This is a genomic window from Streptacidiphilus pinicola, assembly GCF_003258295.1.
Classification (GTDB): domain Bacteria; phylum Actinomycetota; class Actinomycetes; order Streptomycetales; family Streptomycetaceae; genus Streptacidiphilus; species Streptacidiphilus pinicola.
In genome coordinates this window covers 1-55635 of the sequence record NZ_QKYN01000090.1, presented here as the reverse complement: position 1 = coordinate 55635, position 55635 = coordinate 1, and the positions used below count along the sequence as shown (strand labels likewise).

Sequence of the window (55635 nt, the reverse complement as noted above, 5' to 3'; positions counted from 1 at the left end):
GCCGCGGACCGCCATCTCCTCCTGCACCGGGTGCAGGGTGGGCGGCGTGCCGTCCGCGCCGGGGGTGGCGAGGCCCTCGGAGGTGACGATCTCCTGGCCGTCGAGCGCCGCGACCGGGACCAGGCAGGCGTTGACCGCCACCCAGTCGGTCGGCTTGTTCACCCCGGGACGGGCCACCAGCACTGAACAGGCGCCGCACTCACCCTCGGCGCAGCCCTCCTTGGTGCCCGTGAGGCCGCGATCGCGCAGAAAATCCAGCACCGTGGTGTGGGGCGTCGCCGGGGAAATCGGCGTTTCTTTCCCGTTGACCGTGATCCGCGCCGCTACCATGGCACATCCTCATTTCGGTGCGCGGTCGATCTGATTATCCTAGTCGCCATTTCTGGGGCTTTCTCTTTGGTGGCGCGGCTCGAGAACACGGAGCGCGAATCAGCCGTTGCGGACGTGCCGCAGGCGGTGGCAGAGATCGGGTCCCGGGCCGCTGTGGGGCACACCGGGAAAGCGGCTGCTCAGCAGCCGTGTGCTACACGACCCAGAACCCAGGCGGTCCGGTGGACGAGGCGATGAAGATCGGAGAGGGTCGACATCCGGCTTCGCCTCCTTCCAGCAGCTCACGAGTCGGTGCGCTCGAAGTTACGTGCCGCAGGTCCGGCGGTCAAGGCAACGCGCAACCGCCGGACGGCAGTTTATATGATTCTACAAAACGATTACCGCAGGCGGGGCGGGTCGTTCAGCAATTACACCGAGGCATTCAGGTGCCCGGTGTCGTTCAGGGCCCGCACCGTGCCGGTGCCGTCCCGGTCGTACGTCACCGTCGACAGCGAGGCCGCCGCGACCTCCATGCGGAAGAGGCTGTGCGGCGGCGCCTGGAGGGCGAGGCGGAGCAGCGTTCTGACAGGGGCCACATGGGAGACCACCAGCACCGTGGCGCCGGCGTGGCGGGCGAGCAGGCCGTCCCGCACGGCGGCGACCCGGCGGGTCACCTGTTGCATGGTCTCGCCCCCGCCCGAGGGCGGAATCTCCGGTGAGTCGAGCCATGCTTTCAGGTCGTCCGGGTAGCGCGCACCGACTTCCGCGAAAGTCAGGCCCTCCCAGGCGCCGAAATCCGCCTCCCGCAGATCCGCCTCGGCCCGGACGCTCAGGCCGAGGCGGGCGGCCACGGCCTGAGCGGTCTCCTGGCAGCGCCGCAGCGGTGACGTGACGACCGCGTCGATGCCGCCACGGCGGGCGAGGGCGTCCGCCGTCTCCGCGGCCTGGCGGCGTCCGGCCGGCGAGAGACCCGGATTGGTGCCTCCGCTGCCGGAGATCCGTCGCTCGGGGGTCAGCAGGGTTTCGCCGTGCCGCAGCAGCACGAGCGTCGTCAGGTCCGACATGTCGTCGCGGTGCCTACTGGGCGGACTTCGCGAAGTGGTCCCGGACGGCGTCGGTCTGCGCCTCCATGACCGCGATGATGCGCGCGACCACGTCCAGGTCGGCGTCCTCGGCGATCTCCAGGGTGCGCGACCAGTCGAAGAAGCTGCGGTCCGGCTCGTTGGTGACGGCGAACACGCGGATGGTGGCCTCGTAGCTGGCGACACCGCTGGTGGGGGCGATGGCCCGGTAGGACTGGGTCTTGTTGATCTCGTCGCGCGCGGCGATCTCCTGCTGGACGAGGCGGCCGTTGAGCGTGAGCCGGAAGTCGTAGCGGGCCGGGACCGTCTCGACCGAGCCGCCCTCCACCCAGCTGACGTCCCGGTGGATGTCCAGGTCGCCCGGGGAGACCATCTCCAGGATCTGCATGGCGTCGCGGACGGTCGACCACACCGTCTCCGGGTCGGCCTCCAGGACGGTCGAGTGGTACATGGTGTGCTTGCGCTGGATCTGCGTCGGCATGGAGTGTTCCTTCTTCTAGTCGGTCTTGGCGATGAGGTGGTTGCCGAGGACCAGGTAGTCGATCTCGGTGCCCAGGAAGCAGTTCAGGGCGTCGGTGGGCGTGCAGACGATGGGCTCGCCCGCCACGTTGAACGAGGTGTTGATCAGGCACGGCGTGTCGGTGAGGTCGGTGAACCTGCGCAGTAGCGCCGTCAGCCGGGGCGTGCCCTCGTCCGTCAGGGTCTGGATCCGCGAGGTGCCGTCCACGTGCACCGCGCCGGGGATCCGGTCCCGGTACTCCTCGCGGACCGGGAAGACGAAGGTCATGTACGGGGAGCTGGTCTTGCGCCCCATCTCGAAGATCTTCGGCGCCTGCTCCTCCAGCACGAGCGGGGCGAACGGCCGGAAGGGTTCGCGGTGCTTGACCCGGGTGTTGATGATGTCCTTGATGTCGTCGAAGCCGGGGTTGGCGAGGATGCTGCGGTGCCCCAGCGCCCGCGGCCCGTGCTCGACACGGCCCTCGAACCAGCCGATGACGACCTTCTGCGTCAGCAGCTGCGCCACCTGCTCGACGACCTCGTCGTCCGCCAGGCGGGAGACGACGACGCGGCCGGCGAACCCCCGAAGGGCCGCCTCGATCGCGGCCTCGTCGTAGGACGGGCCCAGATAGGGGCTGACCGGCGCGGAGGCCGCGTGGATGTCCGCGGGGTCGGTGTCGGGGTGGTTCAGCCAGGCGTGGGCCGCGGCGCCGATGGTGATGCCCGTGTCCGAGGCGCCGAAGCTGACCTGCATGTCCTCGAAACGGGAGCCCTCGAACATCGGGGTGTTGTTCAGGCAGTTCAGGGCGACACCGCCCTCGAACAGCAGCCGGTCCAGGTCCGTCCGCCGCTCCAGGTGACGGACCTGGTGGGCGGTGGCGACGTTCAGCATCTGCTGCGCTGCGGCGGCGACCCGGGCCTTGTACGCGAGGGTGTCCTCGAAGGGCCCGAAGTACTCCTCGAACAGGTCGTCGTGGCTGCGGACGTTGTCGGTCTGCAGGGGCTTGGCGAAGCTGTAGCGGCCGTCGTCGTGCAGTCGCAGCAGGCGGTCGACGAACGGGTTCGGGGTCGGCGGCGCGGTGTAACCGGCCAGGCCCATCACCTTGTACTCGTCGTTGTTCGGCACGAACCCGAGGAAGCGGGTGATGGCGGAGAACAGGGTGCCCATGGAGTACTCGGAGCCGGTGACCGTGTCCTCGAAGACGGTGATCCGGCCGTCGCGGATCTCGCCCGTCAGCGTCGAGAAGCGTTCGGCGCGGCCGTCGCTGACGAGGAACGCCGCGTCCTTCATGCCGGCGAGGTAGTAGCCGGTCGTGGCGTGGGCCAGGTGGTGCGGCACGAAGCGCACCTTGGCCGGGTCGGGTCGGTGTCCGGTGCGGGCCTCGAAGTCCGCGAGCATCGCCTCGGGGCTGACGATCTGGTCGAACAGGTCGGCCATGGTGTCCACCAGGCGGTCCTTCGCGGCCTCGGGCAGCGGCGAGGCGCGGATGCCGTCCACGATCTCGCCGCGCACCTGAGCGGACCAGTTCCACGGGAAGGCGAAGAGGTCGACGTCCTCGAAGGTGATCCCGGCCTCCCGCAGGCACCAGTCGATCGCGTTCGTGGGGAAGTCGGTGGTCTTCTTCTCCCGGTTGAGGCGTTCCTCCTCCACCGCGGCGACCAGGCGGCCGTCGACCAGGAGCGCGGCGGCCGCGTCGTGGCCCAGGAGATAGTGCTTGTTGACGCCGGTCGCGCCGAGTCGTTCGGAGAAGAACTCCGACACCCGGCTGAAACCGTTGGATCCAAGAACAATCACGGCAATCTTTCCTGTTGTGGAGCTACTTGACGATCAGTAGGTCGCGGAGCTTCTCGCCGGCCGCGGGCGCCTGGCACAGGCCCGCGCCGGTGAATCCGGCCGCGTACAGGAAGCGGCGGGTGGGGTGTGCGCCGATGAGGGCGGTGTTGCCGGGGCCGGCGTCGAAGTCGCCGGTCCAGGCGCGATGCAGGCCGATGCCGTCCAGGGCCGGGAACAGGGTGCCGAGATGGCCGCCGATCCGGCCGAGCCACGCCTCGCGCGTCTCCCCGCCCTTGGGCACGCCCATGGCGAGCAGGATGCGGTCCTTCCAGGACCGGATCCGCAGGCCCGAGGTGGCGTGCATGGTCATGGGCAGCTCGTGCAGCGCGGCGGGCGGGACGTCGGTGAACAGCATCTCGATCGCGCCCGGTGCCAGGCTCAGGTCGACCGACGCCATGGACGCCACCTCGCCGGACCAGGGCCCGGCCGTGCACACGATGCTGTCGGCCCTGATACTGCCCTGCGGCGTGTGGACGGTGTTGTCGTCGTCGATGGAGGTGACGGGCGTGTGGGTGAACAGGCGGGCGCCGTGATTGCGGGCGCCGGCGGCGTAGCCGCGGACGATGTTCAGGCCGTCCACGTGGTACGCCTGCGGCGACCAGGCCGCGGCCAACACGGTGCGCCGGCTGATCAGCGGGTTGAGCTCGGCGGCCTGGTCGGCGCTGATCAGGCGGACCTCGACGCCGGCGTCCTGCTGGGCCCGACGGTCGGCCTCGAAGGCGGCGAGCTGCTGCTCCTCGGTGAACAGCACCATGAAGCCGAGCCGCTTCAGCCCGAGGGGGGCTTCGGTCCGCCGGGCGAAGTCCTGGTACGCGTTCAGACTGCGCACGGCCAGCTCCCCGGTGCCGGCGGCACCGGGGAAGTAGGTGCGGACCATGCCCGCGGTGTGCGCGGACGACCCGCCGCCGAGGGTTCCGCGTTCCAACAGCACCGTGTCGACGCCGGCTTCGGCGAGGTGGTAGGCGGCGGAGGTTCCGATCACTCCTCCGCCGATGACGACGGCGTCGGCGCGGGCAGGCAGGGAACTCACGTTCTTGCTTCTCCTGTGGGGTTGGGCTCGGTCGGCGGGAACGCCTGTGGACCTAGGCGGTCCTGACGGGCTGTTGGCGCAGGTCGTCGCCGGTCTCCCACGGGTACAGCTGGAGGTTCCAACCGCCGAGGCAGTTGACGTACAGGGCCATCTGGCTGGTGACGGCGTAGAAGTCGTCACGGTCGAGCCGGTCGAGCACGTCGAGGTAGCGCCGGGTGAAGGCCCAGAGCTTCTCCAGGCCGCAGTAGCCCAGGAATTCGGCCGGGACGCCGACCAGCAGGCGGGCCATGTGGACGAGCGAGTCCAGCGGCATGTCCTGGACCGCGGCCCGGACGAGTCCGCCGTAGGCGGCGTAACCCAGTGGCCGCGTCTCGCCGTTGACGAACAGCAAGGTGGGCAGGACGGTGCCGAAGTTGCCCGCCCCGGAGGGGATGATGCCCTGGTGCAGGTCGTCCAGCTCGGCCGGGGGCGCGAGCCAGATCCGCTCGGTCTCGGCGACGATGTCGGCGATCAGCCGGGCGGCGGTCGCGTCGGCGGCCCGGAGCGTCGGGATGCGGTGGCCGCCCGGTTCGCCCGAGCGGCGGACCTCGACGTGGATCTGCTTCTTGGTGGAGTAGACGGCGTCCCAGATCGCGGCGCCCGCCTCCAGCAGGGCGGGCATGTCCGCCTCGCGGATCTGCCCGACCGGGGTGGCGGGCATCGGCTCGGTCAGGGTGCCGTACTTGATACCCAGGTGCTGCAGGCCCGAGCAGAACACGGTGCCGTTGGGGGCCGCACGCCGGTCCGGGATGCGGGTGGTGTGGGGCGTGTGCAGCAGGCTGGGGATCGGCGCCACGTGATAGAGGTGCTCTCCCGCGATGAGCGCGTGTCCCTGGAGGCTCTGGTAGGGCAGGGACTCCCACAGTGCGTCGGCGAGTGCCGGGTTGCGGTCGTCAAGGTCGGCGGTGACCGTGATACCGAGGTCAGGCCAGGAGATCTCGATCTGACGGCCAGGCAGCTTCTCGGACAAGGCTATTCCAGTTCGTCGATCCGACTATTCCGAGGAGTACACCGTCAACTGGATTGGTACAGGCAGACGTTGAAACCATGAAACTTGATCACCAGGCGTTCGGTGGTTCGTGTGTTTCTCAGGAACACCAGCTCAGATGGGTTGTGTGCGATGGATGTCGGGCCTGGCGACCCAACAGAAAAGGCCCGGACCGGGGTTGATCCCCGGTCCGGGCCTTCCTTGTCCGCGGCGGCCGCGAAAGGTCTTTCTCAGTAGTCGATACGGTCCGACTTGGCCAGCCACGCGTCGAAGGGCGCCGTACGGTTCGGCAGGTCCAGGTGGGCGATCTCCATCGGCCACATCGACGTCGGCTGCTTCTCGAAGAGGTCGTAGAACTTGCGGTCGTCGAAGCCGGCCACCGCGGCGTCGTGCCGGTCGGCGGCGAAGACGATGCGGTCGACGCGCGCCCAGAGAGCCGAGGAGAGACACATCGGACAGGGCTCACACGACGTGATCAGGACACAGCCCTCGAGCGAGAAGGAGCCCAGCTCCTTGCAGGCGGCGCGCATGACGCTCACCTCGGCGTGCGCCGTCGGGTCCAGGGTCGCGGTGACCTGGTTGTTGCCGGCCGCGATGACCTTGCCGTCCTTGACGACCATGGCGCCGAACGGACCGCCGCCGTTCGCCACGCTGGCGGTGGCCAGCCGGATCGCCTCGTTCATCCAGTCCTGCTCGAGATCCTGGATCCGCGTGTCTTCGGTCTGGGCAGTCACGGTCACTTCTTTCCTCGACGGTGTGTGGGGGCCCCGCTGGTGGCGTTCAAGTCGTGTGATGGAGTACACAACCAATGCGTGGTGTCAGCCCAGGGGTGGAAGACATGAAGACCGCTGCGACTGAGATCGGGCATTTGTAGACTTCTACAAGCAAGATCTTCACCTGATTTCACCTCGGCGTAACGCTGCCGTCAGCGGGCGATCGCGGTGCGTTGCGGCACCGGAGCCGGGCCGTGAGCCCGGACGAGGTGGCGCGTCGCCGCGTCCTACGCCTCCGGTTCCCAGGTCACGCGCGGCTCGCGGATCTCGTGGGGTTCTCGCAGGTCGGAGCCCGGTTCGGCCGGGCGCAGCCGTGCCGCGCGGGATTCCAGGTGCCGGCGTTCCGCGAGGCTCGCGGTGGCCTTCGCGGCGCTGCGGTAGAGCGTGTAGGCGCCGGCCGCGTCGCCCGTCCGCTCCAGCAGGTGGGCCCGCACCGACAGCAGCCGGTGGTGCCGGGCCATCCGCTCGTCGTCGTCCAGGGTCGCCAGCAGCTCCAGCCCGGCCTGCGGTCCTTCCATCTCCGCGAGCGCGATGGCGCGGTTCAGGGTGACCATCGGGTTGGGGGCGATGCGTTCCAGGATCAGGTAGAGGCCGTGCACCTGCCGCCAGTCGGTGTCCGCCGCCGTGGCCGCGTCGTCGTGGGTGGCGGCGATGGCGGCCTGCAGCTGGTAGGGCCCCAGCGCCGGGCCGGCCAGCGAGGCCTTGACGAGTTCGGTGCCCTCGTCGATCAGCGCCCGGTCCCATCGGGTCCGGTCCTGCTCGGCCAGCGGCACCAGATCGCCGGTGGCGGTGGTGCGGGCGTCGCGGCGGGCGTGGGTCAGCAGCATCAGCGCCAGCAGCCCGGTGACCTCGCCGTCCTCGGGTAGCTGCCGGTGCACCGTCCGGGTCAGCCGGATCGCCTCGCGGGCCAGGTCGGCGCGGTGCAGCCGGTCCCCGGAGGAGGCGGTGTAGCCCTCGTTGAAGATCAGGTAGAGCACGTGCAGGACGACCCGGAGCCGTTCCTCGCGCTCGGCGCCCTCCGGCAGCGCGAACGAGCTGCCCGCGGCGTTGACGCGCTGCTTGGCCCGGCTGATCCGGGCCGCCATCGTGGCCTCCGGCACCAGGAACGCACGGGCGATCTCCGCCGTGGTGAGGCCCCCGACCGCGCGCAGCGTCAGCGCCGTCTGCGAGGCGGGCGTCAGCGTCGGGTGGCAGCACAGGAAGAGCAGGACGAGCGTGTCGTCGGTGTCCGGCACGTCCGCAGGGGCGGTCCCGGCGGCCTCGGCGGCGAGCGCGGACTCCCGCTCGCGGCGGGCGTGGTCGCTGCGCATCCGGTCGATCAGCCGACGGGTGGCGACCGTCAGCAGCCAGCCGCGCGGGTTGCCCGGCACGCCCTCCTCGGGCCACTGCACGGTGGCGGCGAGCACGGCCTCCTGGACGGCGTCCTCGCAGTCCTCGAACTGCCCGTGGCGGCGCACCAGCGTGCCGAGGACCTGCGGCGTGAGCTCACGCAGCAGGTCCTCCAGGCCGGGCTCAGCGGTCATGCCTCCAAGTGTCCGTCGGAGAACATCACCTGGCGCACCTCGACACCCAGGCCCTCGATCGCGGTGTCCGGAATCCGCGCCGCCAGCTCGATCGCCCGCTCCCGGTTCTCGCAGTCGATCAGGTAGAAGCCGCCGAGGAACTCCTTGGACTCCAGGAACGGGCCGTCGGTCACCACCGGCTGACCGTCGCGCACGGACACGACGACGGCCTGCGAGGGGTCGACCAGCGCCTGCGTGGTGATCAGCTCGCCGGACTCCTTCAGCGCGGCGATGAACCGGCCGTGGCCCTCGCCGATCGCCGCCTTCTCCTCGTCGGTCAGCGCGTCCAGCACGGCGGGGTTGATGTGCAGGCTGATCAGGAACTTCATCGCGTACTCCCATGTCGCTCGGGGGCCCTGGCCGGGCCCCTTCGACAGGTGGTCGGAGCCGCCCGCGTCGTCTTGACGTGTTGGCGCTTCCCAATCTCGCACGGACCCGACGCGCCCCGCTGCCCACGCTGACCCCGCGCGAGCTGGCCTACGCGCCGAGGGCGCGTTTCATCACCTTGCCCATGTCGTTGCGCGGCAGCGCGGCGAGATGGCGGACCTCGCGGGGACGCTTGTGCGGCGCGAGGTGGGCCGCCACGTGGGCGGCGAGCTCGTCGGCAGACGGGGGCGCGGCCGGGTCCACGGGGACGATCCAGGCGACGATGCGCTCGCCCAGATCGGGGTCGGGCTCGCCGGTGACGGCGGCCTCGGCCACCGACGGGTGCTCCTGCAGGACGTTCTCGATCTCGCCCGCGCCGATCTTGTAGCCGCCGCTCTTGATCAGGTCGGTGGACTTGCGCCCGACGATCCGCACCGCGCCGTCCGGGTCGACCACGGCCATGTCGCCCGTGCGGAACCAGCCGCCCTCGGCGAAGGCCTCGGCGGTCGCCTCGGGTCGGTTGAGGTAGCCGCTGAACAGGTTCGCACCGCGCACCTGGATCTCGCCGACGGTCTCCCCGTCGCGCGACGCCGCGGCGGGCAGCGGCGCCCCCGCCTCGTCGACGAGCCGCAGCTCCACGCCGCCCAGCGGCGTGCCGACGGTGCCGGGCCGGTGCGCGGCGTCCGGCCGGACGCTCGTGTTCATCAGCGTCTCGGTCATCCCGTAGCGCTCGATCACGTGCCGGCCGGTGACCGCCTCGATCGCGCGCTGGTCCCGGGTCGCCAGCGCCGCCGAGCCCGAGACCAGCAGCCGGGCGCTCGCCAGCGCCTTCGCCAACCCGGCGTCGCCCTCCAGGTCCTGGGCGATCCGGTGGTACATCGTCGGCACGCCGAAGAGCATGGTCGCTCCGCTCGCCAGCTCGTCGCGTACGCCCTCGGTGGAGAAGCGACCGAGGTGACGCACGCTGCCGCCGCGCCGCAGCGGGCCGAGGACGCCCAGCACCAGCCCGTGCACGTGGAACAGCGGCAGGGCGTGCACGAGAACGTCGTCCCCGGTCCACGCCCACGCCTCGGCGAGCGCGTCCAGGGTGGTGCGCAGCGCGCGGCGGGGGATGATCGCGCCCTTGGGCGGGCCCGTGGTACCGGAGGTGTAGATGATCAGCGCGGGCGACGCGTCGCCCGGCTCGTCCGGCCAGCCGGCGTCCGTCCCTTCGGCCTCCACGGCCGGTGTGACGACCGTCAGTTCGGCCAGCACGCCCGGCAGTTCGTCCCCGGTCGCGGCAAGGACCAACTCCGGTCGGCTGTCGCCGACGACATGTGCCAGCTCGCGCTCCCCGCTCCTCGGGTTCAGCGGCACCATCGTCACCCCCGCGACCAGCCCGGCGACGACGCCGACGGCGGTCTCCAGCGTCGGCGTCGCCCACAGAGCGACACGCTGCGCCCCGCGGAGGCGGTCCGCGGTGGCGAGGACGGCGGCGCGCAGCTGCGCGTAGTCGAGCCCGCGGTCACCGAATCGGAGCGCGGCGGTGCGGCCGCCGGCCGCGACAGCGGGGAAGAGCAGGGGACGGTCACTCACGTGCGTTCCTCCTGAGACGGGACTTATGTGCACTATCTCAGGTCGCACTCCGCTAGGAACCCGCCGTCCCCAGCACCCGGTCCAAGTACGCGTTGGCGAAGAGGCCCGTCGGGTCGAGCTTGTCGCGGAGGGCGACGAAGGAGTTGAAGTGCTCGTAGCGGGGCCGGAGCGCGGCCGCGTCGAGGTCGTGCATCTTGCCCCAGTGGGGGCGGCCCCCGTAGGAGCCCAGGATGTCCTGGCAGGCCTGGAAGTACCGCTCGTGCGGCATGCGGTGGTACTGGTGGAACGCGATGTAGCAGTTCTCCCGGCCCTGCGCGGTGGAGAGCCAGATGTCGTCGGCGGCGACGAACCGCACCTCCAGCGGGAAGGAGACCGGCTCGTCGTTGCGGTCGATCCACCGCTTGATCTCCCGCAGCGCGTCCACCGCGTGCTCGCGCGGGATCGCGAACTCGCCCTCCAGAAAGCGGACCGGGCGGGACGAGGCGAAGATCCGGTAGGAGAGATCGGTCCACTCGCGCGCCGACATCGCCTTCGCCGCGAAACGGGCGATCGGGCGGACGGTGCCGGGGAACCGCGTGCCGATCCGGCACAGCGCCTCGAAGCCGGGGCCGTTGAGGGCCTCGTCGAGCTTGGCGCTGACCGCGCCGATCGGGGTGAGCGGCACCGTGGCCGGCAGCCGGGTGAACCGGCGGGTCAGCGACACCTCGCTGTGCGGGAACCAGAAGAACTCGAAGTGGTCGTGGCCGTCCGCGAGTTCCTGTACGCCGTCGAGCACTTCGGCGACCGGCATCTGGGTGTCCTGCGCGTGCAGCGCGAACAGCGGGACGCACTGCAGCGTCACCTGGGTGAGCACGCCCAGCGCGCCGAGGCCGACCCGTGCGGCGGCGAAGAGCTCGGGCTGTTCGGTGGCCGAACACCGCGTCACCGTGCCGTCGGCGAGGACGAGTTCGAGGGCGCGCACCTGGGTGGCGATGCCGCCGAAGCGGGTGCTGGAGCCGTGCGTGCCGGTGGAGATCGCACCGGAGATCGTCTGCCGGTCGATGTCGCCGAGGATCTCCATGGCCAGGCCGTGCTCGGCGAGCAGCGGGTTGAGCTGCCACAGCGGCATGCCCGCGCCGACGGTGACCAGCCCGGACTCGGCGTCTACCGAGACCAGCTGGTTCATCCGGTCCAGCTGGAGCTGTACGCCGGGGGCGACGGCGGTCGGGCTGAACGAGTGGCCGTTGCCGACCGCCTTGACCCGCTGCCCGTCCCGGATCGCGGCCGCGACCTCCGCGGCGACCTCGCCCGCGTTGGCAGGCCGCGCGACCCGCACCGGGTGCGCCTGCTCGTTCCCTGCCCAGTTCCGCCACGCGTTCGTCATGGCACGGAAGACTGAACTTGTTCGCTTGTCCAAGTCAAGGGTCCAAGAGTCTTGACTTGGACAACCGGGCACGTCACGCTGCCGGACAAGCGCGGGCTCGTACCGGCCCCGGCAGGTCCAGCGAGAGGCCCTTCGATGACGATCCGGACGACGGGGAAGAGCACGGCGCCCGCCACCTTCGACCAGCTGCAGCGGGCCACCGCCGAGCTGCGTCCCCCGTTCGCCGTCGTCGACCTTGGCGCGCTGCGCGCCAACGCCGAGCGGATGGCCGCCCGCGCCGGCGGCAAGCCGATCCGGCTGGCCAGCAAGTCGCTGCGCTGCCGCCCGCTGATCGAGGACGTGCTGCGCACCCCCGGTTACCGCGGGATCATGGCGTTCACGCTGCCGGAGGCCCTCTGGCTGGCCCGCACCACGGACGAGTCGCTCGGCGACATCCTGGTCGCCTACCCCTGCGCGGACGCCTCCTCGCTGCGCGAGCTGGCCACCGACGAGCGTGCCGCCGCGCGGATCGCCGTCATGGCCGACTCCGTCGAGCACCTCGACCTGATCGCCGCGGCGGCCCGCGACGCCGGTGCGGACGGCCCGCGGGTACGGGTCTGCCTCGACCTCGACGCCTCGCTGCGGCTGCTCGGCGGCCGGATCCACCTCGGCATGCGCCGCTCCCCGATGCACGACCCGGACGCGGCGGGCGCGCTGGCGCGCGCGGTGCTGGCCCGGCCGCGGCTGCGGTTGGTCGGCGTCATGTCCTACGAGGGCCAGATCGCGGGCCTCGGTGACAACCAGCCCGGCTCGCCGCTGATGCGCGCGGGTGTCCGGCTGATGCAGCGCCTCTCCACCCAGGAGCTGCGGATCCGCCGCGCGGCCGCGGTACGCGCCGTGCAGGACGTGGCCCCGCTGGAGTTCGTCAACGGGGGCGGCACCGGCAGCCTGGAGTCCACCTCGTCCGAGGATGCGGTCACCGAGCTCGGCGCGGGCTCGGGCATCTACGCGCCCCGGCTCTTCGACCACTACCGCGCGTTCACGCCGCTGCCCGCCGCCTACTTCGCGCTCACCGTGGTCCGCCGCCCGGCGCGGGGGCACGTCACCGTGCTCGGTGGCGGCTGGATCGCCTCCGGCCCGGCCGGCGCCGACCGGCTGCCGACCCCCGTCTTCCCGCGCGGCCTGCGCCTGGTCGGCACGGAGGGCGCGGGCGAGGTCCAGACGCCGCTGGTCGGCGACGCCGCCGACACCCTCCGCCTCGGCGACCGGGTCTGGTTCCGGCACGCCAAGGCGGGCGAGCTGTGCGAGCGCGTCGACCGACTCCACCTCGTCGAGGGCGACCGGATCGTGGGCGAGGCGCCCACGTACCGGGGCGAGGGTCACGCCTTCCTGTAGCCCGGATACTGTCCGTCGCACCCGCCGTTTCTGCACCTGGAGTCACACATGGTCCGCCGCTCAGCCGACGAGCGCCGCGAGGAGCTGATCGAGGCGGCGATCAAGGTGATGATCCGCGACGGCGTCGCCAGGGCGACGACCCGCGCGATCGTCGCCGAGGCGGGCCTGCCGCTGGGCGCGTTCCACTACTGCTTCCGCTCCAAGGAGGAGCTGCTCGAGAGCGTCGTCGAGCGCATCATGCAGCGCGCGCTCGCGCCCGCGGTCGCCGCGGGCGTCGAGGGGGCGCCGGTCGCGGACATCGTCCGCACCACGCTCCACACCTACTGGGACCGCATCCGCGCCACCCCCGACGAGCACCTGCTCACCTACGAGCTCACGCAGTACGCCCTGCGCCAGCCCGGCCTGGCGGAGGTGGCCCGCCACCAGTACGGCCACTACCTCGCGGTCAACCGCGAGTCACTCGCCACGATGGCCCGCCTCGCGGGCTTCGAGTGGTCCGTCCCCCTCCCCACCCTCGCCCGCTACGGCCTCGCCCTCCTCGACGGCCTCACCCTCAACTGGCTCATCGACCGCGACGACGCCGCGGCGACCGCCGCGCTGGACGAGTACGCCGAGTACCTGATCTCCGTGGCCGGACCCCAGTAGGGGTGCGAGTTCCCGCCGCCCCTACTGGCGCTGCTGCAACCGCAGCTCGTGCACGCGGAGCTGAAGTGCGGCCAGATCCAACAGCGGGGTGGCGACCCCCAGTTCCCGCGCCCTCGCGGTGAGGTCACCGAGGATGTGTTCGCCCTCCGTCGGCAGCCCCGCTGCCGTGTCGCGGTAGAGGGAGGCGGTGTCCGTCGAGTCGGGGCGGGTGAGGCCGGAGGCGATGCGGGAGAGGTGGGCCTCTGGGACGGCGTGGCCCGCCGCCGAGGCGACCGCCGCGGCCTCGGCGAGGAGCGCGGGGCCGAGCCACGCGCCGCCTGCCGTCACGACGTCGCCGACGGAGCCGCGCATCAGCGTGGTCAGCGCGCCGAGCGTGCTGATGAAGACCCACTTGCCCCACATCACACCGAGGATGTCGGGGGAGACGGCGACGTCGAAGCCGGCGTGGGACAGCTCCTTGCCGATCCGTTCGACCCGCGCGCTGCTCCCGCCGCTCCCGCCCGAGGGCTCGCCGATCACCATGTCCGCGAGTACGGACTCGCTGATCCGGTCGAGGATCCGGACGTCGCCGTTGTCGTCGAGGGTGCCGAAGACGCGGACCACTCCGCCGAGCGCGGCGTCCGCGCCGAACCGGCGCGTGATCGCGTCGAGGTGAGCCATGCCGTTGAGGAACGGGATGATCACCGTGCCGGGGCCGACGGCCGGTGCTAGGTCGTCCAGGGAGCGGTCCAGCGCGCCCGCCTTCACCGAGAGCAGCACCACGTCGTACGGGGCGTCGATCCCGCCGGGCAGGACCAGCCCCGGCCGGAGCTCCTCCTCCGGGCCGCGCAGGCCGGGGCCGACGATCCGCAGGCCGCGTTCGCGCAGGGCCGCGGCGCGGGCGGGGCGCACCAGGAAGGTGACGTCCTGTCCGGCGAGGGCGAGCCGCCCGCCGTAGAAGCCTCCGGTGGCTCCTGCCCCGACGACGAGGATCCGCATGCTGTCCGCCCTCCGCTGCCCGTGATCGCGCCCGCTTTCCCGCGACCCTTGCGACAACCGGCGGGCGGACCGGGCTAATTCCCGGGCTGCCAGGGCGGGGTCTGGTTCCAGCCCCAGCGCGGCATCGGCGCCGCGTCGATCGGCGGCGGGTTGTCGCCCGAGTAGATCAGGGCCATCCGGCTGCCCCATTCGATGTAGTAGCCGAAGACGGCGCGGAACTCCGGGTCGGTCGGCAGGCCGACCTCGTCCGCGGAGTCCATCAGCAGCGTGACCCAGCGGCGGCGCTGTTCCTCGGTGATGTGGCGGCCCAGGTGGCGGCCGGCCATGTGCGCGTGGCCGCCGCGCCCCTCGGAGTAGCCCGTGGGGCCGTCGGGGCCGCCGAAGACCTCGGCCAGCCAGAGCGCGACGTGCTGGGGGTGCTCACTGTCCATCCCGGCGAAGACCGGGGCCAGCAGCGGGTCGTTCAGCACGTGCTTGCCGTAGAACGTGGCGGTCAGGCGCTCCAGCGCTGCCAGACCGCCGGCCCATTCGAGGATGGACGGCGTGGGCTTGTCCCTGTGCTCGCTCACGAGGTTGCTCCTCCGGTGTGCGTCCCCTTGTAATCATGATTACGTCATTGCAGGGCGCGCGCAAGCGATTCAGGCACAAGGTTCACGCACAGGACGAGGCGCCCCGCGGCGCTCGCCGCGGGGCCACCTCTGAGGTGTCGGTGGGTCCTCAGTTGACCGACGGGCCGCTGCGCCAGGCGTCGCGGCCGGCCAGCCCGGCCATCCGGGCCTGAGCGAAGGTGCGCTGGGCCATCTCGGTTGGCGGCGTCTCCCAGCTCTGGACCCAGCGGCGTCCGGCCACGGCCAGAGAGAGCCCGACCATGGCGGCTCCGGCCGCGACGACCATCGCGCCGAGGCCGGTCATCGCCGCGCCCATCGCAAGGAGCCGGGTGTTGGGGTGGAAGCCCTCGGCGGCACTGCTGTTCGTCATCTGCATCGCACTCATGGCACCACGATGCGCGCACCCGCCCGGTCCCGCACGTCGGGTGGTGCGTCAGGGCGTCAGGGCGTCGGGCGTCAGCGCGCCGCGGTCTCGTCGACGACCTGGCCGGCCAGCGGGCTTTCCCCGCCCACGGCGACCACGGTGGCGGCCTCCGTCGGTCGGCTGGTCTGTGCCACGAACGCGCCGATCAGCACCAGCGCGCCGCCGACCAACTGCCAGGCCGCGAGGTGCTCACCGAGGAGGAACCAGGAGAGCACCGTCGCCACGATCGCCTCCAGGAAGGCGATCACGGACGCGACCGGCGCGGAGAGCCGGCTGACGGAGGCGACGCCGGTCAGATAGGCGATGACAGTGGAGACCAGCACCATCCACAGGGCCAGCGCGAGCGCGGGCACGTGGCGCGAGCCCATCGTGGCCTCGCCGCCCAGCACGTGCCAGGGCAGTGTCCACGGCTGCGCCAACGGGGTGATCACCAGTGCGCCGATCAGCAGACCGAAGCCGCTGAGCGCGATCGGGTCGATCCGCTCGGCCGGGGAGTCCGCGGCGGCGGAGCGGCCGGCCTTCTCGGAGATCACGAAGTAGCCGACCTGGGCGCAGGCCGCGGACAGGCCGCAGAGCACGCCAATCGGGTTCAGTCCGCCGAGGCCGGTCCACACCTCCACCACCAGCGCGAGCCCGACCGTCGCCGTGAGCGCGCCCAGCGCCGCCGCCCGGGTGATCGGCCGACGCTGCACGAAGCGCACGTAGGCCAGGAGCAGGGAGGGGCCGAGGTACTCCAGCAGCATCGCGATCGCCACGGGCACCCGGGAGATGGCGAAGAAGTACGACACCTGCACCAGGGTCACCCCGAGCAGCCCGAAGCCCAGCAGCAGCCACGGCCGGCGCCGCAGCAGGCTTCGGTGCCGGATGGTGACGGGCAACAGCACCAGGGCCGAGCCGGCCATCCGTACCCACACCACCTGCAGCGGGGTCAGCCCGGCCTCGATCAGCGGTTTCGCGGCGACTCCGGAACCGCCGAAGGCGAATGCGCTGACCAACGCGAGGGGCAGCCCGAGGCCGGCCCGGGGGGTACGGGGGTGCATGCCCGCATTGTGGCAGGGGCCCCGGGGATTCGACAGTGGCGTCTCACGTTCACGCTACTGACGAGAAGGGCGCCGTCCCAGGGGCGCGGAGCACTGCGCGAGAGACCGGCCCGAGCGGTCGATCCCGTCCCCTTGGGACGACGGACCCGGGTAGCTCTCGCGCAGTGCCCCGCGCCCCTGGGGGCGGCCGTCAGGTGACGGAGCCCCGCTCCGCGAAGCGGGGCTGCGCCCACTCGCCGGAGTCGAGCACCTGCCGCAACGCCTCCGCCGCGTCGAAGACGTCGGCGTGGGAGACGTAGAGCGGGGTGAAGCCGAAGCGCATGATGTCCGGCTCGCGGAAGTCGCCGATGACGCCTCGGGCGATCAGCGCCTGGACCACCGCGTACGCGGACTCGTGGCGCAGCGAGATCTGGCTGCCGCGCTCCGTCTCGGAGCGCGGGGTGACCGTCTCCAGGCCCAGCTCGTCCGTCAGCCGCAGGAAGAAGGAGGAGAGGCTGAGGCTCTTCGCGCGGACGAGCGCGAGGTCCGCCTCCGCCCAGATGTCCAGGGAGGCCTCCAGGCCGGCGAAGCTCAGCAGCGGCGGGGTGCCGGTGAGGAAGCGGCCGACGCCGTCCGCGGGACGGTAGTCGGGGGACATCGCGAACGGCTCGGCGTGGCCGAACCACCCGCTCAGCGGCTGCCGCGCGGCGGCGTGGTGGCGCTCGGCCGCGTAGAGGAACGCGGGCGCGCCCGGGCCGCCGTTGAGGTACTTGTAGCCGCAGCCGACGGCGAAGTCCGCGCCGCAGGCGTCCAGCTTGATCGGCAGGGCGCCGACGGAGTGGCACAGGTCCCAGACCATCAGCGCGCCCGCGGCGTGCACCCGCTCGGTGACCGCGGCCATGTCCTGCAGCCGGCCGGTGCGGTAGTCGACGTGGGAGAGCAGCACCACCGCGGTGTCCCCGTCGAGCAGCTCCTCCAGCGTGGGCGCGTCCCGGCCGATCAGCAGGCGGCGCGCCGGGGCCAGGCCCTCGGTCATGTAGAGGTCGGTCGGGAAGCTGCCCACCTCGCTGACGACGGTCGAACGGCCGGGGTTCAGCCGCAGCGCCGCGCTCAGCACCTTGAACAGGTTGACCGAGGTCGAGTCGCAGACCACCACCTGGTCCGGGGCGGCGCCGACCAGCGGGGCGATCCGGTTGCCGAGGCCGCGCGGGAGCTCGTACCAGCCGGCCTCGTTCCAGCTGCGGATCAGGCCCTGGCCCCACTCCTCCTCGATCATCCGCCGCAGCCGCTCCGGCGTGTGCGCCGGCAGCGCGCCGAGGGAGTTGCCGTCGAGGTAGAGCACGTCCTTGGGCAGCGCGAAGCGCTCTCGGAACCCGCGCAGCGGGTCGGCGGCGTCCAGCGCCATGGCCTCGTCACGGGTGGTCACAGCGCGTCCCTCACAGCCCACAGGTCGGGGAAGACGTCCTGCTCCGCCGCGTGGCGCAGCCAACTGAGGCCGCTGGAGCCGCCGGTGCCGGGCTTGCCGCCCATGCAGCGCTTGACCGAGGCCAGGTGGCGCTGGCGCCATCGGGTCACCCGCTCGGCGACGTCCATCAGCAGCTCGGCCAGCGCGGACAACTCGCCCAGCTTCGGGTCGGCGTAGACGGCCAGCCAGGCGCCGACCGGCGAGGAGACGTCCAGGCCCTGGCGCTCCACGTAGGCGAGCGCGTCGTCGTACAGGCTGGGCGACTCCAGCGTGCGGCGCAGGTCGGCGTGGACCTCCGGGCTGCCCGCGTACAGGCGCAGCAGCCGCTCGTGCTTGTTGCCGAGCAGGAACTCCAGGTGCAGGTAGGCGTACGACTGGAAGCCGCTCGCCTCGCCCAGCACCGGCCGGAAGGAGTTGAACTCCATCGGGGTCATCGAGGCCAGCAGCTCCCAGGAGTTGACCAGCACGTCCTGCGCGTCCAGGCCGCGCCGCAGCGCGGACATGGCGGTGGGCAGGTCGTCGGCCCGCAGGGCCTGCTGTGCCCGCGTCCACTCGTGCCGGATCAGGCCGAAGAGCAGCTCCATCACCTGGGTGGCGACGATGAAGGTGGTCTCCGACGGCTCCTCGCTGAGCGGGTGCAGCAGCGAGTGCAGGGTGTCGATCCCCGCGTAGGCGGCGTACGGGGTGGTCGCGGCGGCGAAGTCGACCTTGGGTGTGGTCGCCTCGTCGAGTGTGGGTGCGGGCGTCGCAGGCATGGGTGGTCCTCCAGGCGCAGTGGTCGCTTTCATTCTGCTGCGCGAAGCGCTCTCGTTGAATGGGCGATGAGCTGTCCGGGGGGAGAGCGGCTTAGCCTGGGAAAGGTGATGAGCCGATCGGCTTAACGAACGACAAGTGTGGGGTGAGCGGCGTGCTGGACGCGGTCGACCGGCGTCTGCTGGCGGAGCTGCAGGCGGACGCCCGGCTGTCCTACAACGAGCTGTCGCGGCGGGTGAACCTCTCCGCCCCGGCGGTCGCCGAGCGCGTCCGCCGGCTGGAGACCTCCGGGGTGCTGTCCGGTTACCACGCCGAGGTGGACCTCACCCGGGCCGGGCGCGTGGTCACCGCGCTGGTGCAGGTCCAGTGCTACGGCCCGCGCTGCGTGCTGCGGGACCCGTCGGTCGCCCAGTGGCCGGAGGTGCTGCAGCTGCACCGGGTCACCGGCGGCGCCTGTTGCGTGCTGATGGTGGCGGTCGCCACCATGGCGGAGTTCGAGGGACTGATCGACCGGCTCGCCGAGTACGGTCAGCCGTCGAGCACGATGATCCTCTCGACCCCGCTGCGGTGGCGGCCGGTCGAGCCGGTGTGAGGGGGAGTGGCGGATGCTGGACGAGGACGCGCTGAAGGCGCTGCGGCTCGAGGCCGACCGGACGCACGCGTACGGGCGCGCGCCGGAGCAGGTGGTTGACTTCCTGCTGCCGCAGGGCGGCGGCAGCGGCGGTGAGGGCAAGACCCTGGTCGTGCTCCTCCACGGCGGGTTCTGGCGCCCCGCGTGGGACCGCCACCACACCGCGCCGCTCGCTCAGGCGCTGGCGGCGGAGGGCTACCTGGTGGCGGTCCCCGAGTACCGCCGCCGCAGTGGCTGGCCGGAGATCTTCGACGACGTCGCGGTCTGCGCGGAGGCACTGCCGATGATGGTCGGCGCGGAGGGCCTGCGCCCCTCCCGGACCGTCTACGTCGGCCACTCGGCCGGGGGCCACCTGGCGCTCTGGGCGGCCGCCCGCCGCCGTCTGCCCGCGGGCTCGCCCTGGCGCACCGAGGGCCACCCCGACGCCGTCGTCTCCCTCGCGGGCTGCGCCTCGCTGCGCCTGACCGACGAGTGGAACCTCGGCGGTGGCGCGGCCCGCGCGATGATGGGCGGCGGCGTCGACGCGCTCTCCTCCCGCTATGCCGACTGCGACCCCGCGGCGCTGCTGCCCCTGGGCGTGCCGGTCACCCTGATCCACGGCGCGGACGACGACAACGTCCCGGTGACCATGTCGCGCCACTACGCCCACGCGGCCCGCGACGCGGGCGACGAGATCCACCTGGTGGAACTGGAGGGCGTCGACCACTTCGGCGTCATCGACCCCACCTCGATCGCCTGGCCGCACCTGCTCGCAGCGCTCTGACCTTGGCCCCCGCGCCCCCGGCGGGGCGCTGATACCCATCAACGTCCCTGCCATTCCCGCTCGTTCGGGGAATACCACCCCTGCGCGCCACCCCCCACCCTGGAAGCGTTGATCCGCTCCCAGGGGAGGACCCCAGACATGTCCGTCGACGCTGGTATTGACGCCACGTCAGACAGTGCGGCGCAGCAGAGCGCGCTGAACACCGCTGCGGCCAAGAACCTTGCCACGACAACCAAGACGCCTCCGCAGATGCAGGGCATCACCTCGCGGTGGCTGCTCAAGATGCTGCCGTGGGTGGAGGTCTCCGGCGGCACCTACCGGGTGAACCGCCGGTTGAGCTACGCCACCGGCCGGGGACGGCTGAGTTTCGCGCAGACGGGGGCGGAGACGCGGATCGTGCCGCCGAGCCTCGTCGAACTGCCGCTGTTGCGCGGGTTCGAGGACGAGTCGCTGCTCGTCGAGCTCGCCTCCCGGTTCAGCCAACGGGACTTCGAGCAGGGCGAGGTCATCGCCGAGTACGGCGAGGTCGTCGACCACGTGATGGTGCTCGCCCACGGCAAGGTCAACAAGATCGGCACTGGCAAGTTCGGTGACAGCGCGGCGGTGCTCGGGGTGCTCGCCAACGGCGACCACTTCGGGGACGAGGCCCTGCTGCGGGGCGACGCCCTGTGGGAGTACACGGTGAAGGCCGCCACGGCCGGCACTCTGCTCACCCTGCCCCGGCAGGCCTTCGCGGACCTGCTCGGGCGTTCGCCCGAACTGCGGGCGCAGGTGGAGGCGTTCACCGCCGCCGGCGCCGCCTCGCAGGACTCGCACGGGCAGGCCGCGATCGAGCTCGCGGCGGGGCACGACGGCGAGCCGGAGCTGCCCGGCACCTTCGTCGACTACGAACTCGCGCCCCGCGAGTACGACCTGAGCGTCGCGCAGACCGTGCTGCAGGTGCACACGCGCGTGGCCGACCTCTACAACAAGCCGATGAACCAGATCGAGCAGCAGCTCAAGCTGACCATCGAGGCCCTGCGCGAACGCCAGGAGCACGAGATGATCAACAACCGCGAGTTCGGTCTGCTGCACAACGCCGACCACGACCAGCGGATCCAGACCCACGGCGGTCCACCCACCCCGGACGACCTGGACGAGCTGCTCTCCCGGCGCCGCGGCAACAAGTTCTTCCTGGCCCACCCGCGCGCCATCGCGGCCTTCGGACGCGAGTGCAACCGGCGCGGGCTCTACCCGGAGTCCGTGGACATCGAGGGGAACCGGATCCCGGCCTGGCGCGGCGTGCCGATCCTCCCGTGCAACAAGATCCCGATCAACGGCGGGCACACCAGCTCGATCCTGGTGATGCGTACCGGCGAGAGTGACCAGGGCGTCGTCGGCCTGCACCAGACGGGCCTGCCGGACGAGTACGAGCCGAGCCTCTCGGTCCGCTTCATGGGCATCAACGAGCGGGCGGTGATCCAGTACCTGGTGAGCGCCTACTACTCCTGCGCCGTACTGATCCCCGACGCACTCGGGGTCCTGGAGAACGTCGAGGTCGCCCGGCCGCGCGACTGAGCGGGGAGGGGGGAAGCGTTGAGCTGGAGCGATGTCTTCATCCTGCTGGGCACGCTGGTGGTCTGCGCGATGGCGCTCTGGCTGCTGCAGCACTTCGTCCCGCACCGGATGCGGGAGACGCACAACGACGTGGCGGGGTTCATCTTCGCGGCGGTCGGCGTGATGTACGCGGTGCTGCTGGCCTTCGTGGTGGTCGCGGTCTGGCAGAACCTGGACTCGGCCCGGCAGACCACGTTCAAGGAGGCCGACGCCGTCGCCGGCGTGTACTGGATCTCCCGGGAGCTGCCCCTCCCGGTGGGATCCCAGCTGGAGCACGACGCGCTGGCCTACGCCAGGACCGTCGAGAGCAGCGAGTGGCCACTGATGGCCAAGCACGAGAGCAGTCCGCAGGCCACGCAGCTGGTCTACGCGATGCGCTCGGACGTCTTCGGGTTCAGTCCGACCGACCCGCGGCAACAGGTGCTCTACGAGCACGCGGTGACGCACGTCGAGGACCTGGCCACGGAGCGGCGGGCGCGGCTGACGGAGATCGACGACTCGGTGCCGACCATCATGTGGGTGGCGCTGATCACCGGCGGCCTGCTGACGGTGGCGTTCACCTACCTCTTCGGTCTCTCCAACACCCTCGCCCACGGCCTGATGGTGCTGACGCTCACCGCCTTGGTCGTGGTCTCACTCCTCCTGATCAAGGAGATGGATTTCCCGTTCACCGGCGTCACGAGAGTCGAGCCGACGGCCTTCGAGGTCTTCCTCAGCCGACTTCCACCGCCACGTTGAAAGGAGGACAGATGCTGACCTAGTTCGGCCCTACTGTGGGGACCACGGAAGCCCGAGTGAGCCAGCCAGCCAAGAGAGCCGAGGTGGTCCCCATGCCGACCGTCGTCAACCCCGAGTCCGACGAGCGCGAAGCCCTGCTGAACTTCGTCGAGGCCCAGCGCGCCGCCGTCCGCCGCGCCGTCGGCGGCCTCACCCGCGAGCAGTTGACGGCCCGTCCGACGGTCAGCGAGCTGACGCTCGGCGGCCTGGTCAAGCATCTGGCCGAGGTCGAGAGCAGCTGGACCAGGGTCATTCTGGCCGGTCGCGAGCCGCTGGTGGAGCGCGACATGAGCACCTGGGGTGACTCCTTCCGCCTGGTCGAGGGCGAGGAGATCGCGGACGTGCTGAAGTTCTGGGACGAGGTCGCCGCGGAGACGGCCGAGATCGTGGGCGCCCTGCCGGACCTCGACGGCACCGTGCCGCTCCCGGACCGCCCCTGGTTCCCGAAGGACTCGCGCCGGTCCGCCCGCTGGATCATGCTGCACCTGGTCGAGGAGTTCGGCCGCCACGCCGGCCACGCCGACTTCCTGCGCGAGGCCACCGACGGCGCCACCGCGTTCTCGCTGCTCAGCCCCGAGCAGCTGCGCCCCAACGACTGAGCTCCCGCGGCTAGCCTGGGCGGATGCAGCTGAGCATCCGCCCCTACCGCCCGGGCGACCGGGAGGACCTGTACGACGTCTGCGTCCGCACCGGCGACAACGGTGCGGACGCGAGCGCGTTGTACCCGGACCCGCGCATCCTGCCCGACATCTTCGTCGGCCCCTACCTGGCCCAGGAGCCGGAACTCGCCTTCGTCGTGGCCGAGACCGGCGGCGCGCAGCGGGCGCGCGGGTACGTGCTCGGCACCGCCGACACCCGCCGGTTCGTCGCGCGCTACCTCGCCGAGTGGCTCCCCGGCGTCGTCGACCGCTACCCCGACGACGCGGACGGCCGCGGCCACGAGCTGCGGCACCCGGAGGCGATGCTCGGCCCCGGCGTCGACGACTACCCCGCGCACCTGCACATCGACCTGCTTCCCGAGGCCCAGGGGCAGGGCTTCGGGCGGGAGTTGATGCGCACCTACCTGGCCGCCCTGCGGGAGCGCGGCGTGCCGCGGGTCCACCTCGGCATGGGCGCCGCCAACCACGCCGCCCGTGCCTTCTACGACCGGCTCGGCTTCGAGGAGCTGGCCCGCCCGACGCCGCGCCTGGTCGTCCTCGGCCGCAGCACCGAGGCGGACGGCGACGGCCTCACGGCACGCGCGGGAAGCGGGACTTCAGCTCCCAGAAGGTGAGGTTGTGGTCCAGCCCCTCGTGCAGGTCGACCAGGTCGGCCAGCAGGTCCTGCAGGAAGTCCCGCGCCTCGCGCCGCAGTTCGGTGTGGTCCACGATCAGCGGCCGCTCGTCGCGGACCCAGTCCGCGCGCAGCTCGACCCAGTCGCCGCGCCGGGAGAAGCGCAGCCGGTCGGCGGACTCGGTGAAGTCCAGCTCGGCGCGGGGCGTCCGCAGGCCCGGCAGCACCTTGTCGAGCTCCTCGACGATGTCGCACAGGGCCCAGGCGAAGTCCAGCACCGGCACCCAGCCCCAGCGGGTGGACAGGTCCCGGCCGCCCTCGCCCTCGACGAACACGTCGCCGCAGAACAGGTCGTGCCGCAGCGCCCGGGCGGGCGCCGTCGCGTAGTCCGTCTGCGGCGGGTCGGGGAAACGGGGGGACAGGGAGTAGCCGAGCTCGATCACCCTTTGATTAAACCGCTCGCGCGTTCGCGGCGGACGGCAGGATCATGGGAGCCATGTCCACGAACCCTGTAGCCGTCAGCGTCCGGGGCGTCGTCGTACCCGACGCCGAGCTGCAGTGGCGCTTCTCCCGGTCCTCCGGACCGGGCGGCCAGCACGTCAACACCAGTGACAGCCAGGTCGAGCTCCGCTACCCGCTCGCCGCGAGCGCGGCGCTCCCGCCCGTCTGGCGCGAGCGCGCCCTGGAACGGCTGGCCGGTCGTCTCGTCGACGGCGCCGTCGTGGTCCGGGCCTCCGAGCACCGTTCCCAGTGGCGCAACCGGGAGTCGGCCGCGGTGCGCATGTCGGCGCTGCTGGCCGAGGCCGTCGCGCCGCCGCCGCGTGCCCGCAGGGCCACCAAGCCCAGCCGCGGCATGGTGGAACGTCGGCTGGAGAACAAGCGCCGCACCGCCGAGCGCAAGCGCACCCGCGGTACGGTCCGGGACTTCTGAAGGAGGCTGCCCCACGGTGAGCGGGTTACCCCAAGTGCCGGTACTGGCCCCGGAAGTACATCAGCGGGCCGCCTGTGGGCGCGCCGACGCGCGCCTCCAGGACGTGGCCGAGGATCAGGACGTGGTCCCCGGCGGGTATCCGCTCCACGGTGCGGCACTCGACCGTGGCCAGCGCGCCGGAGACCAGCGGGGCGCCGCTCGCCGCGCCGCGGGTGTGCGGGATCTCCGCGAAGAGCAGCCGGTCGCTGACCCGGCCCTTCATCGCGAAGCGGGCGGCGCTGGTGCGTTGGTCGGCGGCCAGCACGGAGACCGCCCAGCGGTCGACGCGGGTGAGGGCCTCCTCCATCCGGGAGTCCTCACGGACCGAGACCAGCACCATCGGCGGGTCGAGGGAGACGGAGAGGAACGCCGTCGCCGTCATGCCGATGTCCTCGCCGCGTGGCCCCTCCTCGGGGTCGTGGGCGGTCACCAGGACCACGCCGGAGGCCAACTGGCCCAGGGCGGCGCGGAACTCCTCCGGAGAGGCCTGAGGGCCGTCCAGCGCGTTCGCGGGGACGGCGGGCGGGGTGGTGGTGGCGGTGGTCGCGGCGTCGTACACGTAGGGCACGCTATCTGCGCTCGGCCTCGGCTCGCATCGGACCTTGGGCTTAGGACGGGCGTCTGATTGCTCACGTTGCGGATGGGGGCCGGAACGAACTCCGGTTCGATCAAGGATTACACACGTCAGGCGTGTGAGTTGGGTCACAAGTGGCAGGGATTTGCTGACCCAGAGTGTCTATCGGTGTGCACCCTGTGATTCAGTTTGTCTGGCAGTCAGACCATCTGCACGCTCGGACCATGCCAGTGTGTCGGCCGCACGCAGTCCCATGAGCACAGTCGTCGGGCACGGCGGTCGAGGAGGGGAGGCAAGGCGATGGATACCGAGCCGGAGCCCTACGTCCGTCTCGCGACGCTGCGCACCCTCCACCGCGTCATCGCGGACCTGAACGCCGCCCGCAGCCTCGCCGGCACGCTGCAGGCCGTGGTCGAGGGGGCGGTCACCGGGCTGGGCTTCGACAGCGCCGTGGTCAACATGGTCCGGCCGGACGGGGATCTGGTCGTCGCCGCCGTGTGGGAGCTCGGCATCGAGGGCGAGGCCGACGAGGGGATCAACAGCCTGCTCGGCCAGATCGGTTCACGCGAGTCGTGGAACCGGCTGCTGAACGCCGGCGACAGCTGGGGCAGCCTGGTCTTCGTGCCGCACGACCGCGGCTGGGCCCGGCCCGTGGACATACCGATCTGGGGTGGCGGCCAGGCCTTCGTGCCCGAGGGCGCCTGGCACCCGGACGACATGCTGCTCGCCCCGATGTACAGCTTCGGCGGCGAGCTGCTCGGCGTGCTGTCCGTGGACCGACCACGGAACGGGCGACGCCCGGGGCCGTGGACCCGCGAGGCGCTGGAGATGTTCGCGCAGCAGGCCGGCATCGCCATCGGCAACGCGCGGCTGCGGGCCGAGATGCAGCGCGCGCTGGTGCGGCTGGAGCGCGAGCAGCAGGCGCTCGGCGCGAGCGAGGAGAGCTACCGGCAGGCGTTCGAGTTCGCGCCGACCGGCATGGCCATCACCGAACTGCACGGGGAGGCCCACGGCCGGCTGACCCGCGTCAACGACTCGCTGTGCCGGCTGCTGGGGCGCTCGCGGTCCTCGCTGCACCGGCAGACCTTCGCCGAGCTGGTCCACCCCGAGGACGCCGGCCGGCTGCGCGGCATCGCCACGGAGAACGGCCGCGCCGAGGTCCGGCTCGCCCGCCGCGACGGCGGCTGGCTCTGGGTCAACCTGCGCAACTCGGTGATCTCCGACCCGATCGAGGGTGCCGTCTACCTGCTGACCCACGTCGAGGACATCGAGGACCGCAAGCGCCACGAGCTGCAGCTGGCCCACCGGGCCAGCCACGACGCGCTGACCGGGCTGCCCAACGCCGCCGAGCTCAAGGCCCGGCTGCGGATGCGCCTGTGCGACCACCCCGACTCCCTCCCGGCCTCCGGCCGGGGGCACCCCCATCCGGCCGCCGCCCACCGCCCCGGCGGTCTCGGCGGCTTCGGCGGCTACGACCCGTACGAGGTGCCGGGCGCCACCGCCGCCGCGCCCGAGCAGGGCTGGCCGGAGGGCCACGGCGGCTTCGCCGACCACGGCGGGCTCGGCTCCGGCGGGCTGGTCCCCGGCGGCCTGGGCGACGTCCTGGCGGGCGGCACGGCCGATCCCGGCCGCGGCCACGCCTACGGCCACCCGGCGGTCACCGAGGGCGGCTTCGAGCACGTCCACGCCATCCCGCCGGACGAGGGCGGCAGCACCCCGCCCGGGGGCAGGGCCCTGGCGGTGCTCTTCTGCGACCTGAACGGCTTCAAGGGCATCAACGACCGCCACGGCCACGCGGCGGGCGACGCGACGCTGATCGAGGTCGCCCGGCGGCTGCAGCACGCCGTGCGCGAAGGCGACACGGTGGCCCGCATGGGCGGCGACGAGTTCGTGGTCCTGGCCGACGGCGTGGACCGCGCCCGCGCCAAGGACCTTGCGGACCGGCTGCGCACCGCCATAGCCCCGCCGATCCGCTACGAGAACCGCACCCTTCGGGTCGGCGTGAGCATCGGCATCGGCTGGGCCGGTTGCGGGATGAGCATCGACGAGGTACTGCACACGGCCGACGAGCTCATGTACGTCGAGAAGCGGGCTCGTGCGAACGGGGGTCGATCCCACCGCCGGGCGGGTTGATCCAGGTCCCAAAAAGCCCGGCGGCCTGCACGGAAGTCCCTCGTCCCGGTAGCCTGCCGAGGCTAGTGGAACCGAGCCCTCCCGTGCTCCGTCCTTACCGTCGTGTCACCCGGTCGGGGTAGTGTGCGGTGGATACGCGTGCCTGTGGTGCGGTACTCCGGGCGCGAGAGCCGACCATGCATGCACGTATATCCACGGATCACGATTCGGGAGAGTTGAGAACTCGATGACAGCCGAGAACAACGGCGTGCCCGAGGACGACGACCCGTTCGCGTACCTGTACCGGGCCGAGAACGGTGCGGACGGCGGGGCCGAGGGCGGAGCCGCGGCCACGCAGCCGCTGCCGGGCGTCCCGCGCACCTCGTACCAGCAGGCCACCCAGGTCGGCCGTACCCAGTACGGCCAGAGCTACGGCGGCCAGCAGGGCGCCTACGGTCAGCAGGGCGGCTACGGCCAGCAGCAGCCGGGCGGCTACGCCGGCGTGCCGCACCAGTCCCAGCCCCCGTCCAGCGGCGGCCGCGCCGCGTCCCGCGCCGCGGGCGGCTCCGGCGGCGGCTCGCGCGGCGTGATGATCGGCGCGGTGGCGGTCGTGGCCGCGGTCGCGATCGGCATCGGCTTCGCGCTCTTCAGCGACAACGGCAGCAAGGCGAACGCCGGCTCGGGCAGCTCCACTTCGGCGAGCGCGGGCGCCACCTCCAGCGACTCGGCCTCCGCGTCGGCCTCGGCGGCGGGCACGCTGCCTGGCCCCACCGACGCCGCGACGATGTCGCTGGCGGGCACCCAGGCGGTCACGACGCCGGCGGGTGCGAAGGCCGCGGGCGGGCAGTCGGTGCCGATCACCAGCGCGAGCTCCAGCATCACCTGGACGGTCACCATCCCCACGACCGGCTCGTACAAGCTGTGGATCCGCTACGACAACCCCGGCGCCACCTCCAAGGTCGACATCCTGGTCAACGGCACCAAGGTCCGTGAGCGCGATCTCCCGAACTACGGCAGCAAGGACCCGGCCAATGCCTGGTTCCGCTCCTGGGCCCAGCCCGACCTGACGGCGGGCCAGGTGAAGATCACGATCCAGGGCGTGGCGGGCCAGCCTCCGGTCAACATCGACCAGTTGGCCATCACCACCCCGGACGGTCCCCAGCAGTGGTCCTGACGACCGGTTGACTACCGCACGACGCGGCCCGCGCTCCCCCCGAGCGCGGGCCTTCGTCGTTGCGGGGCGTCAGTTGGCCACCGGCACCCGGTCCTTGAGGCGGTCCTCGCCCACCGCCCAGCGGCCCTCGCGCATGACGGCGACGACGTCGTACTGCGCGTCCAGGACCACCAGGTCGGCCCGCTTGCCGACCTCGAGCGAGCCGAGCTTGTCCGAAAGGCCCAGCTGCTGTGCCGGGTTGAGGGAGAGCATCCGGCTGACGGTCTCCAGCGGGAGGCCGTTGACGCTCACCGCGCGCTTGAACGCGACGTCGAGGGTCAGCGTGGAGCCGGCGATCGAGCCGCCCTCGGCGAGGCGCGCGACGCCGTCGCGGACCTGCACGGCGAGTGGGCCGAGCATGTAGTCGCCGTCGCCGAAGCCGGCCGCGTCCATCGCGTCCGTCACCAGCGCGACGCGCGAGGCGCCCGCCCCGCGGAAGGCGAGGTCGACCACCGCCGGGTGCAGATGCACGCCGTCGCCGATCAGTTCGACGGTGACCCGCTCGTCCTCCAGCAGCGCCGCGATCGGGCCGGGGGCGCGGTGCGCCAGCCCCGGCATGGCGTTGAACAGGTGCGTGGCCACGGTCGCGCCGGCCTCGATCCCGGCCAGCGTCTTGTCGTAGGAGGCGTCGGTGTGGCCGATGGCGGCGATCACGCCGCGCTCGGTCAGCAGCCGGATCGACTCGATGCCGCCCTCCAACTCGGGGGCGAGGGTGACCATCCTGGCCGCCCCGCGCGAGGCGTCGATCAGCTTGCGGACCACCGCCGGGTCCGGGTCGCGCAGCAGGTCCGGCTTGTGGGCGCCGCAGCGGTTGATGCTGATGAACGGGCCCTCGAAGTGGATGCCCGCCAGCACCCCGTCCTCGACCAACTCGCTGAGCATGGAGGCCTGACGGCACAGCTCGTCGATCTCGCCGGTGACGGTGGAGGCGACGGTCGTGGTGGTGCCGTGCGCGAGGTGGGTGTGGGCGGCCTTGATGACCTGCTCGGCGCTGCCGGAGTGGTAGGACTCCCCGCCGCCGCCGTGGACGTGCATGTCCACGAAGCCGGGGACCACGGTGAATCCGGTGAGGTCCAGGGCGGGAACCGCGCCGTCCGGGGGAGCGACCGGCGCCGCGATCTCGGTGATGACGCCGTTCTCGACGGCGATCTTCCCGTTCTCGACGACGCCGGTGGGCAGGACGAGCCTGGCCCCGGCCAGCACAGTGCGCTCCGCGTTGCTCACGCGGTCACCTCCAGTGAGAGCAGGTCCCAGGCGAGGAGTCCCGCGCCCAGGCAAGCGGCGGTGTCTTTGAGCATCGCCGGTACGAGTGTGGGCGGCATCTGGAACGACAGACGTTCGGTGACCGCGACGCGCAGGGGTGCGAACAGGGTGTCGCCGGCCTCGGCCAGGCCGCCGCCGATGATGACGGTGCCGGTGTCGAGCAGAGTGTGGGCCATGACCAGTCCGTCCGCCAGGGCGGACAGGGCGTCGGTCCACACCCCGACTGCGCGGGGGTCGCCCGCGGTGACCGCGCGGGCGCAGTCGGCGGCGGTGGCGGCCGGGTCGCCGGAGGCGGTCGCCCAGGCGCGGCCGACGGCCGCGGCGGAGGCGATGGTCTCCAGGCAACCCCGGGATCCGCAACCGCAGGCCGGTCCGCCGGGGCGCACCATGACGTGGCCGATCTCGCCGCCGTTGCCATGGAATCCGGCCTCGATCCGGCCGTCGATGCCGATTCCGCCGGCGATGCCGGTGCCGAGCGCGACGAAGAGGAAGCGGGAGACCCCGCGTCCCGCGCCGAGCCGGCCCTCGGCCAGCGCCCCGGTGCGTACGTCGTGGCCGAGGGCCACCGGGACACCGAGCCGTTCGCCGAGCAGCTTGCGCATGGGCAGGTCGCGCCAGCCGAGGTTGGCGGAGAAGACCGCGACGCCTTCGGCCTCGTCGATGGTGCCGGGCACCACGACGCCGGCCGCGCGGGCGGTCTCCCCGTAGCGCCGGCGGCCCTCGTCGCGCAATTCTGCGGCGAAGTCCAGTATTCCGGCGACCACGGCGGACGGTCCGTTTTCGCGGCCGGTGGGGCGGCGGTCCTCGTACAGGAGCGTGCCGTCGGGGGCGACCAGGGCGGCCTTCATACCGGTCCCGCCGACATCGAGAGCGATGACGTGCTTCACGACGCAGCAGTCTCCCTCGAATGGGCGGCAGAGGTCTAGTCCAGTTTGCAGATTGGTCTGGTCCATGACCACATCTGGTGCCACTGACGGCGAGCTATGTCACAGAGTACCCGATTTGCCGTATTCGATTACGGAGAGTGGTCATGCTCGATCGGCCTCCACTGACCTGCGTCCCGGCAAAGGACTGGACCTCTGTGGTCTAGACCAAGTAGATACGCAGGTCGATGCCGCTTCGTTTAGGCAAGGGGGTTCGGGAAAACAATTCGAAGAAGTTGCTCCACAGCCGTTCCGGGGGGTCTGACGTGACGTCAAAGCGTAACGATCGGCGAAGTTTGGCGAGAGCTGTCCGAATTGTCGTTGCACATGGTGCAACGACAACCAGCTTTTCGGTAAATGGTGTAGACCTCTTGAGTGGACGCTGGCCAGACTGACCGACACACCGGGACGGCAACCACCTCCGTCCTCCACACCTTGCGAAGGCGGTAGGTTTTCTTGAAGCGTCGTGTGCTCGCCCTCACAGCAATCGGTGTCGCCGGAGTCATGTCGCTGACGGCGTGCGGCAGCAGCTCGTCCTCGACCGGCTCCTCCGGCGGCAACGTCACCATCAAGCTGCTGGCGGCCGACTACGGCACCGCCGGCACCTCGAACAGCACCCAGACCTACTGGCAGGGTCTTGCGGACACCTTCCACAAGAGCCACCCGAACATCACGGTGCAGGTGCAGACGATCGCCTGGACCAACTGGGCCCAGGTCGCCACGATGATCCAGGACAAGCAGTACCCGGACATCCTCGAGGGCGACGCGCCCCAGCAGTTCGCGGCCGACGGCCTGCTGTACAAGCTGAGCGACATCATGTCGTCCAGCACCGTCAGCAACCTGATCCCGGTGTTCGCCAAGCAGGAGGACGACACCGACGGCACCGCCTACGGCGCCCCGTTCACCACCAGCGCCCGCGGCCTGTTCTACAACAAGAAGCTGTTCGCGGCCGCCAAGATCGCCAACCCGCCGCAGACCTGGGCCGACATCCAGAACGACGCCGCCAAGATCAAGGCGCTGGGCGGCGGTGACATCGGCTACGGTCTCCCGCTCGGCCCCGAGGAGGCCCAGGGCGAGTCCTACCTGTGGATGCTCGGCAACGGTGGCGGCTACGTCGACTCCTCCGGCAAGTACGCGATCAACCAGGCCGCGAACGTGCAGACGTTCCAGTTCCTGAACCAGCTGGTCAAGGCCGGCGACACCGAGCCCGGCCCGGCGAGCACCAACCGCCAGCAGATGTGGGACGCCTTCGCGGCCGGCCAGGTCGGCATGGTCGGCGGCTCCGGTGCGATGATCCCCGACATCGTCAAGAACGGGAAGCTGACCAACTCCGACTACGGCGTGGTCCCGATGCCGGGCAAGAGCGCCCCGCTCACCCAGACACTGGGCGTCCACGACGACGTCGTCGGCTTCAAGCAGGGCGGCCACGCGGACCAGATCAAGCAGTTCCTGGACTTCGTCTACTCCGACCAGAACCAGATCGCGTTCGACAAGGAGTACGACCTGCTGCCCGCCACCACCTCGGCCTCCGCGACGCTGTCCGGCCAGGACCCGGTCGCGGCCGGCTTCCTGAAGAACGTGCCGAACTCCGTGGTCTACCCGTCCAACACCAACTGGAACACGGTGCTGGCCAAGCTCAAGCAGACCCTCGGCACCGCCGCGTCCGACAACGCGTCCCAGGTCCTGAACGGCCTGCAGACCTTCGCCACCAGCAACCAGTAACCGACCGGCATTTCGCAATCCGCACTGCCGGCGGCCGACCGGCGGGACACCCCGCCGGTCGGCCTCTCGGCGCGTTCGCGATGGAGCAGACCATGACGCAATCGACCCAGGCCGGCCTGCTGGAGCCGGCCCCCGGGAGCGACGGCACCCCACGCCCGACGGCCAGGCCCGTCGGCGGCGGCCGCCGCGTGCTACGCGCGCTCGCGCCCCTGCCGTGGCTCACGCCCGCCACCGCCCTGATCCTCTTCGTGGTGATCTGGCCGGTGGTCTCGATGTTCCTGACCTCGCGTCAGCACTTCGACTCGATGGGCTTCGACCAGGGCAGCGCCGGCTGGAACAACTTCACCAAGCTGTTCGACGAGCCGGACCTGCCCGGTGTGCTGGTGCGCACCGTCATCTGGGTGGTCGCCGTCGTCGGCCTGACCATCCTGATCTCGCTGGGCGTGGCCCAGTTGTTCAACAAGCAGTTCCCGGGCCGCAAGGTCGCCCGCTGGATGCTCATCGCGCCCTGGGCCGCCTCGGTCGTGATGACCTCCATCGTCTTCAAGTGGATGCTCAACCCGAGCAACGGCACGATCCTGGTGCTGATGCACGACGTGGGCCTGATGAAGAACTTCAACAGCGTCAACTGGCTCTCCCAGCAGACGCCGGCGTTCATCTGGGAGATCGTCGTCGCGATCTTCGTCTCGGTGCCGTTCACCACCTACGCACTGCTGGCCGGCCTGCAGGCGATCCCGGACGACGTCTACGAGGCCTGCCGCCTGGACGGCGCGGGAGCAGCCCGCACCTACTGGTCGATCACGCTGCCGCTGCTGCGTCCGGCCCTGCTCGTGGCGGCGCTGATCAACATCATGAACGTCTTCAACTCCTTCCCGATCATCTACGAGATGACCGGCGGCGGTCCGGGCAACCAGACCTCCACCACGACGCTGTTCATGTACAACACCCAGCAGACCAGCATCGGCGAGGCAGCGGCGATGTCCGTGGTCAACTTCGGCTTCATCATCGTGGTCGTCCTGCTCTTCCTGCGGGCGTCCCGGTGGAACTCCGCGGAGGACTGAGATGACCACCCTGACCGCGCCCGCGACCCGGGCCGCCTCCGCCTCCGGCCGGCAGCAGGCCCCACGCCGACTGCCCCGCCCCCGCACCGTGGCCCTGGTCGGCGGCGCCTACCTGATCGGCCTGATCTTCCTTCTCCCGTACCTGGAGATGGTGATCACCGCCCTGCGTCCGGGCAGCGAACTCCACGACCGCGACCTCTTCCCGAGCCACCCGACGCTGTCCAGCTTCACCGACATCTGGTCCACGGGCCTCGGCACCAACCTCGGCACCAGCCTGGAGATCGCCTTCGGCTCCACCGCGCTGGTGCTCCTGGTCGCGATCCCGGCCGCCTACTACACCGCGCGCCGCAACTTCCGCGGCAAGGGCCTGTTCCTGCTGCTGGTCCTGATCACCCAGATGTTCCAGCCGACGGCGATGATCGTCGGCATTTACCAGCAGTTCCTGCAGTTCAACCTGATCGACTCGATCTGGTCGCTGATCCTGGTCAACGCGGGCTTCAACATGGCCTTCGCGGTCTGGATCCTCAACGCCTACTTCTCCGCGATCCCCAAGGAGATCGAGGAGGCGGCGATCGTCGACGGCTGCAGCCGCATCGGCGCCATGTTCCGCGTCATCCTCCCGCTGGCCGCTCCGGGCATCGTCACCGCGCTGATCTTCACCTTCATCGCAGCCTGGAACGAGTTCATCGTCGCCCTGACGCTCACCACCCAGAGCGGCCCCCGCACCCTGACGGTCAAGATCTCCAACTTCGTCGGCGAGTACGCGACGGACTGGCAGCACCTCTTCGCCGCGTCCGTCATCGCCACGATCCCGGTGATCATTCTCTTCGCCCTCATCGAGGGCAAGGTCGCCTCCGGCCTGACGGCGGGGTCGGTGAAGTAGCGGGCTTTCACGTAGTGCAGCGCGCAACGCAAGGGCGGCCACCCCTCTGGGGATGGCCGCCCTTGCGTTCGCCCGGCTACGTCAGGGTGATGTGGTACGCCTTGCGGAGCGTCTCGTGGACGGTCCAGGTCGTCTCGTCGCCCTCGCGCAGGACGCAGGCGTCGCCGGGGCCTACGTCGAAGGTGGGTCCGCCCGCGACCGCGATGGTGGCGCGGCCTGAGATGACGACGAAGAGTTCGTTCGCCTCGGTGTCGGTGACCACACCGGGGGTGATCTGCCAGATGCCGCGGATCTGCTTGCCGTCCTCGGACTCCCACAGCACCTTGCCCGAGACCTCCGGGCTGCCGGAGACGATCTGGCTCGGGTCGAGCGGGTCCGGCTCGAGCTCGGCGTCGGGGATGTGCACGGCGAAACTGGTCATGGTGCCGACGGTAGTCCGTGCAGGTCACGGGTGGGGGCGACAGGTTGCGTCAGAGGGAGGCGGCAGAATGACAAGTCGTATGGTCGGCTGAGCCGTGAGAGGAGCGACGAGCGTGGACGAGCTGACGCGGCGCGATCGCGCCGTGCTGGCCTTCGAGGCGCGGCAGTGGCGGACCCGCGGCGCCAAGGACGCCGCGATCCGTGAGGAGCTCGACCTCTCGCCGACCCGCTACACCCAGCTGCTCAACGCCCTGCTCGACCGCGAGGCGGCCCTCGCCTTCGACCCGGTGCTGGTCAACCGGCTGCGCCGGATCAGGGACGAGAAGCGAGCACGGCGCTGAGCGCCTCCAGCAGCGCCACGACACCCGGCGGGCCGGGGACGACGAGATCTGCCCGCTCCGCGAGCGCGGCCAGCGGCGGCTCGCCCGTCGTCGGCGCGCTGTAGCCGAGGACGCCCGGCCGCCCCGCGGCCCGAAGGTCCTCGACCGCGTCGTAGGCGGCCACGTCGCCCAGGTCGTCACCGATGTAGAGGACGGCCGCGGCCTTGCGCTCCTCCAGGAACGCCGTCAGCGCCGCGCCCTTGTCCACACCCGGTGGACGCAGCTCCAGCACCATCCGCCCCGGTTCGACCGCGAGCCCGTGCCGGGCCGCCAGCTCCCGCAGCGGCGCGTCCAGCGCCGCGAGCGTGCCGTCCGGGTCCGCCGTGCGGCGGGTGTGCACGGCGAGGGCGCGGCCCTTGTCCTCGATCCAGGTGCCCTCCGCGGCGCCGGCGCGTTCCAGCGCGCGCGGCAGCTCCGCGCGCAGGGCGGCGACGCCCGGGTGGTCGGCGGGGGCGTGCACCTCGCCGGTCTGCGCGTCCCAGCGCTCCGCGCCGTAGTGGCCGAGGATCGTCAGGTGCTCCAGCCCCGGCACGCCCGTGAACCCGCCGTACTCGGCGGCGAGCCCCGCCGGACGGCCGGTCACCACGACCACCGCGTCGAGCAGCGGCGCGAGCCGCCGCAGCGCGGGCACCACGCCCGGGTGCGCCCGCGCGGAGTCCGGGTCGGCGACGATCGGCGCCAGCACGCCGTCGAAGTCCAGGGCGACGACCGCGCGCCCCGGTTCGGCGCGCAGCGCCGCGAGCCCGGTGAGGCCCGCTTCGGTCAGAGGTGTGGGGATTCCTTCGGGGGTGCCCATGGCTACGACCATAACCAACCCCGGGTCGCTCCCACCGGAGCGTCCTCGCTGACGGTGGGTGAATGGACGGAGCCGCTCCACCCGTATGCGGAGCATAAGAGTTGCGCTCCTAGGCGGTAACCGTGCTGTCACGGCCGCTGACTGAGGGCCCGTCCAGCGCTATTTTCGCGACATCAAGGGGGGCGGACATGGAGTGGATTGTTCCGGGTTATCGGCATACCCGGGAACTGGGCGCGGGCGGAAGCGGTCGGGTGGTGCTCGCGCTGCACCAGGAGACCGGCACGCCGGTCGCCATCAAGTACCTCGGCGAGGAACTCCGGGACGATCCGGACTTCCTGACCGAGTTCCGCGAGGAGGCCCGGCTGCTGGGCGACCTCGACAGCGCGTACGTGGTCCGGCTCTACGAGTACGTCGAGGGCCCGGAGGGCGCGGCGATCGTGATGGAGCTGGTCGACGGCATCGCCCTGCGCGCGCTGCTCCGGCAGGCCGGGGCGACCGGCCCGGAGGCGGCGCTGGTCGTGCTCAGGGGCTCGCTGCTGGGGCTCGCCGCGGCGCACGCGCTCGGCGTGGTCCACCGCGACTACAAGCCGGAGAACGTGCTGGTCGCGGCGGACGGCTCGTCCAAGCTCGTCGACTTCGGCATCGCGGTGAAGTCGGGTGACGAGGGCGGCATCGCGGGCACCCCGCCGTACATGGCCCCCGAGCAGTGGACGGGCGACCCCGCGTCGCCCGCGGCGGACGTCTACGCGGCGACGGCGACCTTCTTCGAGTGCCTGACGGGCTCACGCCCGTACCCCGGTACGACCTTCGCCGAGCTCGTCGTCCAGCACACCACCGCCCCCATCCCGGACGAGCTCGCCCCGGAGGCGGTCCGCCCGCTGATCCGTCGCGGCCTCGCCAAGCACGCGGCCGAACGGCCGGAGAGCGCGGCGGCGTTCGTCACCGAACTGGAGTCGATCGCGGGCGCGGCCTACGGCCCGCAGTGGGAGGAGCGCGGCCGCAGGCGCCTCGCCGCGATGGCGGCGCTGCTGCCCCTGCTCTTTCCCTCGGCCGGTGGCGGCGGTGCGACCAGCGGCACCACGGCTCTGGCGAGCACCGCGCTCAGCACCGGCCGCCCGGTCCGGAGACCGGTCGTCCGGGGTGGCCGTCCGGTCCGGCGCATCCCGCGGAAGATCCTGGTCGGCGTGGGCGGAGGCATCGTCCTCGTCGGCGTCGCGGGTGGCGTCGCCCTGGCCGGCGCCAACAACAACCCCCCGAAGGCCACCGGCGGCCCGACCCCGGTCGCGGTCACCTCGATCTCCCCGAGCGCGAGTGGGAGCGGGACCACGAGCGCCTCGGCCTCGCCGTCATCCAGCCCGACCTCCTCGCCCTCGCCCTCGGCGTCCGCGAGCGCGAGCGCATCGCCGAGCACCAGTCCGTCGGCGTCACCGACCACGGCTCAGCCCACCACCGCGCCCCCGACCACGGCTCCGCCGACCTCGCCGTCGCCCACGCCCACGCCGCTCCAGGTCTCCAAGCTCTCGGACGTCTGGGGCTACAACGGGAGCACCCTGGCCCAGGTCATCTACGGCTACGCGACCACCAACACCACCGGGTCGTTCACCATGTCGGCGACCTGGTTCTACTACACCGTCTCGGGTGGTGAGCAGGTCTTCTCCCAGTCGACGAGGCCGCTGTCCGGGAGCACGAGCTACGGGCGGGTGCGCTTCGACTCGGGAACGCCACCGCAGGGCAACTGCCTCACCTACGGCGTCCATCTGACGACGAACCCGGCGGCGGCCAACGGGACCGTCACCGAGACCTGGAAGGGAACGTGCATCGGATGAGCACCGTCGGCGAACCCCAGGACTCCGTGCCCGCCGACGGCGGCACGATGCAACTCCGCGCGCAGCCGGAGGACGCACCGCCCGCTCCGCAGGACGCTGTGCCCGCCGAGCCGGACGTCGTTCCCACGGTGCGGCTGCCCGCCGAGCCGGAGGCCGTTCCCACGGTGCGGCTGCCCGGTGGGTCGGAGGCGGTCCCGACGCCGACGCTGCAACTCCCCGTGGAGCCGCAGGCGGCGCCCGCGCCCGCGCCGACCCTGGTGGTGCCCGTCGGTCCCACCATGGTGGAGCTCCCCGCGCAGCCGGCGGCCGCGCCGCAAGCCGCACCGGAGGTCACCGCCCCCGTTTCGGAGCCCGGGCTGATCCGGTTCGGGCCAGGCGTGCCGGACCCCAAGACCGCGCGGACGATCGCCGTCTGGAAGGGCGAGATCGTGCCCGAGCCGGAGGAGGCCGGGAAGAAGCGGCGCGGATGGCTGTTCTGGGTGCCGGTCGCGCTCGTCTTCCTCGCGCTGCTGTTCTGGTGGCTCGACGGCCTCCTCGCCCCGCCGCCGCTGCGGATCACGGGGGTGTCCGTGCAGGCCGCCCCGGCGACCGTCGGCTGCGGAGGCAAGGGCACCGTCGTCGCGACCGTCACCACCGACGGCCGCGCCGGGAGCTTCCGCTACCGCTGGACCCGCAACGACGGGACCGACAGCGGACTGCTCACGGAGACCGTCGCGGCGGGGACCCGGCAGGTCCAACTGCCGCTGATCTGGACCCTTTCCGGCCCGGGCACCTTCGCGGCCCGGGCGACCCTCCGGATCGAGGGACACCCGGGCCTCACCGGGGCGGCGGGATTCTCCTACGCCTGCGCGGGCTGATCGCCCCTCAGGGCGTGCAGCTGCTGCAGGAACCAGGCCGTCGGGGGCAGCGCGGTGCTCGCCTCCGCCAGGCGCCTGGTGCGGCCCGAGCGTTCCTCGGACGGCATGGTCAGCGCCGTGTGCAGGGCCTCCGCGGTCTGGATCACGTCGAAGGGGTTGACCGTCAGGGCGCTCTCGCCGAGCTCCGCGTGTGCGCCCGCCTCACGGGAGAGCACCAGGGCGACGCCCGCGTCGGAGACGACCGGGACCTCCTTGGCGACGAGGTTCATGCCGTCGCGGATCGGGTTCACCAGCGCCACGTCGGCGAGCCGGTACGCGGCCAGCGACCGCGGGAAGTCGTCGTTGACGTGCAGGATGACGGGCTGCCAACGCGCGGTGCCGAACTCGTCGTTGATCTCCTTCGCGGTGCGCAGCACCGCCTCCGTGTAGGCGCGGTACTCCGGCACGTCGGTCCGCGAGGGGTAGGCGAAGGCGATGTGCACGACCCGGTCGAGCCACTCGCTCCGGGTCCGCAGCAGATGCCGGTAGGCCTCCAGGCCGCGCACGATGTTCTTGCTCAGCTCGGTGCGGTCGACGCGGACGATCGTGCGCCGGTCGCCGACGGCCTCCCGCAGCGCGGCCAACCGGGCGTCCACGTCCGGTTGGTGGGCGCGGTCGCGGAGGAACTCGGCGTCCGCGCCGAGCCCGTGGACGCCGAGCCGGGTCGTGTGTCCGGCGTGGGTCACTGCCAGGTCCTCGGAGACGGAGGCCCCGAGCACCTCCCGGCAGCAGTCGGCGAAGGCCCGCGCCCAGCGCTCCGTCAGGAACCCGGCCCGGTCCGCGCCGAGGATCCCCTCCAGCACGTCGCGCGCCACGTCGTCCGGCAGCAGGCGGTAGTAGTCCGGCGGCGCCCAGGGCGTGTGGGAGAAGTGCGCGATGCGCACGTCGGGGCGGAGTTCGCGCAGCAGCCGCGGTGTCAGTGACAGGTGGTAGTCCTGGACGAGTACTGCCGCACCGGGCTCGGCACTCTCCGCCAGCGCGGCCGCGAAGGCGCGGTTGTACTCCTCGTAGGAGGCCCACTCGCGGCGGAACCGCGCGTCGAAGAGGGGCTTGGTCGGTGTGTCGTACAGGAGGTGGTGGACGAACCAGAGGGTCGAGTTGGCGATGCCGTTGTACGCGCGGGCGAACGTTTCCGCGTCGATGTCCAGCATGCGCACGTCGGGCTCGGTCAGGCCCTGCCGGGCGGCCGCGCGGTCGCCGTCGGAGAGCGCCGCGCAGACCCAGACGCTGCGCTGCTCGCTGCCGATCGCGGAGAGTCCGGAGACCAGTCCGCCGCCGCCTCTGCGTGGTGTCAGCGTGCCGTCGTCCTCGATGGTGAACGAGACGGGACCTCGGTTGGACGCGAGGACGACGGGGGCGGTGGTCGAAGCCATATCTGTCACCCTTGCCTCTCAGGGATGCGGGCAAACCTCCAGCCCCGCGGCGCGCCGTTGCGCCTGCAGGGCCGCTCGGGCCTGGTACTCGGGGAGAGAGGCCATCGGCGGACGCTCCACCGTGGCCACCTCCGTGCTGCTCGGGGTGAAGCCGTTCGCCGTGCGGGTGAACTGCACCAGCTCCGGGCGCAACAAGGTGTCTACGTCGGCGGCCTTGAGTCGCTCCAGAGCGGTGCGGTAGATGGTGGCCGCCATCCGGCCCAGTGCCTGGGCGTCCTGGTGCCGGTGGTGCCGCACGCCCACGTCCACCTGGGCCAGCGCGTCCAGACCGACCAGGCCCAGCGCGTCGACGAGCAGGCCGAGCTCCACGCCGTAGCCGGTGGGGAAGGGCAGCCGCTCCAGCAGCGAGCGCCGTGCCGCGTACTCGCCGCCGAGCGGCTGGACGAAGCCGGCCAGCAGCGGCCAGTGCAGGTTGAGCAGCGGCCGCGCCACCAGCTCGGTGACCCGGCCGCCGCCGGCCGGGATGGAGCCGGTCTCGGTGTCGAAGGGCCGGTCGTACATCGCCTTGACGAAGGCCACGTCCGGCTCGGTCAGCAGCGGCCCGACGATGCCCGAGACGAAGGCGGCGTCGAAGGAGCGCAGATCGGAGTCGATGAAGCAGACCACGTCGCCGCAGGTGGCCAGCAGCGAGCGCCACAGCACCTCGCCCTTGCCGGGCTCCGAGGGCAGGCCGGGCAGGATCTCGTCGCGGTGCACGACCCGCGCGCCCGCCGCGGCGGCCTCGTGCGCGGTGCGGTCCACCGAGCCGGAGTCGACCACCACCAGCTCGTCCACCAGCGGCGCGGCATCGACCAGATCGCGACGGATGGTGGCGACGATCTCGCCGACCGTCTCCTCCTCGTCCAGCGCGGGCAGCACCACGCTGACGGTCAGGCCGCTGCGGCGCTTGGCCTCCAGCAGCGCGGGCAGGGGTCGGTCGGCGGCGCTCCAGGAACGGCGGCGCAGCCAGTCCTCCACCTGGTCCAGCACGGGGCTCCTTCGGGTCGCGTCGGGGGGCGCGCGGGGTCACGGCGCTCGTCACCGTGCGCCGTCTCGCGTCTCGGACGGTAGTCGGCGCACGGTGGGGCTTCGGTTACAGTCTTGAGGACGAGGTGTGGTCATCGCACATTGGGGTCCCGCCTCGGACAAACGCGACGCGTCGGACACGCGCCGCCATAGCGCTCATCCAGAGGGACTGAGGGAACGGCCCGTTGATGTCCCGGCAACCCCCCTGCCACGCGACCCGCGTCCGAAGACGCGCGGTCCGGCCGGGAAGGTGCCAATTCCGGCCCGTGGCGAGACGCGCCCCGGGGAAGATGAGGAGAGAGGTTCTCGCCATCATGGCTTCTGTCAGCCAGTCTGTCGCACCCGACGCCTTCGGCCCCGCCGTCGCCCTGTCCTGTCGCGAGTGCGGAGCACGCACCCCCCTCGCCCCGAACTTCGCCTGCGCCGAGTGCTTCGGTCCGCTCGAGGTCGCCTACGAGCTCCCGGCCGGCGACCCGGAGGGTCTGCGCAAGCAGATCGAGAACGGTCCGAACAACATCTGGCGCTACGCCCCGCTGCTGCCGGTCTCCCCGGACGTGGCCGAGCGCCCGAGCCTGAACCCCGGCCTCACCAAGCTGGTCAAGGCGAACAACCTCGCCCGTGAGCTGGGCGTCACCGGCTCCCTCTACGTCAAGGACGACTCCGGCAACCCGACCCACTCCTTCAAGGACCGGGTCGTGGCCATCGCCGTCGAGGCCGCCCGCACCTTCGGCTTCACCACGCTCTCCTGCTCCTCCACGGGCAACCTGGCCGGCGCCGTCACGGCCGCCGCCGCCCGCACCGGGCTGCGCGCCTGCGTCTTCATCCCGCACGACCTGGAGGCCGGCAAGGTCGTCATGGCCGCGATCTACGGCGGCGACGTCGTCGGCATCGAGGGCAACTACGACGACGTGAACCGCTTCTGCTCCGAGCTGATCGGCGACCCGACCGGCGAGGGCTGGGGCTTCGTCAACGTCAACCTGCGCCCCTACTACGGCGAAGGCTCCAAGACGCTGGCCTACGAGATCTGCGAGCAGCTCGACTGGCGGATCCCGGACCAGCTGGTCATCCCGATCGCCTCCGGCTCCCAGCTGACGAAGATCGACAAGGGCCTCAAGGAGCTGATCGCCCTCGGTCTGGTCGAGGACAAGCCCTACAAGATCTTCGGCGCGCAGGCCGAGGGCTGCTCCCCGGTCTCCGCCGCGTTCAAGGCCGGCCACGACGTGGTCCGCCCGCAGAAGCCGGACACCATCGCCAAGTCGCTCGCCATCGGCAACCCGGCCGACGGCATCTACGTGCTCGACATCGTCCGCCGCACCGGCGGCGCGGTCGAGGACGTCAACGACGAGCAGGTGGTCGACGCGATCCGGCTGCTGGCCCGTACCGAGGGCATCTTCGCCGAGACGGCCGGTGGCGTCACCGTCGGCGTGCTGCGCAAGCTGATCGAGAGCGGTGCGCTGGACCCGGCCGCCGAGACCGTCGTGCTGAACACCGGCGACGGCCTGAAGACCCTGGAGGCCGTGGCGGACGCCGCCCGCCCGACCGCCGTCATCCGCCCCACCCTTGACTCGTTCCGAGAGGCAGGCCTCGCATGAGCGTCACCGTCCGCATCCCCACCATCCTGCGCACCTACACGGGCGGCAATGCCGAGGTGAGCGCCGAAGGCACCACCCTGGCCGAGGTGATCAAGGATCTGGAGGCCAACCACACGGGCATCTCCGCCCGCCTCCTGGACGACAACGGCAAGCTGCGCCGCTTCGTCAACGTCTACGTCAACGACGACGACGTGCGCTTCGCCGACGGCCTGGAGACGGCCACGTCGGACGGCGCGGCCGTCTCGATCATCCCGGCGGTGGCCGGCGGCTGCTGACCGTCACCGACGAAGAGCGGGGACACCCCTTACGGGGGTGGCCCCGCTCGTGTCATTTCCGGACGTTTAAGAGGAGTAGAGTGCTCCTGTCCCGTCCTGCGAGACGGTTGACGTGCTCTTTTTCATCCGGCGAATTGTCGGGATCGTCCGATATGCCCGGCCCGAATCGTTCTTATTCGCTGCCGCTCGCCGCTTATGTCTCATTACTCCCCGTAAGAATTTGCCGTCGAATGCTCTGTTGCTGAGGGCATCGGAGTGGATACATTCAGCGTCGGCCGAGCACCGGCACTGCACCCCGCAGCGTCCAGTCCGGCCCGGTCCGCGGTGTGCGGACCGTGAAAGGGCCAGCAATAGGGGAGTTTGGAATGGCTCAGGGCACCGTCAAGTGGTTCAACGCGGAGAAGGGGTACGGCTTCATCGCGGTCGACGGTGGTGCGGACGTGTTCGTCCACTACAGCGCGATCCAGATGGACGGGTACCGGGCGCTCGAAGAGGGCCAGCGGGTGGAGTTCGAGATCTCGCAGGGCCAGAAGGGCCCGCAGGCCGACATGGTCAAGGTCATCGGCTGAAACACCACTGGCTGACGGGCAGCGCTCGCTGACTGAATCAGGACCCGCACGAGCTCGTTCCAGACGAAACGATGCATCCACGCAGGTCTTCCGAAGGACCCCTGCCCCACCTGTGGGCAGGGGTCCTTCGTCTTGCTCGAGCGCCGCCGGTGAGCTGTCCCCAGCTTCGACCACCTGCTTGCACTCGAGGGGGTCGAGTGCTAATCATTGGCGTTAGCACTCTGAGGTAGAGAGTGACAACGGGCCGGGTCGGTGAGGCCCCGGGCGAGGCGGGACGGAACCGCCGAAGGCCGGAGCCGTCCGTCGCGGGCGCAGGCGCGGTCCGAAGCAGCCAGTCTGTCCAGGAGGACCGCTTCCATGGCCAAGATCATTGCGTTCGACGAAGAGGCCCGTCGCGGCCTCGAGCGCGGTATGAACCAGCTCGCCGACGCCGTCAAGGTCACGCTCGGCCCCAAGGGCCGCAACGTCGTTCTGGAGAAGAAGTGGGGCGCCCCCACGATCACCAACGACGGTGTCTCCATCGCCAAGGAGATCGAGCTCGAGGACCCGTACGAGAAGATCGGCGCCGAGCTCGTCAAGGAGGTCGCCAAGAAGACCGACGACGTCGCGGGTGACGGCACCACCACCGCCACCGTGCTGGCCCAGGCTCTCGTCCGCGAGGGTCTGCGCAACGTCGCCGCCGGCGCCAACCCGATGGCTCTGAAGCGCGGCATCGAGAAGGCCGTCGAGGCCGTCTCCGCCCAGCTGCTCGAGCAGGCCAAGGACGTGGAGACCAAGGAGCAGATCGCCTCCACCGCCTCCATCTCCGCCGCCGACACCCAGATCGGCGAGCTCATCGCCGAAGCGATGGACAAGGTCGGCAAGGAAGGCGTCATCACCGTCGAGGAGTCCCAGACCTTCGGTCTGGAGCTGGAGCTCACCGAGGGTATGCGCTTCGACAAGGGCTTCATCTCGGCGTACTTCGCCACCGACCTGGAGCGCATGGAGACGGTCTTCGAGGACCCCTACATCCTCATCGCCAACTCCAAGATCGGCTCGATCAAGGACCTGCTCCCGCTGCTCGAGAAGGTCATGCAGTCCGGCAAGCCGCTGCTGATCATCGCCGAGGACGTCGAGGGCGAGGCGCTCTCCACCCTGGTCGTCAACAAGATCCGCGGCACCTTCAAGTCCGTCGCCGTCAAGGCCCCGGGCTTCGGTGACCGTCGCAAGGCCATGCTCGGCGACATCGCGATCCTCACCGGTGGCCAGGTCATCTCCGAGGAGGTCGGCCTCAAGCTGGAGAACGCCGGTCTGGAGCTGCTCGGCCGCGCCCGCAAGGTCGTCGTCACCAAGGACGAGACCACCATCGTGGACGGCGCCGGCGAGAGCGACCAGGTCGCGGGCCGCGTGGCGCAGATCCGTGCCGAGATCGAGAACAGCGACTCGGACTACGACCGCGAGAAGCTGCAGGAGCGCCTGGCCAAGCTGGCCGGTGGCGTCGCCGTCATCAAGGCGGGCGCGGCCACCGAGGTCGAGCTCAAGGAGCGCAAGCACCGCATCGAGGACGCCGTCCGCAACGCCAAGGCCGCCGTCGAGGAGGGCATCGTCGCCGGTGGTGGCGTGGCCCTGCTCCAGGCCAGTGTCGCGTTCGAGAAGCTCGAGCTGGACGGCGACGAGGCGACCGGTGCCAACATCGTGCGCGTCGCGCTCGAGGCCCCGATCAAGCAGATCGCGACCAACGCCGGCCTCGAGGGCGGCGTCGTGGTGGAGAAGGTGCGCAACCTCCCCGCCGGTCACGGCCTGAACGCCGCGTCCAACGAGTACGTCGACCTGATCGCCGCGGGCATCATCGACCCGGCCAAGGTGACGCGCTCCGCGCTGCAGAACGCGGCGTCCATCGCCGCGCTCTTCCTCACCACCGAGGCCGTCATCGCTGACAAGCCGGAGAAGGCCGCGGCCCCGGCCGGCGGCGGCATGCCGGGCGGTGACATGGACTTCTGATCCTGACGGATCACGAACTCCTCCGGGCGGCCGCCCACCCCTCACAGGGTGGGTGGCCGCCTGCTTTTCGTTGCACCTCCCCGCACCGGGTGGTTGCTCGCGCCCACGCTGAGGGCACCTCCCCGCCGGAGGCTGCGAGACTGGAGCGATGGAGAACGCACTGGAAGCCGCCCTGCACGGGGCGCGGAGCGCGCTGCTCAAGGATCTGACCGTCAGGGACGTCGCGGACGCGGCGATCGTCTCGGTGCTGGAGGACGCGATCGCGCAGCGGCGGTGGTGGGTCGAGCAGTGGCCGGACGGTGTGGACTACCTGCTGGGTCTGGTCGCCCAGGACGTGCAGGACGCCCTGCTGGAGGGCTGGGGCCGCTGGCCCCTGTGCCAGGACTGCGCCGCCGACGGCGATCCGCACGCGCTCGCCGTGGAGCCCGAGCTGGGACCGGATCCGCACTGGGTCTGCGGCAAGGAGGGACGGGTCGTCGCGGCCGTCGGCGAGCTCGCGCCGTGATCCTCATCGACCCCCCGACCTGGCCCGGCCACGGGCGGCTCTGGTCGCACCTGGTCTCGGACCTCTCGTACGACGAGCTGCACGCGTTCGCGCGGCTCCTGGGTGTGCCGGAGCGCGGCTTCGAGCGGGACCACTACGACGTGCCGGAACGGCTCTACACGCAGGCGGTGGAGCTCGGCGCGGTCCCGGTGCGCAGCCGCGAGATCGTCGCCCGGCTCAGCGCCGCGGGCCTGCGGCGGCCCAAGCACCGCTAGCTAGCGCATCAGCTTCTGCGCGGTGAGCCACTCGCGCAGTTCCTCCAGCTGCACCTCGCTCAGCGCGCGGGCCGGTACGACCCGGGTGCGAACGGTCTGCGTGCCCTCGACGACGAGCCAGCCGCGCCGCAGCAGCACCCGGCGCACCGCGGGCCAGCGGACCTGGGTCGACTGGAACTGGTCCCGCATCGACAGGCCGACGTCGGTGAACCTGAGGTTCGTCGTCGCGCCCGGTCGGGGCAGATTGCGCAGCGCGTAGCGGGTGCCGTACACGGTCCAGGCGAGCGCCAGGACGCCGACCAGCGCGAGCGTGATGCGGGCCGGGTGCGCCGCTCCGGGCAACACCGCGACGGCCACCGAGGTGAGTCCCACCAGCAGCCCGGCGACGGCGTAGAGCCCGTGGCTGCGAAGCCAGTAACGGCGCGCCTCGCCGTGCTGGTACTCGAACTCTGCCTCGATATCCATGCACCCCACCCGGCGGTCCTAGGGACTCACGTAACGGGCGGCACCTTATCGCGCAACTGCGCCAACTCGGAACGCAGGTTCACTTCCGCACGGGGGCCGAAGGTGGTCTGGGCGGGGTGGGTCCGGTAGAGCGAGGGCTTCTTGGTGAGCAGCTGCTCCAGGATCGCGGCGCGGCCCTTGCGGAAGTCCTCCTCCGGCACGAACGCGTACTCGGCCCGGACGGCCGCCGCGTAGCCGGCGTAGACGTGCGGCGGTGCGCCGAGGACGGCGAGGTCCGCGTCGCACAGCACCTCGCCGTTGCGGTCGCCTGCTGCCGGGTCGTGCTCGGCGGTCAGCCGGACCAGCCGGGCCACCTCGGCGATCGCCTCGTCCGCGACGCCCAGCTCCGGCAGGACCTTCTCGGCCAGACGGGCGCTGCGCTCCTCGTTCTCGCTGCGGTCGGGGGCGTAGACCGCGTCGTGGAACCAGGCGGCGAGCCGGACCAGGTCGGCGTCGTCGGCGTGGCCGGCCAACCGGTCGATGACCTGCAGGGTCGCGGCCAGATGCCGCACCGTGTGGTACTTGCGCTGCGGCTCCGACCAGCGGCGCAGCAGCTGCTCCCCGTACGGCTCGGCCTCGGGTGTCGCGAAGAGCGCCGTCCAGCGGGCGAGCAGGTTCTCCGCGAGGGGTTGGTCGGGATGCGACGACTCGGACATAGAGCCATTGTGGTACGGACGGTGCCCGGTTCGCTGTCACACGGGTGCAAGAGTGGCGTCGCTGTCGCTGCGTGGCCGCGCAGGCTAGGGTGTCTACATTGGACTAGACCTGTTGTGCCGTTTTCGGAGCGGAACAGAGAGGCTGTACATGAGCGATCGGGCGATCTTCGAGGTCATCGCGACGTCCGCGGAGGACGCCGTCGCGGCCGCGGCGGGCGGAGCCGACCGCCTGGAACTCGCCGGCGAGATGGCGGCCGACGGGCTCACGCCGGACCTCGCCGAGTTCGCCCGGATCCGGGCAGCGGTCCACGTGCCGCTCCGCGTGATGCTGCGCGACGGCAACGGCTTCGTGGTGCGGGACCTCGACGGGCTCTGCGCCAAGGCGCAGGCGTTGCGCGCCGAGGGCGCGGAGGAGTTCGTCCTCGGCTTCCTCACCCCCGAGGGCGAGGTCGACCTGGCGTCCGTGCGCACCCTGCTGGAGGCGATCCCCGGCTGCAGTTGGACCTTCCACCGGGCCCTGGACAACGCGACCTCCCGCGAGGAGGTCCGCGCCGCGATCGACGGCCTGCCCGGCCTGGACACCGTCCTCACCGCGGGCAGCGCGGCCGGGGTGGCCACCGGCATGGACGTCCTCGCCCACGAGGTCGCCCAGGCCGGCGCGCCCGGCTACCGTCCCCGCATCCTCGTGGGCGGCGGCCTCAAGACCCAGCACATCCCGCGTCTGCGCGCGGCCGGCATCGACGGCTTCCACGTCGGCACGATGGTCCGCACGGGCTCCGGCTGGCACACCCCCCTCGACACCGGCCTCGTCCAACAGTGGCGCCGCCTGCTCGACGCCGAGCCCGTAGCCGCGTAGCCCTTCCTCCGGGCGCCGGATCAGCCGCACCCTCCAAGGGCGGACGAGCTCACGCAGGAGGTTGCACCCCCCCAGGGGCGCGAGGCTCGTACCGATATGCGGCTCCGCCGCGCGGGCGCGAGCGGGGGCGGACCGCCCCTTCAGGGTTACCCGAGTGCCTCGGGCAAGGGGCGGCTGTGGAGGACGTCCAGGCCGGAGACGGCGCGGGTGAGGCAGACGTAGAGGCGGCGGAGCCCCGTGCGGAGATCTGCCTCGCCGTCGATGATGGCGGCGGGTTCGTCCAGGACGACGTAGTCGTACTCCAGGCCCTTGGCGAGTGAGGCGGGGACGAGGGTGAGCCGGGTCTCCGTCGTGGTCTCGGTGCCGGGCGCGAGATAGCCGAGGCCCGCCGCGGTCAGCGCGGCGCCCAGCAGGGGGACGCGGGCGTCGGCCGCGATCAGGCCGATACTGCCCTCGTTGGCCAGCGCGTCATGGACCGCCGCCACGACGGAGTCGGTGAGCGCGGGCGGCGTCGCGGGAGCCAGCGCGGAGGCCGCGTCCAGCGCGTCCGCGTCCTCGGGCGCGGCGGAGCCGTCGACGCGGCGGATGGCGAGGGTGCCGACCGCGGTACGGATCGAGGTCGCGGGCGCCAGGTCCGGCGCAATCTGCGGCAGGAGCCGGGACGCGTAGTCGATGACCTCGCCGGGGACGCGGAAGCCGGTGGTCAGCTCCTCCACCCGGGAGCCCGGCTTGCCCAGGTGGTGCAGGGCGGTGGCCCAGGAGTCCGTGGACCACGGCGTCGTGCCCTGGGCGATGTCGCCCAGCACCGTCGCGGAGCCGGTGCTGCAGCGTCGGCCCACCGCCCGGTACTGCATGGGGGAGAGGTCCTGGGCCTCGTCGAGGACGACATGGCCCAGCGAGGACGTCCGCTCGACCAGATCCCGGGCCTCGTCGACGAGGACCGCGTCCGCGGGCGTCCACGGCGCGGTCTTGACGCCCTTGCCGGGCTTGGGCCAGAGCACCGTGGCCTGCTCCTCCGGCGTCAGCACGCCCTCCGCGCACTCGGCGAGGAACTCCGCGTCGGAGAGCAGGCGCAGCACCAGCTTGGCCGCGTCGACCGGCGGCCACAGCGCCTTGGCCGTCGCCTTGACGGCGGGGTTCCGGGCCACCGCGTCCTGGACGCGGTCGTCGGGGGCCTCGCCCGACTGCTCCATCTTCACCAGGACGGCGTGCGCGATCCGCTGCGGGAGCGCGGCCTGGGCCGCGCCGTAACGGATGTCACGGTCCATCAGCTCGCGGACGATCTCCTCCAGTTCGTAGGAGGCGACGCGCCAGCGGCGTGAGCCGCGGACCACGACGCAGCCCTCGGTCGGCATGGTGATGCCGGACCGGACGGCGCGGCGCAGCACCTCCGCCATCCGCGCGTCGCCCTTGATCCGCGCCGACGGCGCGCTGTCCGTGGCGCGCAGCGGGACGTGGGCGACGAGCTCCTCGACGGTGGCCTGGGCGACGTCCAACTCGCCCAGCGCGGGCAGGACCTGCTCGATGTAGTGGAGGAAGGAGCGGTTCGGGCCGATGACGAGCGTGCCGGTGCGGGCGAGGCGCTCGCGGTGGGCGTAGAGCAGGTAGGCGACACGGTGCAGGCCGACGGCGGTCTTCCCGGTGCCGGGCGCCCCCTGGACGCAGACCGTGCCGTGCACGTCGGCGCGGACGATCTCGTCCTGCTCGGGCTGGATGGTCGCCACGATGTCGCGCATCGGGCCCACGCGCGGGCGCTCGATCTCCGCCGCGAGCAGCGCGCTGGCGCCCGTCACCTCTTCGGGGTCGGTCAGGTGCTCGTCCTCGTAGGCGGTCAACTCGCCGCCGGTGTAGCCGAAGCGGCGGCGCAGCCCGATGTCCATCGGGTCCTTCTTGCTGGCCCGGTAGAAGGACTGGGAGACGGGCGCGCGCCAGTCGATGACCATCGGGTCGCCGTCGGCGTCGTGCACGTGGCGGCGGCCGATGTAGAAGCGCTCGCCCTCGCCGCCCTCCGCCAGATCCGCGCCCGGCGCGTGCAGGAAGTCGAGCCGGCCGAAGAAGAGCGGGGTGTCGGCGAGATCGGCCAGGGCCCTGATCCGGTCGTCGATCTCGCGGGCGAGGATCGCGGCGTTGACCCAGTTTCCGGTGACGTCACGGATGTCGAGCGCCTCGACGTCCTCGCGCATCGCGCGCAGCGCGGAACGGGAGGAGGCCAGGTGGGAGCGTTCGCGGTCGAGCGGGTTGGTGGGGATGGGACTGTGCGCAGGCACGGAGAAGCCTTCCCGGCTGCGGAGCACCGGGGGTGTCCGGCGCGCAGCGGTCTCAAAAGTCTGCGATGGAATTTGAGAGCCGCCCGGTTACCGTCCGGGCGGCGCCTCCCCACGTGCGTCCCCGGGGAGGCGGCAGACCGGACACCCTATACCTACGAACGACCGGGGAGCGAATCCTTTATTCAGGGGATATCAGGGGTAACCCTGACGCGAGGACGAGGCCGGGTCACCCTGCGGGATGATGCCGAAGGTCCCGCGGATTCGGCCGTTGGGCTGACGATTTCGCGGGGCTCGAAATCTACCTTTGAGACATGGCTACCGCACACATCGACCCCCGTCCCCGGACCAACCGTCCTCACGTCGTCGCCCGTGGTGCCACCAAGGTGGAGCGCCGCCCGCGCAACCCGATCGCGGCCTGCGCGCGCAGCGTCGGCATCTTCGCCTCCACGGCCTTCTCCGTCGTCGTCCTCGGGCACGACGGCCTGCCGGACGATCTCCTGAAGCAGAGCTGAGCCTCCGCTCAGCGCAGCAGCGTCACAGCACGTCGTCCGCGTCCACGATCCGGTAGGCGTAGCCCTGTTCGGCCAGGAACCGCTGCCGGTGCGCGGCGAAGTCCTGGTCGATGGTGTCCCGGGCCACGACCGAGTAGAAGTGCGCCATGTGCCCGTCCGCCTTGGGACGCAGCACCCGGCCGAGCCGCTGGGCCTCCTCCTGGCGGGAGCCGAAGGTGCCGGAGACCTGGATCGCCACCGTCGCCTCGGGCAGGTCGATGGAGAAGTTGGCGACCTTGGAGACCACCAGCACGCTGATCTCGCCCTCGCGGAAGGCGTCGAACAGCTTCTCGCGCTGCGCGTTGGTCGTCTCGCCCTTGATCACCGGCGCGTCCAGCGCCTCGCCCAGCTCGTCGAGTTGGTCGATGTACTGGCCGATGACGAGGGTCGGCGTGCCCCGGTGCTTCTCGACGAGTGCCTGGGTGATCCGGCGCTTGGTGGCCGTCGTCGCACAGAACCGGTACCGCTCCTCCGGCTCGGCCGTCGCATAGGCGAGCCGCTCGGAGTCGGTGAGCGTGACCCGCACCTCGCAGCAGTCCGCGGGGGCGATGTAGCCCTGCGCCTCGATCTCCTTCCAGGGGGCGTCGAAGCGCTTGGGGCCGATCAGCGAGAACACGTCGCCCTCGCGGCCGTCCTCACGCACCAGCGTCGCCGTCAGCCCGAGCCGGCGGCGCGCCTGCAGGTCGGCGGTGAACTTGAAGACCGGCGCGGGCAGCAGGTGCACCTCGTCGTAGACGATCAGGCCCCAGTCGCGGGAGTCGAACAGCTCAAGGTGCGGGTAGACGCCCTTCCGCTTGGTCGTCATGACCTGGTAGGTCGCGATGGTGACCGGGCGGATCTCCTTGCGGGTGCCGCTGTACTCGCCGATCTCGTCCTCGGTCAGCGAGGTCCGCTTGACCAGCTCGTGCTTCCACTGGCGGGCCGAGACCGTGTTGGTGACCAGGATCAGCGTGGTGGCCTTGGCCCTGGCCATCGCGGCCGCGCCGACCAGCGTCTTGCCGGCGCCGCAGGGCAGCACCACGACGCCGGAGCCGCCGTGCCAGAAACCCTCGGCGGCCTGCTCCTGGTAGGCACGCAGCTGCCAGCCGTTCTGGTCCAGCTCGATCGGGTGCGCCTCCCCGTCCACGTACCCGGCGGTGTCCTCGGCCGGCCAGCCCAGCTTGAGCAGCATCTGCTTGATCTGTCCGCGCTCGGAGGGGTGCACCAGCACCGTGTCCGGGTCGAGCCGCTGGCCGACCAGCGGGGCGATCTTCTTGGACCGCAGCACCTCCTCCAGCACGGGGCGGTCGGTGGCGGTCAGCACCAGGCCGTGCACCGGGTCCTTGGCGAGCCGCAGCCGGCCGTAGCGGTCCATGGTGTCCGCGATGTCGACCAGCAGCGCGTTCGGCACGGGGTAGCGCGAGAAGCGCACCAGCGCGTCCACGACCTGCTCCGCGTCGTGCCCGGCGGCCCGCGCGTTCCACAGGCCGAGCGGCGTCACCCGGTACGTGTGCACGTGCTCCGGCGCCCGCTCCAGCTCCGCGAACGGAGCGATGGCGCGCCGGCACTCCCCGGCGAGGTCGTGCCCGGTCTCCAGCAGCAGGGTCTTGTCGGACTGAACGATCAGCGGCCCGTCGTGCACGTGCGTCTCCTCCGGTACCGGGCGATGGCCAAACCCCAAGTGTCCCGCATTGCGCGCCGGACCGGAAAGCGCGAGCTGACGAACGCTGTGATGCGCGTCACGGGGAACGTCGGGCCGATACGGCTCCTCCCTTCCCACGAGAGACCCGACGAGAGTCGAGTCACGAGTGGAGGGGGAGCAAATGCACGCCTGGAAAGATTGGAAGAAGCGGGTCGTCCCGGCCGCGCTGGTGGGTGCGCTGGCCGGTGCGCTGGTCCTGCCGGGCGCGGGCCCGGCCGCTGCCGCAGCGGCCAGGCCCGCGCGAGCGGCGGTGCACGAGGCGTACGTCTCGATGGCGGGCGCCCGCGCCGCCGGGCCGGCGGACGCCCAGCGGGTGCACGTGCTGGAGGTGGGCCGGCCGCAGGCGCGGCAGGTCGTGGTGCTGGTGCCGGGGCAGTTCGGCGCGGCCGACGACTTCCGGGCGCTGGCGGAGGAGCTGGTGGCGCGGCTGCCGGACACACAGGTGTGGGCGGTCGACCGACGCGAGCAGGATCTCGCCGACCTGAGCGGCTTCCGCTCCGGGCCCGACGCCGCGGCGGCGTACTACCTCGGCGGGCACTACCGCGTGCAGACCCCGCAGACGGCCGCGTACGTCGGGCAGTGGGGGCTCGCCGTGGAGCTCGACGACCTGCGGCAGATCGTACTGGCCGCGCGGGACCATGGGCGGCACCAGGTCGTGCTGGGCGGCCACTCCTGGGGCGCGACGACGGCCCTGGCCTACGCCGCCTGGGACTTCGACGGCCGCCCCGGCTACCGGGATCTGTCGGGCCTGGTGAACCTGGACGGCGGCGTGCACGACGCCTTCGCCGGGCAGGGGGACGTGTACCGGCTCACCGCCGCGCAGGCCGCCGCCTGGCAGCGGCAGATCGCCGGCGGTGCGGTCTTCGACGGGAGTCTGGCCGCCGTCGCCGGGCGGCCGGAGACGCTGCAGATCCTGCAGCAGCTCGCCGGCGCCTACGCCGTCGCCGCGCCGGACGCTCCCTCGACGCTCGCCCCGCGGCTTCCGGCGCCGCTGCGCCCCAACCATCCGGTCAGCAACGCGGGCCTGATCACGTGGATGCTGGCGAGCCACCCGCTCGCCGCGGAGATGAGCATCAACCCCGCGTACACCCGCTCCGCGACGGCCGCACGGGCCCTGGCCGGGCCCGTGCCCGCCGCGCTGGAGTGGTACTGGCCGAACCGGCTCACGCTCGACCTGGAGGCCGCGGACCCGTTCCGCCCGACGCCGGCCGGCCGGCTGCTGGGGCTGCGGCTCTGGCACGCGGCGCAGATCGACGTGCCGCTGTATTCCTTCGCGTCCGGGCTCACCCATGGCACGGTGAACGCGGCCGCCCGCTGGGTGGTGGACCACTCCAGGATCCCGGCCGCGACCTTCGCGGAGAACGACGCCATGACGCACCTCGACACGCTCTGGGCGGCTCCTGGCCGGAGCACGGTGCTGAGCACGCTCGCGCCCTTCCTCGCCCGCCTCGACGAACGGTGACCACCGTGTCCGCGCCGTCTCCCACGTCACCGTCCCCGCCTCCGTCCCGGTCCGATTCCTCGGGGGCGGCCGGGCGGCGGGACGACCTCGCGCCGCTGGTCCGAGCCGCGCAGCGGGGGGATCAGTTGGCGACCGATCAGCTTCTGGACCGGCTCACGCCCTACATCGGCCGGCTCTGCGGGCCGATCGCCCTGGCGGACGGCCCTGACGCGGCCCAGGAGGCGCTGATCGCCGTCTTCCGGAACCTGCGTCAGCTCAAGGAGCCCGCCGCGCTCTTCGGTTGGGCGCGGGCGATCGCCGTCCGCGAGGCGGTGCGGGTGGCCCGGGCCGCCTCCCGCGACCTGCCGGCCGAGCTGGCCGACGTCCCCGCCCCCGGCGACCCGCAGCTGGCCGCGGACGTCCACGACGTGCTGGAGCGGCTCTCGCCGCACCATCGGGCGGTCCTGGTCCTGCGGGATCTGGAGGGCCTCGACGAACACGCCGTCAGCGCGCTGCTCGGGGTCCCGGAGCCCACCGTGCGCACCCGTCTCTTCCGGGCCCGGCGCCGTTTCAGGAAGGAGTGGGAAGGATGAACGACGACCTCCGCAGTGACGATGCCCGCGGCAGCGGCTGGCCGGTCGCGGAACTCGATCCGGTGCGGCGCCTGCGCGTCCTCGCCACGGCCGCGCCCGGCACCAGCTACGGCGAGCTGGTCCTGGACGTCCCGGTGGAGCAGGTGTGGACCCTGGCCACCGATCTGGAGCGGCAGATGCCGCTGCTGATCAACGACATCCGCACCTTCACCATCACCTCCACGGATGCCGAGGGCAGGCCGTTGGAGGCCGTCGCCCGCAGCCCGCTGGGCATGCGGGCCCGCTTCGACATCGTCATGGGGCCGGGCTCCTGCCTGATGCAGAGCCGCTTCCTGATCGGCGGCCTGGCGGCCACCGCCGAGAGCCACGACACCACGCGCTTCGGCTTCTTCGGCGGCCTGCGGATCCCCGGAGTGCGCCTGGTCGACCGCCTGCTCCACCCGTTCCTGCACCAGGGAGCGGTCGAGCGCTTCGCCGCGCAGTTCCGTTCCTGACCCCGCCCCGTGGAGGCAGCCGTGTCCGAGACCGTCACCCCCCAGCTCCGTCCCCTCCGTCACCGCGAGATCGAGGCCAACGGCACCACGTTCCACCTCGCGGAGGCGGGCTCCGGCGAGCCGGTGCTGCTGCTCGCCGCGTTCCCGCTCCACGCGCACACCTGGCGCCGCGCGGGTCGAGTGCGAGGACGTGGTGGTCCTGCGCCAGCAGCGGGA

General features: G+C 71.6%; 56 protein-coding genes, 2 pseudogenes and 1 riboswitch (1 of these 59 only partly in view). Of the genes and pseudogenes, 29 read left to right on the top strand and 29 right to left on the bottom strand.

What is annotated here, in order from left to right:
* The 11 genes and pseudogenes from DN069_RS23225 to DN069_RS23175 all read right to left on the bottom strand — a co-directional run.
* A protein-coding gene (locus DN069_RS23225) for a xanthine dehydrogenase small subunit (RefSeq protein ID WP_111503830.1) crosses the window boundary here: on the bottom strand, nucleotides 1-330 show its 5' end (the start). 1158 nt of this gene lie to the left of the window's left edge; 330 of the gene's 1488 nt are visible here — the first part of the coding sequence; it begins with the start codon at nucleotides 328-330; its stop codon lies off the left edge, out of view.
* 407 nt (nucleotides 331-737) lie between these two features.
* Nucleotides 738-1358, bottom strand: a pseudogene (locus DN069_RS23220) (histidine phosphatase family protein); the annotation flags it as partial.
* 28 nt (nucleotides 1359-1386) lie between these two features.
* Complete coding sequence (locus DN069_RS23215; RefSeq protein ID WP_111503826.1) at nucleotides 1387-1872, bottom strand: SRPBCC family protein; 486 nt, start codon at nucleotides 1870-1872, stop codon at nucleotides 1387-1389.
* 15 nt (nucleotides 1873-1887) lie between these two features.
* Nucleotides 1888-3684, bottom strand: coding sequence for a carbamoyltransferase family protein (locus DN069_RS23210; RefSeq protein WP_111503824.1), 1797 nt, complete (start codon nucleotides 3682-3684; stop codon nucleotides 1888-1890).
* Nucleotides 3685-3706: 22 nt separating this feature from the next.
* Nucleotides 3707-4753: an NAD(P)/FAD-dependent oxidoreductase gene (locus tag DN069_RS23205; protein WP_165845608.1), complete on the bottom strand. Its 1047-nt coding sequence runs from the start codon at nucleotides 4751-4753 to the stop codon at nucleotides 3707-3709.
* A 52-nt stretch (nucleotides 4754-4805) separates the two neighbouring features.
* The gene (locus DN069_RS23200) at nucleotides 4806-5762 is read right to left on the bottom strand and encodes a cucumopine synthase-related protein (RefSeq protein WP_111503820.1); all 957 of its coding nucleotides are present in this window, start codon (nucleotides 5760-5762) and stop codon (nucleotides 4806-4808) included.
* A 248-nt stretch (nucleotides 5763-6010) separates the two neighbouring features.
* A complete protein-coding gene (locus DN069_RS23195) occupies nucleotides 6011-6514 on the bottom strand; it encodes a nucleoside deaminase (protein ID WP_111503862.1) in 504 nt (167 codons plus the stop codon).
* 266 nt (nucleotides 6515-6780) lie between these two features.
* Nucleotides 6781-8076, bottom strand: a complete 1296-nt coding sequence (locus DN069_RS23190; protein WP_111503818.1) for an RNA polymerase sigma factor — start codon at nucleotides 8074-8076, stop codon at nucleotides 6781-6783.
* Entirely contained in the window at nucleotides 8073-8444 is a 372-nt protein-coding gene (locus DN069_RS23185; RefSeq protein ID WP_111503816.1) for a YciI family protein, read from the bottom strand. The genes DN069_RS23190 and DN069_RS23185 overlap by 4 nt, the downstream gene beginning before the upstream one ends.
* A 148-nt stretch (nucleotides 8445-8592) precedes the next feature.
* On the bottom strand, nucleotides 8593-10056 hold the full coding sequence (locus DN069_RS23180; protein ID WP_243639620.1) for an acyl-CoA synthetase: 1464 nt from the start codon (nucleotides 10054-10056) through the stop codon (nucleotides 8593-8595).
* A gap of 52 nt (nucleotides 10057-10108) precedes the next feature.
* A complete protein-coding gene (locus DN069_RS23175) occupies nucleotides 10109-11419 on the bottom strand; it encodes a D-arabinono-1,4-lactone oxidase (protein WP_111503814.1) in 1311 nt (436 codons plus the stop codon).
* A 135-nt stretch (nucleotides 11420-11554) separates the two neighbouring features.
* Between DN069_RS23175 and DN069_RS23170 the strand changes: the two genes are divergently transcribed.
* Nucleotides 11555-12793: an amino acid deaminase/aldolase gene (locus DN069_RS23170; protein WP_111503813.1), complete on the top strand. Its 1239-nt coding sequence runs from the start codon at nucleotides 11555-11557 to the stop codon at nucleotides 12791-12793.
* Between the two features lie 48 nt (nucleotides 12794-12841).
* Nucleotides 12842-13438 (top strand): TetR/AcrR family transcriptional regulator, encoded by a 597-nt coding sequence (locus tag DN069_RS23165; RefSeq protein ID WP_111503811.1) that lies wholly within the window; start codon nucleotides 12842-12844, stop codon nucleotides 13436-13438.
* A gap of 21 nt (nucleotides 13439-13459) precedes the next feature.
* Here the strand turns inward: DN069_RS23165 and DN069_RS23160 are convergent, their stop codons facing one another.
* The 6 genes from DN069_RS23160 to DN069_RS23135 all read right to left on the bottom strand — a co-directional run bounded on the left by DN069_RS23160 (nucleotide 13460) and on the right by DN069_RS23135 (nucleotide 18687).
* Complete coding sequence (locus DN069_RS23160) at nucleotides 13460-14416, bottom strand: ketopantoate reductase family protein (RefSeq protein WP_111503809.1); 957 nt, start codon at nucleotides 14414-14416, stop codon at nucleotides 13460-13462.
* Between the two features lie 74 nt (nucleotides 14417-14490).
* Nucleotides 14491-14985 (bottom strand): group II truncated hemoglobin, encoded by a 495-nt coding sequence (locus DN069_RS23155; protein WP_111503807.1) that lies wholly within the window; start codon nucleotides 14983-14985, stop codon nucleotides 14491-14493.
* A 148-nt stretch (nucleotides 14986-15133) separates the two neighbouring features.
* On the bottom strand, nucleotides 15134-15409 hold the full coding sequence (locus tag DN069_RS23150) for a hypothetical protein (protein WP_133260020.1): 276 nt from the start codon (nucleotides 15407-15409) through the stop codon (nucleotides 15134-15136).
* A gap of 71 nt (nucleotides 15410-15480) precedes the next feature.
* Nucleotides 15481-16488 carry an EamA family transporter gene (locus DN069_RS23145; RefSeq protein ID WP_111503803.1) on the bottom strand — a complete coding sequence of 336 codons (1008 nt, stop codon included), beginning with the start codon at nucleotides 16486-16488 and terminating at the stop codon, nucleotides 15481-15483.
* A 190-nt stretch (nucleotides 16489-16678) separates the two neighbouring features.
* Entirely contained in the window at nucleotides 16679-17872 is a 1194-nt protein-coding gene (kynU, locus tag DN069_RS23140) for a kynureninase (protein WP_111503858.1), read from the bottom strand.
* A 17-nt stretch (nucleotides 17873-17889) separates the two neighbouring features.
* Nucleotides 17890-18687: a tryptophan 2,3-dioxygenase gene (locus DN069_RS23135; RefSeq protein WP_111503801.1), complete on the bottom strand. Its 798-nt coding sequence runs from the start codon at nucleotides 18685-18687 to the stop codon at nucleotides 17890-17892.
* 143 nt (nucleotides 18688-18830) lie between these two features.
* Between DN069_RS23135 and DN069_RS23130 the strand changes: the two genes are divergently transcribed.
* The 6 genes from DN069_RS23130 (at nucleotide 18831) to DN069_RS23105 (ending at nucleotide 23725) form a co-directional block, all read left to right on the top strand.
* The gene (locus tag DN069_RS23130) at nucleotides 18831-19277 is read left to right on the top strand and encodes an Lrp/AsnC family transcriptional regulator (RefSeq protein ID WP_243639615.1); all 447 of its coding nucleotides are present in this window, start codon (nucleotides 18831-18833) and stop codon (nucleotides 19275-19277) included.
* Nucleotides 19278-19290: 13 nt separating this feature from the next.
* Nucleotides 19291-20079: an alpha/beta hydrolase family protein gene (locus DN069_RS23125; protein ID WP_111503799.1), complete on the top strand. Its 789-nt coding sequence runs from the start codon at nucleotides 19291-19293 to the stop codon at nucleotides 20077-20079.
* Between the two features lie 138 nt (nucleotides 20080-20217).
* A complete protein-coding gene (locus DN069_RS23120) occupies nucleotides 20218-21636 on the top strand; it encodes a family 2B encapsulin nanocompartment shell protein (protein WP_111503797.1) in 1419 nt (472 codons plus the stop codon).
* Nucleotides 21637-21654: 18 nt separating this feature from the next.
* Nucleotides 21655-22413, top strand: coding sequence for a bestrophin-like domain (locus DN069_RS23115; RefSeq protein ID WP_243639613.1), 759 nt, complete (start codon nucleotides 21655-21657; stop codon nucleotides 22411-22413).
* 92 nt (nucleotides 22414-22505) lie between these two features.
* Entirely contained in the window at nucleotides 22506-23051 is a 546-nt protein-coding gene (locus DN069_RS23110; protein ID WP_111503795.1) for a DinB family protein, read from the top strand.
* Nucleotides 23052-23074: 23 nt separating this feature from the next.
* Entirely contained in the window at nucleotides 23075-23725 is a 651-nt protein-coding gene (locus DN069_RS23105) for a GNAT family N-acetyltransferase (protein ID WP_111503793.1), read from the top strand.
* On the opposite strand, the gene DN069_RS23100 is transcribed toward DN069_RS23105, so the two are convergent.
* Complete coding sequence (locus tag DN069_RS23100) at nucleotides 23682-24167, bottom strand: hypothetical protein (protein WP_111503791.1); 486 nt, start codon at nucleotides 24165-24167, stop codon at nucleotides 23682-23684. The genes DN069_RS23105 and DN069_RS23100 overlap by 44 nt on opposite strands.
* Nucleotides 24168-24220: 53 nt before the next feature.
* Between DN069_RS23100 and arfB the strand changes: the two genes are divergently transcribed.
* Nucleotides 24221-24655: an alternative ribosome rescue aminoacyl-tRNA hydrolase ArfB gene (gene arfB / locus DN069_RS23095; protein WP_111503789.1), complete on the top strand. Its 435-nt coding sequence runs from the start codon at nucleotides 24221-24223 to the stop codon at nucleotides 24653-24655.
* Nucleotides 24656-24680: 25 nt separating this feature from the next.
* On the opposite strand, the gene DN069_RS23090 is transcribed toward arfB, so the two are convergent.
* Entirely contained in the window at nucleotides 24681-25253 is a 573-nt protein-coding gene (locus DN069_RS23090) for a flavin reductase family protein (protein WP_111503852.1), read from the bottom strand.
* A gap of 315 nt (nucleotides 25254-25568) precedes the next feature.
* On the opposite strand from DN069_RS23090, the gene DN069_RS23085 reads away from it, so the two are divergent.
* Together DN069_RS23085 and DN069_RS40250 are read left to right on the top strand one after the other, a co-directional pair.
* Complete coding sequence (locus DN069_RS23085) at nucleotides 25569-27401, top strand: GGDEF domain-containing protein (RefSeq protein ID WP_111503787.1); 1833 nt, start codon at nucleotides 25569-25571, stop codon at nucleotides 27399-27401.
* Between the two features lie 226 nt (nucleotides 27402-27627).
* A complete protein-coding gene (locus tag DN069_RS40250; protein ID WP_111503785.1) occupies nucleotides 27628-28554 on the top strand; it encodes a CBM35 domain-containing protein in 927 nt (308 codons plus the stop codon).
* A gap of 69 nt (nucleotides 28555-28623) precedes the next feature.
* Here the strand turns inward: DN069_RS40250 and nagA are convergent, their stop codons facing one another.
* Nucleotides 28624-29817 carry an N-acetylglucosamine-6-phosphate deacetylase gene (gene nagA / locus DN069_RS23075; protein ID WP_243639611.1) on the bottom strand — a complete coding sequence of 398 codons (1194 nt, stop codon included), beginning with the start codon at nucleotides 29815-29817 and terminating at the stop codon, nucleotides 28624-28626.
* A complete protein-coding gene (locus tag DN069_RS23070) occupies nucleotides 29814-30743 on the bottom strand; it encodes an ROK family protein (RefSeq protein ID WP_111503783.1) in 930 nt (309 codons plus the stop codon). The genes nagA and DN069_RS23070 overlap by 4 nt, the downstream gene beginning before the upstream one ends.
* Nucleotides 30744-31283: 540 nt before the next feature.
* Between DN069_RS23070 and DN069_RS23065 the strand changes: the two genes are divergently transcribed.
* The 3 genes from DN069_RS23065 (at nucleotide 31284) to DN069_RS23055 (ending at nucleotide 34445) form a co-directional block, all read left to right on the top strand.
* Complete coding sequence (locus DN069_RS23065; protein ID WP_111503781.1) at nucleotides 31284-32501, top strand: extracellular solute-binding protein; 1218 nt, start codon at nucleotides 31284-31286, stop codon at nucleotides 32499-32501.
* Nucleotides 32502-32593: 92 nt separating this feature from the next.
* Nucleotides 32594-33562 carry a carbohydrate ABC transporter permease gene (locus DN069_RS23060; RefSeq protein WP_111503779.1) on the top strand — a complete coding sequence of 323 codons (969 nt, stop codon included), beginning with the start codon at nucleotides 32594-32596 and terminating at the stop codon, nucleotides 33560-33562.
* Between the two features lies 1 nt (nucleotide 33563).
* Nucleotides 33564-34445 (top strand): carbohydrate ABC transporter permease, encoded by an 882-nt coding sequence (locus DN069_RS23055; protein WP_111503777.1) that lies wholly within the window; start codon nucleotides 33564-33566, stop codon nucleotides 34443-34445.
* A 76-nt stretch (nucleotides 34446-34521) separates the two neighbouring features.
* Here DN069_RS23055 and DN069_RS23050 read toward each other — a convergent pair whose 3' ends face one another.
* Nucleotides 34522-34866 (bottom strand): cupin domain-containing protein, encoded by a 345-nt coding sequence (locus DN069_RS23050; RefSeq protein WP_111503775.1) that lies wholly within the window; start codon nucleotides 34864-34866, stop codon nucleotides 34522-34524.
* 112 nt (nucleotides 34867-34978) lie between these two features.
* Between DN069_RS23050 and DN069_RS23045 the strand changes: the two genes are divergently transcribed.
* On the top strand, nucleotides 34979-35206 hold the full coding sequence (locus tag DN069_RS23045; RefSeq protein WP_111503773.1) for a DUF3263 domain-containing protein: 228 nt from the start codon (nucleotides 34979-34981) through the stop codon (nucleotides 35204-35206).
* Here DN069_RS23045 and otsB read toward each other — a convergent pair.
* Entirely contained in the window at nucleotides 35178-36041 is an 864-nt protein-coding gene (otsB, locus tag DN069_RS23040; protein WP_111503848.1) for a trehalose-phosphatase, read from the bottom strand. The two genes, DN069_RS23045 and otsB, sit on opposite strands and share 29 nt — an antisense overlap.
* Nucleotides 36042-36229: 188 nt before the next feature.
* Here otsB and DN069_RS23035 point away from each other — a divergent pair, with 188 nt between their 5' ends.
* Complete coding sequence (locus DN069_RS23035) at nucleotides 36230-37867, top strand: serine/threonine-protein kinase (RefSeq protein ID WP_111503771.1); 1638 nt, start codon at nucleotides 36230-36232, stop codon at nucleotides 37865-37867.
* Entirely contained in the window at nucleotides 37864-38724 is an 861-nt protein-coding gene (locus DN069_RS23030; RefSeq protein ID WP_111503769.1) for a hypothetical protein, read from the top strand. Before DN069_RS23035 ends, DN069_RS23030 begins: the two co-directional genes overlap by 4 nt.
* Here DN069_RS23030 and DN069_RS23025 read toward each other — a convergent pair.
* Entirely contained in the window at nucleotides 38706-40136 is a 1431-nt protein-coding gene (locus DN069_RS23025) for an alpha,alpha-trehalose-phosphate synthase (UDP-forming) (protein WP_111503767.1), read from the bottom strand. The two genes, DN069_RS23030 and DN069_RS23025, sit on opposite strands and share 19 nt — an antisense overlap.
* 18 nt (nucleotides 40137-40154) lie before the next feature.
* Nucleotides 40155-41165, bottom strand: coding sequence for a glucosyl-3-phosphoglycerate synthase (locus tag DN069_RS23020; RefSeq protein ID WP_111503765.1), 1011 nt, complete (start codon nucleotides 41163-41165; stop codon nucleotides 40155-40157).
* 189 nt (nucleotides 41166-41354) lie between these two features.
* Nucleotides 41355-41498: riboswitch (SAM riboswitch) on the top strand.
* Here DN069_RS23020 and thrC point away from each other — a divergent pair.
* The 6 genes from thrC to DN069_RS22990 all read left to right on the top strand — a co-directional run bounded on the left by thrC (nucleotide 41492) and on the right by DN069_RS22990 (nucleotide 46376).
* The gene (gene thrC, locus DN069_RS23015; protein WP_111503763.1) at nucleotides 41492-42793 is read left to right on the top strand and encodes a threonine synthase; all 1302 of its coding nucleotides are present in this window, start codon (nucleotides 41492-41494) and stop codon (nucleotides 42791-42793) included. It overlaps the preceding riboswitch by 7 nt.
* Nucleotides 42790-43068, top strand: a complete 279-nt coding sequence (locus DN069_RS23010; RefSeq protein ID WP_111503761.1) for a MoaD/ThiS family protein — start codon at nucleotides 42790-42792, stop codon at nucleotides 43066-43068. The genes thrC and DN069_RS23010 overlap by 4 nt, the downstream gene beginning before the upstream one ends.
* A gap of 365 nt (nucleotides 43069-43433) precedes the next feature.
* On the top strand, nucleotides 43434-43637 hold the full coding sequence (locus DN069_RS23005; RefSeq protein ID WP_042453589.1) for a cold-shock protein: 204 nt from the start codon (nucleotides 43434-43436) through the stop codon (nucleotides 43635-43637).
* A 357-nt stretch (nucleotides 43638-43994) separates the two neighbouring features.
* Complete coding sequence (groL, locus tag DN069_RS23000; protein WP_111503759.1) at nucleotides 43995-45617, top strand: chaperonin GroEL; 1623 nt, start codon at nucleotides 43995-43997, stop codon at nucleotides 45615-45617.
* Between the two features lie 148 nt (nucleotides 45618-45765).
* Entirely contained in the window at nucleotides 45766-46122 is a 357-nt protein-coding gene (locus DN069_RS22995) for a hypothetical protein (RefSeq protein ID WP_111503757.1), read from the top strand.
* Entirely contained in the window at nucleotides 46119-46376 is a 258-nt protein-coding gene (locus DN069_RS22990) for a DUF4031 domain-containing protein (protein WP_111503755.1), read from the top strand. The genes DN069_RS22995 and DN069_RS22990 overlap by 4 nt, the downstream gene beginning before the upstream one ends.
* Here DN069_RS22990 and DN069_RS22985 read toward each other — a convergent pair whose 3' ends face one another.
* Both DN069_RS22985 and DN069_RS22980 read right to left on the bottom strand, forming a co-directional pair.
* Nucleotides 46377-46841, bottom strand: a complete 465-nt coding sequence (locus tag DN069_RS22985) for a YcxB family protein (RefSeq protein ID WP_111503753.1) — start codon at nucleotides 46839-46841, stop codon at nucleotides 46377-46379.
* A 26-nt stretch (nucleotides 46842-46867) separates the two neighbouring features.
* Nucleotides 46868-47536: an HD domain-containing protein gene (locus DN069_RS22980; protein ID WP_111503751.1), complete on the bottom strand. Its 669-nt coding sequence runs from the start codon at nucleotides 47534-47536 to the stop codon at nucleotides 46868-46870.
* A 148-nt stretch (nucleotides 47537-47684) separates the two neighbouring features.
* On the opposite strand from DN069_RS22980, the gene DN069_RS22975 reads away from it, so the two are divergent.
* Nucleotides 47685-48392 (top strand): copper homeostasis protein CutC, encoded by a 708-nt coding sequence (locus DN069_RS22975; RefSeq protein WP_111503749.1) that lies wholly within the window; start codon nucleotides 47685-47687, stop codon nucleotides 48390-48392.
* A 146-nt stretch (nucleotides 48393-48538) separates the two neighbouring features.
* Here the strand turns inward: DN069_RS22975 and DN069_RS22970 are convergent, their stop codons facing one another.
* Nucleotides 48539-50659, bottom strand: coding sequence for a HelD family protein (locus tag DN069_RS22970; RefSeq protein ID WP_243639607.1), 2121 nt, complete (start codon nucleotides 50657-50659; stop codon nucleotides 48539-48541).
* A 311-nt stretch (nucleotides 50660-50970) separates the two neighbouring features.
* On the opposite strand from DN069_RS22970, the gene DN069_RS22965 reads away from it, so the two are divergent.
* Nucleotides 50971-51171, top strand: a complete 201-nt coding sequence (locus DN069_RS22965; protein ID WP_111503747.1) for a hypothetical protein — start codon at nucleotides 50971-50973, stop codon at nucleotides 51169-51171.
* 22 nt (nucleotides 51172-51193) lie between these two features.
* Here DN069_RS22965 and DN069_RS22960 read toward each other — a convergent pair whose 3' ends face one another.
* Entirely contained in the window at nucleotides 51194-52831 is a 1638-nt protein-coding gene (locus DN069_RS22960; protein WP_111503745.1) for a DNA repair helicase XPB, read from the bottom strand.
* A 181-nt stretch (nucleotides 52832-53012) separates the two neighbouring features.
* Here DN069_RS22960 and DN069_RS22955 point away from each other — a divergent pair, with 181 nt between their 5' ends.
* The 4 genes and pseudogenes from DN069_RS22955 to DN069_RS22940 all read left to right on the top strand — a co-directional run.
* The gene (locus DN069_RS22955) at nucleotides 53013-54353 is read left to right on the top strand and encodes an alpha/beta fold hydrolase (RefSeq protein WP_243639605.1); all 1341 of its coding nucleotides are present in this window, start codon (nucleotides 53013-53015) and stop codon (nucleotides 54351-54353) included.
* A gap of 125 nt (nucleotides 54354-54478) precedes the next feature.
* Nucleotides 54479-54925: an RNA polymerase sigma factor gene (locus DN069_RS22950; protein ID WP_243639602.1), complete on the top strand. Its 447-nt coding sequence runs from the start codon at nucleotides 54479-54481 to the stop codon at nucleotides 54923-54925.
* Nucleotides 54922-55419: a hypothetical protein gene (locus DN069_RS22945; RefSeq protein WP_111503743.1), complete on the top strand. Its 498-nt coding sequence runs from the start codon at nucleotides 54922-54924 to the stop codon at nucleotides 55417-55419. Before DN069_RS22950 ends, DN069_RS22945 begins: the two co-directional genes overlap by 4 nt.
* A 21-nt stretch (nucleotides 55420-55440) precedes the next feature.
* Nucleotides 55441-55635: pseudogene (locus tag DN069_RS22940) on the top strand (hypothetical protein); the annotation flags it as partial.

Bases quoted from the DNA above. Each gene is read 5' to 3' on its own strand.
- DN069_RS23215 (WP_111503826.1), bottom strand. From the start codon at position 1,872: ATGCCGACGCAGATCCAGCGCAAGCACACCATGTACCACTCGACCGTC.
- DN069_RS23190 (WP_111503818.1), bottom strand. From the start codon at position 8,076: ATGACCGCTGAGCCCGGCCTGGAGGACCTGCTGCGTGAGCTCACGCCG.
- DN069_RS23185 (WP_111503816.1), bottom strand. From the start codon at position 8,444: ATGAAGTTCCTGATCAGCCTGCACATCAACCCCGCCGTGCTGGACGCG.
- DN069_RS23175 (WP_111503814.1), bottom strand. From the start codon at position 11,419: ATGACGAACGCGTGGCGGAACTGGGCAGGGAACGAGCAGGCGCACCCG.
- DN069_RS23170 (WP_111503813.1), top strand. From the start codon at position 11,555: ATGACGATCCGGACGACGGGGAAGAGCACGGCGCCCGCCACCTTCGAC.
- DN069_RS23165 (WP_111503811.1), top strand. From the start codon at position 12,842: ATGGTCCGCCGCTCAGCCGACGAGCGCCGCGAGGAGCTGATCGAGGCG.
- DN069_RS23160 (WP_111503809.1), bottom strand. From the start codon at position 14,416: ATGCGGATCCTCGTCGTCGGGGCAGGAGCCACCGGAGGCTTCTACGGC.
- DN069_RS23150 (WP_133260020.1), bottom strand. From the start codon at position 15,409: ATGAGTGCGATGCAGATGACGAACAGCAGTGCCGCCGAGGGCTTCCAC.
- DN069_RS23145 (WP_111503803.1), bottom strand. From the start codon at position 16,488: ATGCACCCCCGTACCCCCCGGGCCGGCCTCGGGCTGCCCCTCGCGTTG.
- kynU (WP_111503858.1), bottom strand. From the start codon at position 17,872: ATGGCGCTGGACGCCGCCGACCCGCTGCGCGGGTTCCGAGAGCGCTTC.
- DN069_RS23135 (WP_111503801.1), bottom strand. From the start codon at position 18,687: ATGCCTGCGACGCCCGCACCCACACTCGACGAGGCGACCACACCCAAG.
- DN069_RS23125 (WP_111503799.1), top strand. From the start codon at position 19,291: ATGCTGGACGAGGACGCGCTGAAGGCGCTGCGGCTCGAGGCCGACCGG.
- DN069_RS23120 (WP_111503797.1), top strand. From the start codon at position 20,218: ATGTCCGTCGACGCTGGTATTGACGCCACGTCAGACAGTGCGGCGCAG.
- DN069_RS23110 (WP_111503795.1), top strand. From the start codon at position 22,506: ATGCCGACCGTCGTCAACCCCGAGTCCGACGAGCGCGAAGCCCTGCTG.
- DN069_RS23105 (WP_111503793.1), top strand. From the start codon at position 23,075: ATGCAGCTGAGCATCCGCCCCTACCGCCCGGGCGACCGGGAGGACCTG.
- arfB (WP_111503789.1), top strand. From the start codon at position 24,221: ATGTCCACGAACCCTGTAGCCGTCAGCGTCCGGGGCGTCGTCGTACCC.
- DN069_RS23085 (WP_111503787.1), top strand. From the start codon at position 25,569: ATGGATACCGAGCCGGAGCCCTACGTCCGTCTCGCGACGCTGCGCACC.
- DN069_RS40250 (WP_111503785.1), top strand. From the start codon at position 27,628: ATGACAGCCGAGAACAACGGCGTGCCCGAGGACGACGACCCGTTCGCG.
- DN069_RS23065 (WP_111503781.1), top strand. From the start codon at position 31,284: ATGTCGCTGACGGCGTGCGGCAGCAGCTCGTCCTCGACCGGCTCCTCC.
- DN069_RS23060 (WP_111503779.1), top strand. From the start codon at position 32,594: ATGACGCAATCGACCCAGGCCGGCCTGCTGGAGCCGGCCCCCGGGAGC.
- DN069_RS23055 (WP_111503777.1), top strand. From the start codon at position 33,564: ATGACCACCCTGACCGCGCCCGCGACCCGGGCCGCCTCCGCCTCCGGC.
- DN069_RS23050 (WP_111503775.1), bottom strand. From the start codon at position 34,866: ATGACCAGTTTCGCCGTGCACATCCCCGACGCCGAGCTCGAGCCGGAC.
- otsB (WP_111503848.1), bottom strand. From the start codon at position 36,041: ATGGGCACCCCCGAAGGAATCCCCACACCTCTGACCGAAGCGGGCCTC.
- DN069_RS23035 (WP_111503771.1), top strand. From the start codon at position 36,230: ATGGAGTGGATTGTTCCGGGTTATCGGCATACCCGGGAACTGGGCGCG.
- DN069_RS23030 (WP_111503769.1), top strand. From the start codon at position 37,864: ATGAGCACCGTCGGCGAACCCCAGGACTCCGTGCCCGCCGACGGCGGC.
- DN069_RS23025 (WP_111503767.1), bottom strand. From the start codon at position 40,136: ATGGCTTCGACCACCGCCCCCGTCGTCCTCGCGTCCAACCGAGGTCCC.
- thrC (WP_111503763.1), top strand. From the start codon at position 41,492: ATGAGGAGAGAGGTTCTCGCCATCATGGCTTCTGTCAGCCAGTCTGTC.
- DN069_RS23010 (WP_111503761.1), top strand. From the start codon at position 42,790: ATGAGCGTCACCGTCCGCATCCCCACCATCCTGCGCACCTACACGGGC.
- DN069_RS23005 (WP_042453589.1), top strand. From the start codon at position 43,434: ATGGCTCAGGGCACCGTCAAGTGGTTCAACGCGGAGAAGGGGTACGGC.
- groL (WP_111503759.1), top strand. From the start codon at position 43,995: ATGGCCAAGATCATTGCGTTCGACGAAGAGGCCCGTCGCGGCCTCGAG.
- DN069_RS22995 (WP_111503757.1), top strand. From the start codon at position 45,766: ATGGAGAACGCACTGGAAGCCGCCCTGCACGGGGCGCGGAGCGCGCTG.
- DN069_RS22985 (WP_111503753.1), bottom strand. From the start codon at position 46,841: ATGGATATCGAGGCAGAGTTCGAGTACCAGCACGGCGAGGCGCGCCGT.
- DN069_RS22980 (WP_111503751.1), bottom strand. From the start codon at position 47,536: ATGTCCGAGTCGTCGCATCCCGACCAACCCCTCGCGGAGAACCTGCTC.
- DN069_RS22975 (WP_111503749.1), top strand. From the start codon at position 47,685: ATGAGCGATCGGGCGATCTTCGAGGTCATCGCGACGTCCGCGGAGGAC.
- DN069_RS22965 (WP_111503747.1), top strand. From the start codon at position 50,971: ATGGCTACCGCACACATCGACCCCCGTCCCCGGACCAACCGTCCTCAC.
- DN069_RS22955 (WP_243639605.1), top strand. From the start codon at position 53,013: ATGCACGCCTGGAAAGATTGGAAGAAGCGGGTCGTCCCGGCCGCGCTG.
- DN069_RS22945 (WP_111503743.1), top strand. From the start codon at position 54,922: ATGAACGACGACCTCCGCAGTGACGATGCCCGCGGCAGCGGCTGGCCG.